Source organism: Neisseria brasiliensis (assembly GCF_009671065.1).
GTDB lineage: Bacteria > Pseudomonadota > Gammaproteobacteria > Burkholderiales > Neisseriaceae > Neisseria > Neisseria brasiliensis.
In genome coordinates this window covers 282,336-340,006 of sequence record NZ_CP046027.1, presented here as the reverse complement: position 1 = coordinate 340,006, position 57,671 = coordinate 282,336, and the positions used below count along the sequence as shown (strand labels likewise).

Sequence of the window (57,671 nt, the reverse complement as noted above, 5' to 3'; positions counted from 1 at the left end):
GATGGAAATTGCCTTGAAAGAGCAGGGCGTGAACTTCTGCCGTGCTAAAGTCGGCGACCGTTATGTGTTGGAACAATTACACCAACGCGGCTGGTTGATCGGCGGCGAAGCCAGCGGCCATATTTTGTGCATGGACAAACACAACACCGGCGACGGCCTGATTTCAGCCTTGCAGGTATTGGCGGCATTGCGCATTTTGGGTCAGGACTTGGCCACTGTGTGCGCCGATTGGCAGCCATTCCCGCAAACCATGATTAACGTGCGCATCCAAAAAGGCCAAAACTGGCAGGAAGCGTCTAAAGACGTATTGGCTGAAGTGGAAAAAGAGCTGGAAGGTAAAGGCCGTGTGGTGTTACGCGCTTCCGGTACCGAGCCTGTGGTGCGTGTGATGGTGGAAGCCAAACAAGCCGACTGGGCGCAAAAAGGTGCCGAGCGCATCGCTGCAGCGATTCAGGGTGCGAAAAAATAATTCCATTGTAATCAATGGCGAAAGGCGGCTGAATCGAGCCGCCTTTTTTGTTGCGTTCGGTTAATTTAATGAATATTTGATGAAATCGGCTTGTTATGCTTTCAGACGGCCTTATCTATTGGTAGAATAGCAATATTCAACCGACGGTTATACCGCATTCAAATATCAGGCCGTCTGAAACGGTCTGCCAGAATAACTACTTCACTGATGAGAACCACCTGCCGATGTTTGCGTTTTTGGAAGCCTTTTTCGTTGAATACGGTTATGCCGCAGTCTTTTTAGTGCTGCTGGCATGCGGTTTTGGTGTGCCTATTCCTGAAGACGTAACCTTAGTTACCGGCGGCGTGATTTCCGGTTTGGGCTATACCAACGTGCACATCATGGTTGTGGTGGGTATGTTGGGCGTATTGGTGGGCGATGGTTGTATGTTTGCCGCCGGCCGCATTTGGGGACACAAAATCCTGCAATTCAAACCCATCGCCCGCGTGATGACACCGAAGCGCTATGCGCAAGTGCAGGAAAAATTCGATAAATACGGCAACTGGGTGTTGTTTGTCGCCCGTTTCTTACCGGGTTTGCGCACGCCGATTTACATCACCGCCGGCATCAGCCGCAAAGTTTCCTACATGCGCTTTTTGATGATGGATGGCTTGGCTGCTTTGATTTCCGTGCCGGTGTGGGTGTATTTGGGCGATTATGGTGCGAACAACATCGACTGGCTGATGGCAAAAGTGCACAGCTTCCAATCCGGTTTGTTTGTGGTGATTGGCATTGGCGCTGCCGTATTGTTATGGTTTTGGTGGCGCAAACGCCAGCGCATTCGTTTCTACCACGAAAAATTGGCAGAATTGCGCCGCAAACGCAAAGCTGCGGCGGCTGCGAAAGCCAATGCCAAGGCCAAAGCCGATATTTAAACCTTTCGGAAACTTTATTCATTAAAAAGCATCTGACGTTCAGATGCTTTTTTTACGGCCATACATCGGCATAATTTGCCACTGAAGGACATGGATTCATCAGCAAAATCGGTTGTGTCCTGATGGTGGATCACGAATAAAGAGAACAATGGGAGTAAGGTAATGAAATGGATATTAACGGCTTTGCTGTTGGGCGCAGCGTTACCCGCACAAGCATGCAAACCTGATTTGGCGGCAAAATTATTTATCGGCGCCAACGACAAAAACGGCGACGGTGTGTTGACGACAAGCGAATGGGCGAATGTCGACACGGCCGGTCTAATCTTGGATTTTGAAGCAGGCGATGCCGGCGCATTCAAACAGCTCGACCGCAACCGCAACGGTAAAATCGAAGTCGGCGAATTGATTCGCGCCATATGCTTGAAAACCAGTTCGTGTGAAGGCTGGCCTTGGCAAAAATAAGCAGATTTGAACTGCAATCATAAATATCGTTACAATAGGCCGTCTGAAAGCAGGATAAATCGCTTTCAGACGGCCTGAAACTTTTGCAAAACTTAATTTGAACTAAGAAAACTATGCCCGTCATTCCCGCGTAGGCGGGAATGACGGTTTAAAGATTCCTAAAAATTGACGAATTTTACAAAGGTTTCAGCCTTTATTTTCGAGTGAAACCCATGACACAAAAAATCTTCGTTCTCTACACCGGCGGCACCATCGGCATGCGCAGCAGCAGCGACGGTTTACGCCCTGATACCGATTTAGTCGGCAAAGCCCTGCAACCGTTTTCAGACGGCCTTCAATTTGATTGGCATGTGTGCGATCCTTTAATTGACTCATCGGCGGTGAATCTAACCCATTGGCGCGACTGGCTGGCATTGCTGGCTGAAAAAATTCCGCAATACGACGGCATACTGATATTGCATGGCACCGACACCATGGCCTACACCGCCAACCTGCTCGCGCTCGCCTTGCAAGGCTTAGACAAGCCGGTAATATTGACCGGCTCGCAATGGCCGTATGACGCACCCGAAAGCGATGCGCCGCTGAACTTGGCCACCGCTGTTGCCGCATTTGAATTGTCTTTACCGCAAGTGCTGATTGCGTTTAACGGCAAAGTGTTTCCTGCTGTCGGCAGCAGCAAAGTCAGCACCGAAACCGCCGCCGGATTCGACAATCCGCATTTTGGCGCGCTTGCACAATGGCAGCAATCGGACTGGCAATGGCTGGCAAGGCCGTCTGAACGCACCCAATCCGTTTCAGACGGCCTCAATATCCTATCGCTCGATACGCAAGCGAAAGTGGTTTGCCAAACCTTGATTCCCGGTTTCAGCGCGCAATATTGTTCAGATGGCCTGTTGCACACCGATGCGCAAGCGGTGGTTTTACAAAGCTTCGGCCACGGCAATGCGCCAAGCGATGCCACGTTTATCCAAGCGGTGCAAAGCTTTACCGAACGCGGCGGCTTGTTACTCAACATCAGCCAAGTCAAACAAGGATGCGCCGCTGCGGTGTACGCCCAAGGCAGCGCGTTGCGGCAAGCTGGTGTGGTGAATGGCGGTAAGTGCAATTTGGAAACCGCCACCGCGCTGTTGACCTTGGCAGTATCCAATCAATGGAACGCCGCAACCCTGCAAAAAACCTTACGCACACTCGGTTTGCCTGAGGCCGTCTGAAACGGCGTCCAATGCAGATATTTTTTCAGACGGCCTAATGATGAATTTTACCGACAGCCATTGCCACCTTGCCGGTCCCGCCTTGCGCGACCGTTTGCCCGACGTTTTGGCGCAAGCGGCCGAGCAGGGCGTAACGCGCTTTATCGTGCCTGCCACGCAGCGCAGCGATTGGGCGGACGTGGTGCAATTATTGGCGATGAACACGCCGTCTGAACAGCGTGTGCATATTGCTTTGGGCATTCATCCGTGGTTTGCCGAGAATGCCGAGCCGCAGGATTTTGCCGAACTTGAACGCTTATTGCAGCGCTATCCGCAAGCATGGGTGGGCGAAACCGGCTTGGATTTTCTGGTGAACAGGCCGTCTGAAACGCAAAAGCAGCAACAAATCGAAGCATTCTGCCGCCAGCTTGAATTGGCGCAAAAATGGCAAAGGCCGGTGATTGTACACAATGTCAAAGCCACCGCTGCGATTGCCGAGGTGGTGAAGCAGACCGGTTTTACCCAAGGCGGCATAGCGCACGCGTTTTCCGGCAGCGTGGAAGAGGCGCAAATTTTGCTGCGTTGTGGCTTTAAAATCGGCATCGGCTCGCTTTTGCTCAATCCCAACGCGAAAAAAGTGCGGCAAGTGGTGGCGAAACTGGCTTGGCAGGATATGGTATTGGAAACCGACAGCCCGTTTATGTTGCACAACCAAACCAACACGCCTGCCAATGTGCGGCGAATTGCGGAAATCGCGGCGCAATTAAGTGGAGTTGATTTAGCAGAAATCGCTTGTAAAACTGAAGAAAATATCTCAAAATTGCTCAAACAAACGGCTAAACCTGCCGACTTAACATAATCATGCTGTTTTACATTGCACCTTTCACGACACGCACGAGGATTTCCCATCATGAACGTTCCGGCCATCATCGCCGGCATTTTGGTGTTGGGCGGTTGCAGCGGATTTGTCAAACCGGATTATCGGATTGATTCGGCTGTGGTCGGCCAGCAGCATGCCATTCAGAATATTCAAGTCACCATCAAAGAGCAAAACAAAGCCCATGTTTACAACCATTGCGTGTGGTTGAGTGCGCAATGTTATGGCGAGCCTTATGAAGAAATGCGGCGCGAGTTGCAGAATGCCTTGGGCGATGCATTGGCGCTCAACAGCAAGTTGGTGAAAAAGCCGATGAATCTGACGGTAGATGTGTTGAAATTACAAGTAGAGCCCGGTTTGCGCAGTAAGGCGACGGCGAAAATGAGCTACCGCCTGACCGATATGCAAAGTGGCCGCGATAAATTCACCACCGAAATCGAAAGTGAAGGCAATGCGTTTCAGGTCGGCTTCAGCCACCACGAGAGCTTGGAGCAGAATCAGGCTTTAAACCAAGCCGTGCAAAACAATCTCAGCACTTTTGTACAGCAATTGCAGACACAGCGTATATTATCTTTTTGAATTTACGTTAAAACACTTTATAATAATGCCCATTCATGCCGTCTGAACCCGTGTTTCAGACGGCCTTTGTCTTGGAAAAAATATGAAACCGTCTATTTTAGAAAAATTACAACAACTTAGCGAACGTTTGGAAGAAGTTACCCATCTGCTCGGCCAGCCCGAAGCCACTGATGATATGGACAACTACCGCAAGCTCACGCGCGAACACGCCGAGCTGACGCCGGTGGTAGAAGTGTTCCAAAAATATCAGCAGGCGCAAAGCGATGTGGTGGAGGCGCAGGAAATGTTGGCCGATCCGGATATGAAAGAATTTGCCGCCGAAGAAATCGAAGCGGCCAATGCGCTGATTGAAGAATTGGATGTCGAGCTGCAAAAGCTGCTACTGCCTAAAGATGCCGATGACGACAAAAACATTTTCATCGAAGTGCGCGCCGGTACCGGTGGCGATGAAGCGGCTTTGTTTGCCGGCGATTTATTGCGCATGTACAGCCGCTACGCCGAGCGCAACCGCTGGCAGGTGGAAATCGTGTCGGCCAACGAAAGCGAGTTAGGCGGCTATAAAGAAGTGATTGCCCGTATTGTCGGCTTGGGCGCATACAGCCGTCTGAAATTTGAATCCGGCGGCCACCGTGTGCAGCGTGTTCCTGCCACCGAAAGCCAAGGCCGCATCCACACATCGGCGTGTACCGTGGCCGTGATGCCTGAAGCCGATGAGTTGGAAGACATCGAATTAAACGCCGCTGATTTGCGCATCGATACGTTCCGCGCATCAGGCGCAGGCGGTCAGCACATCAACAAAACCGATTCCGCCGTGCGCATTACCCACTTGCCGACCGGCATGGTGGTTGAATGCCAAGACGGCCGTAGCCAACACGCCAATAAAGCGCAGGCGATGAAAGTGTTGGCGGCGCGTTTGAACGATGCCCAAAAGCGCGAAGCCCAAGCCAAAGAAGCTGCCGAGCGCAAGAGCTTAATCGGCAGCGGCGACCGTAGCGAACGCATCCGCACCTACAACTACCCGCAAGGCCGCGTCACCGACCACCGCATCAACCTCACCCTTCACAAACTCGATTTCATCATGGATGGCGATTTGGAAGAATTGACCAATGCACTTATTGCCGAGCATCAAGCCGAGTTACTTGCGGCGATGGGCGATTGATGGTGATGAAAGCAACGAAATAAGCATCAAGGCCGTCTGAAAGTGTTACCCTTTCAGACGGCCTTGGTTTATTCATATCATTATAAGCTAAAAATTTTATCTGATTTCAAACAAAGTTAAGTCGATTTAACCTGAAATTCCGTTGTAATCGGTGTAAACCGCTGCGCTGAAGTGCTAAAATAGGCGCGAATTTATCTTTTTTATCCCCACGAAAAGGAACAAACATGTCAAACGTATTGGTTGTACCCGTTTCCGCCCGCATCGACAGCTGGGCGACCACTCAGGCTTTGGCGGCTGCATTGCCGAATGCCCAAGCCCTGCGCGCATTAGATGAAAACGGCTTTGGCGAAAAGCTGTTGGCGCAAGGTAAAAGCGACGACTGGTTGGACGCGCTGGTGGGCAAAATCAGCGAAATGAACGCGGAAAACGTGGTCATTAAAGGCATTCGTCCAAATGCGGATAAAGTATTCTTGGCCACCAAAAACTTTGAATTGGCCTTGTCGTTGGATGCAGCGGTGGTGTTTGCTGTGGGCGCGTGCGACGAAGAAAACGAATTGTGCGAAACCGACGTTGACGACATCGTGCAAAAATTGAATCTGGCTAAGCAATCTTACATCACCGCGCCGGGTGTATTGGCCGGTTTCGTGTTGGACAATGCCGCACCGGGCGTGGGCAAAGCCGCTGCCGAGCAAACCGGTTTGACTTTCTTTGGTTCAACCGAGCAATTGGGCGATGTGAACGAGTTGGCCAACCGCGGCCGCAACCGCTTATCACCATCACAATTCCGCGTGAACATGATGGACACCGCCCATAAAGCCAACAAACGCATCGTGTTGCCGGAAGGTGCCGAGCCGCGTACCGTGCAAGCGGCGGCGATTTGTCATGAAAAAGGCATTGCCCGCTGCGTATTGCTGGCGCCGCGTGCCGAAGTGGAAGCTGTGGCCAAAGAGCGCCACATCAACTTGCCGGATTCTTTGGAAATCATCGATCCTGCCGATTTGATTGAGCAATACGTTGCGCCGATGTGCGAATTGCGTAAGAGCAAAGGTCTGACCGAAGAGCAGGCGCGTGAGCAGCTGCAAGATACCGTAGTGTTGGGTACCATGATGATGGCGCAAAACGATGTGGACGGCTTGGTTTCCGGCGCCGTGCACACCACCGCCAACACCATCCGTCCGGCATTGCAACTGATTAAAACCGCACCGGGCGCGAGCTTGGTATCGAGCATTTTCTTCATGTTGCTGCCAAACCAAGTTTTGGTGTACGGCGACTGCGCGGTCAATCCGAACCCAACGCCTGAACAATTGGCCGACATCGCCATTCAGTCTGCCGATTCAGCCAAAGCCTTCGGTATCGAGCCGAAAGTAGCGATGATTTCTTACTCAACCGGCACTTCCGGCGCCGGCCCTGACGTAGAAGCCGTGGCACAAGCCACCCAAATTGCGCAACAAAAACGCCCTGATTTGGCGATTGACGGCCCATTGCAATACGATGCCGCTACCGTACCAAGCGTGGCCAAATCTAAAGCACCAAACAGCGCGGTTGCCGGTCAGGCGACTGTGTTGGTGTTCCCGGATTTGAACACCGGCAACTGTACTTACAAAGCCGTTCAACGCAATGCCAACGTATTGAGCGTGGGTCCAATGCTGCAAGGTTTGCGCAAGCCGGTAAACGACTTGTCGCGCGGCGCATTGGTTGACGACATCGTGTACACCATCGCGCTGACTGCCATCCAAGCAGCGCAAATGGAAGCCTAATCGCTTGAAATCGCGATAAACTTCATCAAGGCCGTCTGAAAAGTTTCAGACGGCTTTTTGTTTGGCATAATTGGTTTTAGACGACTATATCCACATATATGTGGTGCAATCTATCCCAATTCGCGACCGAATTTTCTGTGTAATCCTTGTGGATAAATCAGATGATGGTTTGAAAACAAAAGAGAAAATTAAGCTGCTTAAATAATAAGCAATAAACTATCCCAAAGCCTGAAGCCATGTTTTCAGACGGCCTATTGGGTTATAATCCGAGCCTAATCCCTACACAGAGCCAAAAAAGAATGAGTGCTTACCAACAGCAGTTAAACGACAAAATCCGCTATTTAACAGAATTATTCCAAGGGTTCGATTTTCCCGAAATCCAAGTATTTGAATCGCCGGAACAACATTACCGTATGCGTGCAGAATTCCGCGTGTGGCACGAAGGCGACGAGATTTTTTACGCCATGTTCGAGCGCGGACAAAAGGCCAGCGGCGCGAGCTTGGTGCGTTGCGACCAATTTGCTGCCGCCGATACCGCCATCAACGCCTTAATGCCGCGCCTGATTGCGGCAGTCAACGAACAGCCGATTTTGAAAAACCGTTGGTACGCAGTCGAATTTTTGGCCACGCTCAGCGGCGAAATGTTGGTCACCATGATTTACCACAAAAAGCTCGATGCCGAATGGGAGGCTGCCGCGCGCGCCTTGCAAGAGCAATTGGGCGTGTGGATTATCGGCCGCAGCCGTGGGCAAAAGCTGGTGTTGACCCAAGATTTCGTCACCGAAACCTTGCGTGTCGGCAATCAAGATTTCCATTACCGCCAAATCGAAGGCAGCTTCACCCAGCCCAATGCGCGCGTGTGTGAAAAAATGCTGGCATGGGCGTGTGAATCCGCAGAAGGTCTGGGCGGCGATATGCTCGAGCTTTATTGCGGCAACGGCAATTTCACCCTGCCTTTAGCCAAGCAGTTCCAACGCGTATTGGCGACCGAAGTCTCGAAAACATCGGTCAACGCCTCGCTGTGGAACATCGAAGCCAACCAAAGTCACAACGTCAAAATCGCCCGATTGTCGGCCGAAGAATTTACCGAAGCCTACACCCAAAACCGCGAATTCCGCCGCCTGCAAGAGCAGGGCGTGGTGCTGGCCGATTATCGGTTTTCCACCATCTTCGTCGATCCGCCCCGCGCCGGTATTGATGACGAAACATTGAAACTCGTAGCGCAATTTGACAACGTGATTTACATTTCCTGCAATCCCGAAACCTTGCGCAGCAATCTCGAGAAGCTCACGCAAACCCACAGCATCGAACGTGCGGCATTGTTCGACCAATTCCCATTTACGCACCATATTGAAAGCGGTGTGTTGTTGAAATGGAAAACACAACGCATGGCTTAAGGTAAGTTGCTAAAACCACAGGATATACATCAAAAGGCCGTCTGAAATCTTTCAGACGGCCTTTAAACTTAAATAAATTAATTACTTAACACATCAACACCCTTAGGCGGGGTGAATTTGAATGCGTTGCGCGACAGATTAGGTTTGGTGTTCAAGCCACTGAAGTTAATCGTGGTTTGGTTGCCGAAGCTGTCTTTCAATTGCATGGCAGCCAAGGTGTCGCCTTTGAAGCCGATGCGGATGTATTGATAGCCGGCGTTGTTTTTCTTGGGTGTGGCCAAAACGTAATCAATGCCATTGGCTGAACCGTCTTCTTTCAGCGTGTAGCTGCTGTCAAGAGCGGTTTTGTTGGACAAAATCGCGGCAGGGCTGTCGCCGATGGCTTGGTTTTGTGATGATTTGGTCACTTGGGCTAAATCGACATCGTAAAGCCAGATGGTTTTGCCATCGCCGACGATGGTTTGTTTGTAAGGCTTGGTGTATTCCCATTTAAACAGACCCGGGCGCAGGATTTGGAATGTGCCGTGGGTGGTTTGGGTTTTCTTTTTGCTTTTGACGGTTTGGCTGAAGTTGCCGCTGATGCCGTCTGAATCGCTGTTGAATTTTTTCAGGGCATCTACTGCACCTGCTTGAGCCAAGCCGATGGCTGCGCTCATGCTGACAGCTGCAATCCATTTCAAAAGGGTTTGTTGTTTCATACTGCGTTTCCTTCGTTTAGGGGAAGATGGCTTAAGTATAGGCGTAATTTCGCGGCTTACAAGGGGCGGTATGCGCATTTAATTTTTGTAAAGGTGTGAATTTGAGTTTAGGGAGTTGAATCTTGGTTGTTTTTATGTGGTTAAGCGGATATTTTTTCACATTTTTTTAATTCCGGAATGGTAGGAAAAGCGGCATTTACGTTGTGCTTTACACAACAATGCATGAAGATTGGTATAAAGACTAGGCCGTCTGAAAAAGGGTGTCACGTTATAATAGGAGCTTCCATCGTTTTGAGAAACATCATGCCTTACAGCCCTTATGCTTTGCTTGAGCGTGCTTTGCTATCCAGTGATCCCGATGAGAAAAGCGCGTTGACCAATCAATTGTTTGCCGAAATCCAACATGCCGAGTTAATTGATGACGGCACGCATCCGCCGTTGGACTTTCGTTTTGCCGGTCGGCCGCAAAAGCCGGATTTGGTGCCTGCTTCGGCGGTAAAGCCGCGCAAGATGACCACGCCGGAAGGGTATGGTGCGCTGTTGCACGCGATTGCGCATATTGAATTTAATGCCATCAATCTGGCTTTAGACGCGGCTTATCGTTTCCGTCTGCTGCCGACGCAGTTTACCCGCGATTGGATACAGGTGGCGAAAGAAGAAGTTTACCATTTCAACCTGATGCGTGATCGTTTGCGCCATTATGGTTTTGATTATGGCGATTTTGAGGCGCACAATCATTTGTGGGACATGGCTTATAAAACCGCTTATGATCCCTTACTGCGCATGGCCTTGGTGCCGCGCGTGTTGGAAGCGCGTGGTTTGGACGTGACACCGGGGATTCGTGCCAAAGTAGAGCAGCGCGGCGATGCGGAAACCTGTGCGGTGTTGGACATCATTTACCGCGATGAAGTCGGCCATGTGCAATTTGGTAATCATTGGTATCAGTATTTATGCCGCGAACGCGGTTTGGAACCGATTGCTTTATTCCGCCAATTGATTGCGCGTTACGATATGTTTATTTTCCGTGGTTATGTGAATATCGAAGCGCGGGAAAAGGCAGGTTTTAGCGCATTTGAACTGGCGATGCTGGAAGATTTTGAGAAAAGCTTGAAAGCAGGAAAGGCCGTCTGAAAAGCAAGTGTGCCATTTGTAAAACGGTTGCCGATATGCGCAGGGCGAACATCATTAAAATCTGTTAAAATATGCCGTCTGAAGTTTACATCTGTTCAGACGGCCTTTTTTTATAAGGAAGATTCATGACCCAAGCCGTATTATTCGACTTAGACGGCACACTTGCCGACACCGCGCTGGATTTGGGCGGTGCATTGAATTTTGTATTACGCGCCAATGGTTTGGCCGAGAAAACGATGGATGAAATCCGCCCGTTCGCCAGTCATGGCGCTAATGGTTTGCTGAAAATGGGCGCGGGTATTACGCCCGAGCATCCCGAGCATCCGCAATGGCGGCAGGCTTTTCTTGACCGCTATGATGAATGCTATGCCGATGAAACCATGTTGTTTGAAGGGGTAAACGATTTACTGCGCGAACTCGATCAACGCGGCTTGGCATGGGGCATCATCACCAATAAGCCGGCGCAGTTTACCGATAAATTGGTGCCTAAGCTTGGTTTTGCCGTGCCGCCTGCGGTGGTGGTAAGCGGCGATACTTGCGGCGTGGCCAAGCCGAATGTGAAACCGATGTTGCACGCGTGCGAGCAAATCGACGTGAAGCCCGAAGATTGCGTGTATTTGGGCGATGCCGAACGCGATATGCAGGCAGCCAAAAATGCCGGTATGAAAGCGGTGTTGGTTAATTGGGGCTATATCGCCGAAACCGACGACACAGAAGCGTGGTTGCAAGACGCGCGTATTGATAGGCCGATGGATTTATTGGCCATTTTGTAAAACAAACCAATGCCGTCTGAAACATTCAGACGGCCTTTAGCATAAATTAAACCATACAAAACAAAGTATCTAAAATGGATGTTATTTTAATCATAGGGTTGATTGTATTACTGATTGTGGCTTTGGCCGTGATATTGAGTTGGGCGGAACGACGTAAAAAAGCCAAGCTTGAGGCCGAAAAGCAGCTCGAGCAGGAAAATGCGTTGTCGCGTCAGGCGGCGAAAGAAAAAATGCAGGTGGCGGTGGTGGCCAATCACGGCGATGAACCATTGGAAACAGACCAAGCCGATATTTCCGACAACGATTTAAATAAAATCAAAGCGGCTTACGCCAAATTTGAAAAAGACGTGTTGGCATGGGAAACCAAGCTGCAAGTGAAATCGGAATTTTCTGGCGATGAAGAAGCATTAATCCGCAAAGAGCAGCTCAAATACCGCATGTATTTTGAAGAAGCATTTTATGAAAAACACGGCAATTCAATCACTTCTCAAGAATGGCGCCAATGGACAGATGCTTTTAGCGAATTGCTCGAACGCCATGCCCGCCTGATTGCAGAAGAAGAATTGCCAAGCGAAGATGATGAAGAGGAAGACGAAACAGTAGAATCTGTTGAAACCGAAACATTTAATAAAACGCCGTCTGAAACACCATCACAACAGATGCCGTCTGAAAATCATCAAGCGGCTGAAGTAGAAGAAGTGGCATCCAATCAAGCAGCATTGGCCGAAGCCGAAACTTTGCCAGCTGCCGACCAAGACGTGGTTGAAGTTGAAACCGTTGCATCAACAACGCCACAAGCAGCCGTTGCCGCAGCAGAGCGTAATACACCGACCGCGCCACTGCGTGCTGCCGTTTTCCCGGCTAGTTTCACTGCTGCCGATGAACCGCGTGCCGAAGTGGATGAAGACGAACTCAAAGGCCGCGAGCGCGAATTGTGGGAATATGCCAACCGCCGCAATTTGTCTAAGCGCGAAGCAGGCGACCGCTATGAACGCTATCTCGGCTATCTTTATGAGCGCGCAGGCTGGCGCGTGGAATATTACGGCTTAACTGAAGGTGTGGCCAATTCTAATCGCGGCATTGATTTGATTTGCGAAAAAGACGGCATCACTCATTTCGTGCAAACCAAATATTGGAGTAATGGCGTGGTGGCCAAAACCAATGTCAATAATGTCATCGACCGCATCGTGAAAAACATGCAGAGCATCATTGATAAACGCGCTATTCGCGGTGATGTACAGGCGGTGTTGGCCGCCAAACCGAAATTATCCGAGCAGGTAGCGGCTTATGCGCAAGAGCAGGGCGTGTTGCTGCTGGATGATTTAACGCTGCAGGCGTATCCGCTGGTGAAATGTCATACCGGCAAACGCGGCAGCAAAAAATATTTCCTGCCTTATTTAGCGGATAAAAATCCGGCCAAATACGAAGAAATTCGCCAAGGCGCATGGGAGCCGTATGATTTGGTGCGAATGGATATGGCCAATGGTGATGTGTATGTCCACACCATCGAAGAAGCCGAAAACTTGGGCTATAAATACAGCAACCGCGCTTAAATTTCAAAAAAGCACACTGATTTGAAGTGTGCTTTTTTTGTGGCAAAAAGATTGCAGCAAAAAGGTTGCAGTTTGTCGGCATAAAGTGAAATCCGGTTTTCAGACGGCCTGAAAAGTCGTAAAATTTTAAAGGTTACTGTTTCACATTATCATTTTTTATGGCGGGTTAAACTTGAATCAAAGTTGGGCAGAAATGCGCCGTCACTTTATCCAAACGATCCGCGATCTTCAAATCAAAGCGAGCAAACACATGTTTTTTGATACCATTCAAGCCGCGCCTGCTGACCCGATTTTGGGCTTGGGCGAAGCGTTTAAAGCCGAAACCCGTCCTGAAAAAGTCAATCTCGGCATCGGCGTCTATAAAAACGCCCAAGGCGAAACCCCGATTGTCAAAGCCGTAAAAGAAGCGGAAAAACGCTTGCTGGACACCGAAACCAGCAAAAACTACCTGACCATCGACGGTGTGGCCGAATACAACGCGCAAACGCAGATTCTGTTGTTTGGCGCCGACCACGAAATCATCGCCAGCCGCCGCGCCAAAACCGCACAAAGCTTGGGCGGCACCGGCGCATTGCGCGTGGCTGCCGAATTGGCCAAACGCCAGTTGGGCGTAAAAAAGGTTTGGATTTCCAATCCGACTTGGCCGAACCACAATGCCATTTTCAAAGCCGTCGGCATTGAAGTGTGCGATTACCGCTATTACAACGCGGCTGAACACAAGCTGGATTGGGACGGCCTGATTGCAGACTTGAGCCAAGCCGAAAAAGGCGATGTGGTGCTGCTGCATGGCTGCTGCCACAACCCGACCGGTATCGACCCAACGCCTGAGCAATGGGATAAACTGGCGCAAATGTCGGCAGAAAAAGGCTGGTTGCCACTGTTCGACTTTGCTTATCAAGGCTTTGGCAACGGTTTGGAAGAAGATGCTTATGGTTTACGCAGCTTCTTGAAATGCAATAAAGAGTTGCTGATTGCCAGCTCGTATTCAAAAAACTTCGGCATGTATAACGAGCGCGTAGGTGCGTTCACCGTGGTGGCGGAAAATGAAGACATCGCCAACCGCGTTCACAGCCAAGTCAAAACCATCATTCGTACGCTGTACTCAAATCCGGCTTCACACGGTGCCAATACGATCGCGCTGGTGTTAAAAGATGCCGATTTGAAAGCACAATGGATTGCCGAGCTCGACGAAATGCGCGGCCGCATCAAAGCCATGCGTGAGAAATTTGTTGAACTATTGAAAGCCAAAGGCGCGACACAAGATTTTGATTTCATTATCGAACAAAACGGCATGTTCTCATTCAGCGGCTTAACCCCTGAACGGGTCGACCGCTTGAAAAATGAATTTGCCATCTATATCGTGCGCTCAGGCCGCATCAATGTGGCCGGTATGACCGATGACAATATCGACTATTTGTGTGAAAGCATTGTGAACGTGCTGTAAGCATTTCCGATATGATCAAGGCCGTCTGAAACGAAAAGTTTCAGACGGCCTTTTGTTTTACGTGTAGATAATCAGCCCTTGTATGCCCCACAAAATCACCGCATAGCGCAATAATTTGCCAATCAATAAAATCACAGCACATTTTAGCCAATTTAATCTTAACCAACCTGCGGCAATTGGCAGCGCATCGCCGATAATTGGCACCCAAGCCAACAACAGCGTCCATGTGCCATAGCGTTCAAACCAGCGCATCACTTTTTCAGACGGCCTTTTTTTATCAGGCAGCAATCGACCCATGCCGTATGAAACCATGCTACCCAAGCCATTAAATAAGCCTGCACAAAGCCATCCACCCCAAGCATGAACAGGAAATTGGTGCGCAAATACGGCAAACGCAGCTTCGGATGTGCCGGGCAAAATGGTGGCGGAAGTGAAAGCGGAAAAAGCCAAGGGAATGTAAGCGTAAAGTAAAGACATGTTGAAATTATTCTGTAGGAATATAACGATGAAAGTGGGCTGTAAGCAGTTCAAACAACAATATTATTTGATTTACCACAATTTTATGGCAATTCTGACAAAATTGCAGAAATAATGGTTTGCAAAATAACAAAATATCAGTATGATTTCATCTTAAATTAACGTAAGTTAACTGTATTAATTTAATTTGATTACAATAAGACGAAAGGCACCTCATGTCTGCGCAAACTCATAAAGGCAATACCCCGGCTTTAACGGTATTGGGTTCTCTCTTCTTCATGCTGGGTTTCATCACCTGCATGAATGATATTTTGATTCCTCATTTGAAAGAAATTTTCAACCTGACTTATGTACAGGCGATGTTGATTCAATTTTGTTTCTTCAGCGCGTATGCGATTATGTCGATTCCGATGGGTCATTTTGTTGAAAAATTCGGCTACAAAACCGGTGTGATTGGCGGTTTTGTCGTAGCAGCGGTAGGTTGTTTGCTGTTCTATCCAGCCGCCGGCAGCCACTCTTATGCGGTATTTTTGGGCGCTTTGTTTATTTTGGCCAGCGGTATTGTATTGCTGCAAGTGGCGGGTAACCCTTATGTAACCTTGCTTGCGCCAAAAGGCAAAGAGTCAACCACTCTGACCTTGATTCAGGCGTTTAACTCATTGGCGACCATGATTGCGCCGCCGCTGGGCGCAATGTTGATTTTTGTGGACGCAACTGCTTCTGAAGCCGAACGCATTTCTTCTGTGCAAATCCCTTACTTGGGCTTGGCCGGCTTTATGTTGTTGCTGGCGGTGGCTGTTGCCATGATTAAGTTGCCGGATGCGCGCAAAATCGCTCAAGAAGAAACCGAAGCCAATCACGACGGTAAAACCAGCGTGTGGCAATACAAACACATGGTATTCGGTGCGGCCGGTATTTTCTGCTACGTGGGTGCGGAAGTAGCCATCGGCTCAATGATGATTAACGCTTTGGAAGCCTTGGCCGGCTTGAACCACAGTACTGGCGCAGCATACTTGTCGATTTACTGGGGCGGCGCGATGGTGGGTCGTTTCGTAGGTTCGGCTTTGATGAACAAAATTGCGCCAAACAAATATCTGGCCTTTAATGCAACTGTAGCCATTTCGTTGATTATTATTGCGATTTTGGCAGGTGGTGGTGCTGTAACCATGTGGGCATTGTTGCTGATCGGTTTCTTCAACTCAATTATGTTCCCGACCATCTTCTCTTTGGCAACCAAAGGTTTGGGCAAATTCACCGGCACTGCTTCCGGCGTGATTTGTACCGCGATTGTGGGTGGTGCGATTGTACCGGTGGTACAAGGTTGGGCGGCCGATACTTATGGCCTGTTGCCTTCTTACATCGTATCGGCAATCTGCTATGTGTACATCGTTTTCTTTGCAGTAAAAGGCTACAAAGCCGACGAAGCATAAAACCGGTTTGTTTTCAAAAGGCCGTCTGAAATTCAGACGGCCTTTTTGTTTGCAGGGTAATCATCTCATGATGATATTTTGATGAAAACATGCGACTAAGGTAAAAATTTGTTTGTAAAATGACGTAAACCCGATAAAATGCCAAATGTCTCAAAGATAGGAAACAGAATATGTTCAGCTTTAAATCACTGCTCGACATGCCGCGCTTAGAAGCGGTGGTAGTGGCGGTTTTACTGGTGGCCATGATGGGCTATACCATTATTTCACTCGGCTGGCTGCCGCACATGTCGATTATCAGCGCGATTATTGCCCTGATTTTGTATGGCTTGTGTCGCGGTTTGAAATACAACGACATGCAAAACGGCATGATTCAGGCCATCAGCCAAGGTATGGGCGCGGTGTATCTGTTTTTCTTTATTGGGTTGATGGTGAGCGCGCTGATGATGAGCGGCGCGATTCCAACGCTGATGTATCACGGCTTCGGCTTGATTTCTCCGACTTATTTTTACTTCTCGGCGTTTGCCTTGTGTTCGGTGGTCGGTGTGGCGGTGGGCAGCAGTTTCACCACCTGCGCCACAGTCGGTGTGGCCTTTATGGGCATTGCCACCGCGTTTGAAGCCAATCTGGCGATGACCGCTGGTGCCATTGTGTCAGGCGCGTTTTTCGGCGATAAAATGTCGCCTTTGTCGGACACCACCGGTATTGCCGCTTCGATTGTCGGCATTGATTTGTTTGAACACATCAAAAACATGATGTACACCACCATTCCGGCCTGGTTGATCAGCGCGGCCTTGATGTTGTGGGTGTTGCCGACGGTAGCGATTGATGATTTGAACAATATTGAAAATTTCCGCAATGCCTTGGAAGCCACAGGCTTGGTGCATTTGGATTCGCTGATTCCGTTTGCTTTGCTGGCGGTATTGGCGATGATGCGCGTGAACGCAGTGGTATCAATGATTTTCTGTACCATTGCCGCTTTGGTGGTCACGTATTTCCACAGCAGCCCTGATTTGCAGCAATTGGGCGCATGGTTCTTCGGCGGCTACAAGCTGGAAGGCGAGCAATTTAAAGACATTACCCGCCTGATTTCACGCGGCGGCTTGGAAAGTATGTTCTTCACGCAGACCATCGTGATTTTGGGCATGAGCTTGGGCGGTTTGCTGTTTGCCTTGGGCGTGATTCCGGCTTTGCTCGACATTATCCGTAATTTCCTGACCAACATCAGCCGCGCCACCTTCAGCGTGGCAGCCACATCTTTGGGCGTGAATATTTTGATTGGCGAGCAATACTTGAGTATTCTGCTTGCCGGTGAAACTTTCAAGCCGGTTTATGACAAACTCGGCCTGCACCAGCGCAATCTGTCGCGCACGCTGGAAGATGCGGGCACGGTCATCAATCCTTTGGTGCCTTGGAGCGTGTGCGGCGTATTTATTAGCCAAACCTTGAATGTGCCGGTGTGGGAATACTTGCCGTTTGCCTTCTTCTGCTATTTGAGCCTGATTTTGACGCTGGTTTTTGGTTGGACAGGTTTGACCCTGACTAAAAAATAAGGGGCTTAGGAAGCAAAAATATTAAATTGGGTTATTTCGAAGCATCTTCATTAATATTTTACCTAAATCTTCATGCCGGTGGTTAAACCTAAACTCCGTTTCTTTGAGATGCAGATAAAACATCTCTTTGGAAATACCATGAAATTTAGCCAAACGCCCCTTAGCATAACTCCAAAAAGATTCAATACCATTGATATGTTGCTTTCCTCGAGCAAACTCATTGGAACCATGATGGACACGGTAATGCTTCTCATAGCCCATATCGACAAGACCGTCATATGCTTTCCAGCCGTCAGTATTGATTTCACTGTCAGCAGATATGTGACCGCGTATGACCTTGATTAGTGAGGCTTTCGAAGCGTCGGGAACGATTTCCGTATAGACCACGCCATTGCGTTTCAGTATGCCAAATACGATGGTTTTACCTGACGCTCCGCGACCGCGCTTACCCCTGATACGTCGCGCACCAAAGTAAGATTCATCTAATTCGACCACACCGGACAGTGGTGAGCTTTGTTCGCACAGAGCAGCAATCCTGTGTCTGATTTTCAGGAAAATAGGATTGATACTGCGTACACTAATGCCGGTCATTTTAGCAGTATCGGAAGCGGTCAAATCAAGAGCAAAACAGCGGATTATTTCTCTAAACTTTTGCTCTGAAATTTTGCTGAACTTTTGATACTTATTTTTTAGTTTCATATTAGGAGCTTATCAGGTTTTTTGATGATTTTGCTTCCTAAGCCCCAAAATAATATTGACAACAAAGGCCGTCTGAAAATAAAACAAGTATTTTCAGACGGCCTTTTGATTGAAAAGAACCCACAATGCAACCCAGTTTAGATGTCATTATTCCTTGTTACAACGCCGCTGCAACCTTAGAGACGGCGGTCAAAAGCGCATTAAGGCAAGCCGAAGTGCAAAATGTATGGCTGGTCGATGATGCGTCTACCGACAATACGCGCGATGTGATGGCGGCTTTGGCTGCGCAATATCCACAAGTGCGCACCGAATATTTGGCGCAAAACGGTGGGGCAGCGAGGCGCGCAACTGGGGTGCGCTGCAAAGCCAAGCCGATTTGATTGCGTTTTTGGATGCTGATGACGAATATGAGCTGCAGGTGCTGACCGCTGCCTACATAGCCTTGGCACAATTTTCCTATCTCGGTATGGTGCGTTTGAAATGCAGCCCGATTGGCTTTCCGGCGCATTATCTGCAACATGCCGATTTTGCCCAAGCATGGCAGCGGCTTGAAATGACCGTAGGCGGCAATATAGTGTGTCGCCGCAGCATTTTTCTGGCAGCCGGTGGTTTTCCGCAAGATGCCTTGTTTCGTCAGTTTGGTGGCGAAGATGTCGCACTTGGCATTGCTTTTACCCGCAGCAGCGTGGTGGGCACTTTGTTCGGCAAGCATGATGCTGCGGTGCGCCATATTTACCGCTCGGGCATTCATGCGGAAAGATTGCTGGATTCGGCGCTTTACGGTAAAAGCATCGATGGTTTAACCGAAGCACACCGCCAACAAGCGGAAGCGGTGACCGACAGTATTTGCCGCCGTCTGGCTGAAGTTAAGGCGCACGGTGCATTCGAACAAAGCGGCATCATGGCGCTCACCACAACGTATCAAAATCAATAATAAAAGGCCGTCTGAAAAATATTTTTTCAAACGGCCTTGTACTATTCTACCCAACCTTGTAAATTCTTTTTCGCCAATTCGGCCAGCGCATTCACCCATGCCGGACTATCGTTTAAGCACGGAATAAACTGATATTGTTTGCCACCGGCTTCGTGAAATTGTTCGCGTCCCATCAGGGCGATTTCTTCCATGGTTTCCAAACAATCGGCCAAGAAGCCCGGGCAGAACACATCTAATTTGGTCACGCCTTGTTTGGGCAATTCATTAAACAAATCCTGCGTGCTCGGCCCCACCCATTTAGCCTTGCCGAATTGGCTTTGGAACGAAACGATGTATTCGTTTTCACTCAAGCCCAAGGCTTCAGCCAGCAGTTTGGCGGTGTGGTGGCATTCTTTCGGGTAAGGGTCGCCATCATCATGATTTTTCTGTGGAATGCCGTGGAAACTCAGCATCAGTTTCTCGCCGCGGCCATGTTCCGCCCAATAAGCTTGGATATGCTGTTTCATTGCTTCGATGTAGCCGGCATCATCATAAAAACGCGATACGGTGCGCACGCTCATTTGGTTGCGCTGTTGCAGCAACTCGGCAAGCACCTTATCCAAGGCCGCGCCGGTGCTCGAAGCAGCATATTGTGGATACAGCGGAATCACCAACACATTGCCCACGCCTTGATTTTTTAATTCCTGCAACACTTCCGGCACACCCGGATTACCGTAAGTCATGGCATGGCGCACGATGACATTGGGCAGCGCCGCCGCCAATGCCTTGGTTTGACGTTCGGTATAAACTGCTAAAGGTGAGCCTTCTTTAAACCAGATTTTTTCATAACCATGCGCGCTTTTTTTCGGGCGCAAAGTCAACACCAAACAGCGCAAAATTGGTTGCCAAATCAGTTTCGGCAATTCCACCACACGCTGGTCAGACAAAAAATCCTTCAAATACGGGCGCACGGCTTGCGCGGTCGGCGCATCGGGTGTGCCTAAATTCATCAAGACCACGGCGGTTTTGTTTTGCTGCTCGTAAAAAAGGGTAGGTTCGGTTAAAAAATGCGGCATGGCTGGCTTTCGCGAAAAAAGGAAGTGAGAAATTATAGCAATAAAAAGGCCGTCTGAAAGTGTAATTGGGTTTTCAGACGGCCTTTTTGGGTTTAACTATGACACGGAGACCTTTGTAAGACTTAATTTAAACCAAGAAAGCTATGCTCGTCATTCCCGCGTCGGCGGGAATCCAGACTTATCGGCTTCAGGAATATTTAGCTATTACAGTAATTTGAAGTTCTAGATTCTCGCCGGCGCGGGAATGACGATTTAAAGATTTCTAAAGATTTACGAGTTTTACAAAAGTCTCACGTTGTTTGTTGATGAGGGTATGATGAATCAGATGGAAAATTATGCGTTAAAGCCGTCTGAAACAGAATTTTTCAGACGGCCTTGCTCTTTTATTTGCTGCTTAAACTCATCAATCCACACCGCGTGCGCGGTTTTCATGGAACTGAGCCTGCCAGTCGCTAAACTTGCCTTGCTCGATGGCTTCACGCATTTCGGCCATGATCACTTGGTAGAAGTGCAGGTTGTGAATGGTGTTCAGTTGCGCGCCTAAGATTTCGCCGACTTTATGCAAATGGTGCAGATACGAGCGGCTGAAGTTTTGGCAGGCATAGCAGGTGCAGGATTCGTCGATGGGGCGGTTGTCGAGGCGGTGTTTGGCGTTTTTGATTTTCAAATCACCAAAGCGGGTAAACAGCCAGCCGTTGCGGGCGTTACGGGTCGGCATCACGCAGTCGAACATGTCTACACCGTGCGCCACGCCGTACACTAGGTCTTCCGGTGTGCCAACGCCCATCAGGTAATGCGGTTTGTGTTCGGGCAGAATCGGACCGACGGCACGCAACATGCGGTACATTTCGGGCTTGGGTTCGCCCACAGATAAACCGCCAATGGCCAAGCCAGGGAAGTCGAATTGTTCCAAGCCGCGTAGGGATTCTTCGCGCAAGTCTTCATACATCGCGCCTTGCACAATGCCGAATAGGGCGTTGGGGTTGTTTAAGTCTTCAAAGGCTTTTTTGCTGCGTTCTGCCCAGCGCAGACTCATTTGCAGCGATTTTCGGGCTTGCTCGTGGCTGGCTTCACCGGGTGTGCATTCGTCCAACTGCATCACAATATCGGAATTCAACACCGTTTGAATTTTCATCGAAATTTCGGGCGATAGGAATAATTTGTCACCGTTAATCGGGCTTTTGAAGGTGCAGCCTTCTTCGGTAAGCTTGCGCATGTCGGACAGGGAAAACACTTGGAAGCCGCCTGAATCGGTGAGAATCGGTTTGTCCCAGCCGATAAATTGGTGCAGGCCGCCGAATTGTTCGATGACTTCCAAGCCGGGGCGCAGCCATAAGTGGTAAGTGTTGCCCAAGATGATTTGGGCGTTGATGTCGTGCAGGTTTTGCGGCGTCATGGCTTTAACCGAGCCGTAGGTGCCGACCGGCATGAATACGGGGGTTTCGATTTTGCCGTGGTTCAGTTCAAGGGTGCCGCGGCGGGCGAGGCCGTCTTTTTTGTGCAGGGTAAATTTCAACATGGGTGAAGCGTGTTCGGATAAATAAATAATTATAACTGATAAGCGTTTATTAGGGTGTGCTTAAGTAAATGTCGGAATGAAAGGTGCGGAAGGTCAGGTTAATGCGCGGTGCGGTGATTTTGGTGCTTTTCATCACGGCGTGACGCCAATGCTGTTGGGTTTGACCGCGCATGACGATTAATTGGCCGTGCTGTAGCATCAATTCGCGTTTTTCGGCAGTGTGTTTGTGTTTGAATGCAAATTTTCGGGTAGCACCGAGGCTGAGTGAGGCGATGATGGATTCATTACCTAATTCTTTTTCGTCGTCGCTGTGCCAGCCCATGCCTTCGAGGCCGTCTGAATATAAGTTGAGCAAACAGGAATTGAATACGGTCGGGCTGATGGCTTGAAGGTGTTGTTCGATGGTGTGTTTGAGGGAAAGTAAAGTCGGGTGCCAAGGCAGGGCAATGCGACGGATACCGGAGTAGGTGTAGCCAAAAGTATGGTCACCATACCAAGTCACTTGGCGTGCGGTGGTGATGTGTTTGCCGTAAATAATGGCTTCATCGTGTTGCCAAGGAATATTGTGCAGCAATTCTTCAAATAAATCATCGGCTTCTTGAGATTTTAAAATCACGCCGAAATCGTTGACTATGCCATCATAGGGCAGCAGATTGTCTGCGGGGGATGAGATTTGGAATAGGTCGAATGGGTTCATAAAGAAATTTGAATGGTTAATGAATGATTGTGCGTGTTTTTCAGACGGCCTTGAGATGATTTGTACCCTTGCTGCAACAGGCGTAGGCGATATGCCCCGCATTTGGTCGGTAGCTTGCTAATTAATTGGCAGGCATTATATAATTTACAAGATTAGCTTTTTGATTGTGTATCGAATAAAAACGCCAACCACAATCATGATATTAAACCAGCTTTCAGGCAGTTTGCGTTGTTGAATAAATATAATGAATCATGCCGTCTGAAAAATTACTTACCACTCGGAGTTTTGAATGTTGAACATTACCTTGCCTGACGGTTCCGTCCGCCAATATGAATCACCTGTAACCGTTGCCCAGATTGCGGCATCGATTGGTGCAGGTTTGGCGAAGGCGACAGTGGCCGGTAAAGTCAACGGCAAATTGGTGGACGCTTGCGACCCGATTACCGAAGATTCAAGCGTGCAAATCATCACCCCTAAAGACAAAGAGGGTGTGGAAATTATCCGTCACTCGTGCGCCCACTTGATTGGCCACGCAGTGAAGCAGCTTTATCCGAATGCCAAAATGGTGATTGGTCCGGTGATTGAAGACGGTTTCTACTATGACATCGCGACTGAAAAACCGTTCACGCCGGAAGATGTGGCCGCCATCGAAAACCGCATGAAAGAATTGATTGCGCAAGATTACGATGTGGTCAAAATCATGACTCCACGCGAAGAAACCGTCAAAATCTTTGCCGATCGTGGTGAAGAATACAAACTGCGCCTGATTGAAGACATGCCTGAAGTAGAAGCGATGGGCATGTATCACCATCAAGAATATGTGGACATGTGTCGCGGCCCACACGTGCCGAATACGCGTTTCCTGAAAAACTTCAAGCTGACCAAATTGGCCGGTGCTTACTGGCGTGGCGACAGCAACAATGAAATGCTGCAACGCATCTACGGCACAGCATGGGCAAGCAAAGACGAATTAAAAGCTTACATCCAGCGCATTGAAGAAGCGGAAAAACGCGACCACCGCAAGCTGGGTAAACAATTAGATTTGTTCCATCTGCAAGATGAAGCGCCGGGCATGGTGTTCTGGCATCCGAAAGGCTGGGCATTGTGGCAAGCGATTGAGCAGCATATGCGCAAAGAGCTGGATGCGGCCGGTTATAAAGAAGTGAAAACCCCGCAGATTATGGACAAAACCTTCTGGGAGCAATCCGGCCACTGGGACAACTACAAAGACAATATGTTCCTGACCAACTCGGAAAAACGCGAATACGCCGTGAAGCCGATGAACTGCCCAGGTCATGTTCAGATTTTCAATAACGGCTTGCGCTCTTACCGCGATTTGCCAATGCGTTTGGCCGAATTTGGTTCGTGTCATCGTAATGAACCAAGCGGTGCCTTGCATGGTCTGATGCGTGTGCGTGGTTTCGTGCAAGATGATGCGCATATTTTCTGTACTGAAGACCAAATCGTAGAAGAAGCGCGCGCGTTTAATGAATTGTTGGTGCGTATTTACAAGCAATTCGGCTTTCATGATGTGGCAGTAAAATTGTCGTTGCGCCCTGAAAAACGTGCCGGTTCCGATGAAGTTTGGGATAAGGCCGAGCAAGGTTTGCGCGATGCATTGACTGCTTGTAACGTAGAATGGGAAGAATTACCGGGCGAAGGTGCATTCTATGGCCCGAAAATCGAATACCATGTGAAAGATGCCTTGGGTCGTTCATGGCAGTGCGGTACTTTGCAGCTTGACTTCGTCTTGCCGGAGCGCTTGGATGCCGAATACGTCACCGAAAACAACGACCGCGCCCGTCCGGTAATGTTGCACCGCGCGATTTTGGGTTCGTTGGAGCGCTTTATCGGTATTTTGATTGAAAACCATGCCGGTTCGTTCCCACTGTGGTTGGCGCCGGTGCAGATGGTGATCATGAACATCACCGAAAAACAAGCCGATTATTGCCGTGAAGTGGCCGCTAAATTGCAAGCAGCCGGTTTGCGTGTTGAGTTGGATTTGCGCAACGAAAAAATCGGCTACAAAATCCGCGACAACAGCCAATACCGTTTCCCATACCAAATTGTGGTTGGCGACAAAGAAATGCAAGACGGCAAAGTGGCCGTACGCCGTAAGGCAGAAGATTTAGGTTCGCTGAATTTGGATGATTTCATTGCGCAATTGCAGCAAGAAATCGCCGAATCAGTGGCATAATTGATTTTTAAACAAGAGCCCGCTTGCAAAGCAGGCGGGCAACAATACTAATTTTTAGAAGGAGTATTATCATCGCTCAAGAACGCGAAGCACGAATCAACGGCGAAATCACCGCCAAAGAAGTGCGATTAATCAGTGATTCAGGCGAACAGCTTGGTGTTGTGTCTGTCCGTGAGGCTTTGGCTATGGCCGAAGAGCAGGATGTGGATTTGGTAGAGATTTCTCCTACCGCTAAGCCGCCTGTGTGCAAACTCATGGATTTTGGTAAATACAAATACCAACAAGCCAAAAAGCGCGACGAAGCCAAGAAAAACCAGAAGCAGGTGCAGATTAAAGAAATCAAATTCCGTCCGGGTACCGATGAAGGCGATTATCAAATCAAAATGCGCAACATCAACCGCTTCTTGGAAGATGGCGACAAGGTAAAAGTAACCTTGCGTTTCCGCGGTCGCGAAATGGCGCACCAACAATTAGGCGCACAACTTCTCGAGCGCGTGAAAGAAGAATTGGCTGAAGTGGCTCAAATCGAATCTTTCCCGAAAATGGAAGGTCGCCAAATGGTCATGATGATTGCGCCAAAGAAAAAATAAAGTTATAATGCTTGGCTTACTTCGGTTGCTGCACGAAGTAAGCTTATATTTGGCAGCAAAAACCGTGGTGTTTGGGATACAAGTGTTTGAAATCCATGATTTCAAAGCCCCTCATGCCTTATCTAAAAACAAATGGAGTTTTCCCCATGCCTAAAATGAAAACCAAGTCTAGCGCGAAAAAACGCTTTAAAGTACTGGGTAACGGTGGTGTAAAACGCGGTCATGCGTTTAAAAGTCACATCCTGACCAAAAAAACCACTAAAACGAAACGTCAATTGCGCGGCACCTCTATGGTGAATGAGCGTGATTTGGCAGCTGTTGCTAAAATGTTACCTTACGCTTAAGGAGTTTAAAGTATGCCACGCGTAAAACGCGGTGTTACCGCTCGTGCTCGTCACCAAAAAATCTTCGCTTTAGCCAAAGGCTATCGCGGTCGTCGTAAAAATGTATACCGTGTTGCCAAGCAAGCGGTAATGAAAGCCGGTCAATACGCTTACCGTGACCGTCGCCAACGCAAACGTCAATTCCGTCAATTGTGGATCGTGCGTATTAATGCCGGTGCCCGTGAAAACGGTTTGTCTTACAGCAAATTCATGAATGGCCTGAAACGCGCGTCTATCGAAATCGACCGCAAAGTATTGGCTGACTTGGCTGTATTTGACAAAGCTGCATTCGCACAATTGGTTGAAAAAGCAAAAGGTGCTTTGGCCGCTTAATGCGACAAGCTTGAAAAAGGAAACTTCGGTTTCCTTTTTTTATGGTTTAAAGAAATCCTATGTAATTGATTTTTCTTCTTTAAAGCCTGTTTTTTTGGTGTAAATTGCGTTAAAATGGTAGCCGTTTCAGCCGGTTTGGGCATAAGCCTTTTGAACCGGCTATATTAAACGGATTGGCCGTTGCAAGATTTATCAGGCCGTCTGAAAAAGGTAGCAGGAATCACGATTCTTCATCCTTTCAGACGGCCTCATCATTTCAAAACTTCAATCATCAACTTCTAGACGATAGACAAAAGATTATTATGGAAAATGTAAACCGCATTGTTGCCGAGGGCATTGCCGCCGTAGAAGCCGCGGCAGATTTTAACGCCTTGGAACAAGTGAAAGCCCGCTACATGGGCAAAACCGGTGAATTGACCGGCTTGTTGAAAACCTTGGGTCAAATGTCGCCGGAAGAGCGCAAAACTATTGGTGCCCACATCAACGAATGCAAAAACCAGTTTCAGACGGCCTATAATGTAAAACGCGATGCCTTGAACGAAGCCAAATTGCAGGCACAATTGGCAGCGGAATCGTTGGACGTGACCTTACCCGGTCGTGGCCAAGCGCTTGGTGGTTTGCACCCTGTGACCCTGACTTTGCAGCGTATTGTTGAATTGTTTGAAGGTATTGGCTTTGAAGTGGCTGATGGCCCTGAAATTGAAGACGATTTCCATAATTTCCAAGCCTTGAATATTCCGCAAAACCATCCAGCGCGCGCCATGCAGGATACGTTTTATGTGGAAAACGGCGATGTGTTGCGTACGCACACGTCACCGATTCAAATCCGCTATATGCTGGATAAGAAAAATCCGCCTATCCGCATTATCGCCCCAGGTCGTGTTTACCGCGTTGACAGCGATGCCACACATTCACCGATGTTCCATCAGGCTGAAGGTTTGTGGGTAGAAGAAGGCGTGACTTTTGCCGATTTGAAAGCCGTGTTTACCGATTTTATCCGCCGCTTCTTCGAGCGCGATGATATGCAGGTGCGTTTCCGCCCATCGTTTTTCCCGTTTACCGAGCCTTCTGCCGAAATCGACATCATGGCGGAAAACGGCAAATGGTTGGAAGTCGGTGGCTGCGGTATGGTGCATCCGAACGTGTTGAAAAACGTCAACATTGATCCGGAAAAATACACCGGTTTCGCTTTCGGTATCGGCTTAGACCGTTTCGCCATGTTGCGTTACAACGTCAACGATTTGCGTTTGTTCTTCGACAACGATTTGAACTTCTTAAAACAGTTTAAATAATATTCAGATGGCCTGAAAAGATAAATAGGCCGTCTGAAAAAACGTTCCCTTCATTGATTGCTGTCTGAAACCTTTATTTTCAGACGGCCTGAAAAAAGCTAGAGAAAACATCATGCAATTTTCTTATTCTTGGCTCAAAACACAAGCCAATCCTAATTTGTCGGCCGATGAGCTGGCGCATTTATTGACCATGGCCGGTTTGGAAGTGGAAGAAACCGAAACGGCTGCACCGGCATTTAGTGGCGTAGTTGTAGCTGAAGTGAAATCGGTGGAAAAACACCCTGATGCCGACCGCTTAAATGTAACCAAAGTCGATGCCGGTACCGGTGAATTGATTCAAATCGTGTGTGGTGCGCCGAATGTGAAGCCGGGCATTAAAGTGCCGTGTTCTTTGCCAGGCGCGGTATTGCCGGGTAATTTCAAAATTAAGCCGACCAAGATGCGTGGTGTAGAGTCTAACGGTATGCTGTGTTCAACCGATGAATTGGGCTTGCCGGATGACGGCATGGACGGTTTGCATATTTTGCCGGCCGATGCCCCTGTTGGCACCGACATCCGCGAATATTTTGATTTGGACGACACGGTTTTCACACTGAAAATCACGCCTAACCGTACCGACTGCTTGAGCATAAAAGGCATCGCGCGTGAAGTCTCTGCGTTGACGCAATGCGTGTTTAATCCGGTGGCGATTCAGACGGCCTCTGTGCAACACGATCACAAACAAGCCGTGCGCATTGAAGCGCCTGAAGATTGTGGTCGCTTTATCAGCCGTGTGATTGAAAACGTGAATGCCAAAGCAGAAACGCCTGCTTGGATGAAACACCGCTTGGAACGCAGCGGCGTACGCTCGGTATCGGCTTTGGTCGATATCGGCAACTATGTCATGTTGGAAATCGGCCAACCTATGCATGTGTTTGATGCCGATAAAATCAACGGCAGCATCATTGTGCGCCGTGCCCAAAACGGTGAAGCGCTGGAATGTTTGAACGAAAAAACCGTGACCTTGTCCGACAATACTTTAGTAATTGCCGATGAAAAAGGCGTATTGAGCATGGCCGGTTTGATGGGTGGTGAGGGCAGCGCGGTTTCGGATGAGACCACCCGCATTGTGCTGGAAGCGGCGTACTTTAATCCGGTAACCATTTCCGGTAAATCACGCCAATACGGCTTTGGCTCGGATTCTTCATTCCGCTTTGAGCGTGGTGTGGATTGGCAGCTGCAAGCTGATGCGATTGAGCGTGCGACTGAATTGGTGCAGCAAATCTGTGGCGGTGAAGCCGGTGAAATGGTGGAAGCGCAAGGCCAATTGCCGCAAGCCAAACAAGTGGAAATCCGTTTGGCGCGCTTGGAAAAAATGCTCGGCGTGAGCGTACCTGCCGAACAGGTTGAAACCATTTTGCAACACTTGGGCTTGAATCCGGTGAAGTCGGCCGAAGGCTTTACGGTTACCGCGCCAAGCTTCCGTTTTGACATTGAAATTGAAGCGGATTTGGTTGAAGAAATCGGCCGCGTGTACGGCTATGAAAACATTCCTGACGAACATACTTCAGGCCGTCTGAAAATGTTGGCATTGCCGGAAACCAAACGTCCACGTTTTGCCGTTTACAACGAAATGGCGGCGCGCGGTTATCAAGAAGCAGTCAGCTATGCGTTTGTCGATGAGCAATGGGAGCAGGATTTTGCCGCCAACACCAATCCGATTCGTCTGCAAAACCCATTGGCGGCGCAATATGCGGTGATGCGATCGACCTTAATCGGCGGTTTGGTGGAAATTCTGCAAAACAATTTAAACCGCAAGCAAAACCGCGTGCGTGTGTTTGAAATTGCCCGTGTGTTCAGCAAAGATTCAGACGGCCAATTCCAGCAAAAAGAACGCATCGGCGGCTTGTGGTATGGCTCGGTTACGCCGGAACAATGGGGTGAAAAAGCGCGTACTGTTGATTTTTACGACATCAAGGCCGATGTGGAAAACCTGCTTAAAGATAAAGCAGTGACCTTTCTTAAAGCCGAACATCCGGCCTTGCATCCGGGACGCACCGCCAATATTGTTTTAGACGGCATGGTGATTGGTTTTGTTGGCGAATTGCATCCGAAATGGTTGCAAAAATACGACTTGCCACAAGCCACTCTGGTGTTTGAAATTGATATGGATGCGGTATTGGGACGTGAAAAAACACGTTATCAAGCCGTTTCTAAGTTCCAAGCTGCGCGCCGCGATTTGGCGTTTGTGGTACCGGAGGGCATGAGTCATGATGAATTGTTGGCCGCTTTGAATGCCAAAGCCAATGCCTTGGTGCAGGAAATCAGCCTGTTTGACGTCTATCGTGGTGCCGGTTTGCCGGAGGGTACGAAGAGCATGGCGGTGAAAGTGATTCTGCAAGATATGGAAACCACCTTAACCGATGAAGTGGTTGAGCCTTTGATGGCGAAGCTGGTGGAATCGGCTACGGCCATCGGTGCACAATTGCGTGGCTAATCTGATTTGCATCATTAAAGTGCCAAATGCTGAAAAATCAAACGGTAAATTCTGTTTGATTTTTCAGTTTGGTACTTGAATTTTAAGAAAAAATTAGTAATAATCTGCTCCTATTAAAAAAGAAGGTAAGAACATGACATTAACTAAAGCCGAGTTGGCCGATATTTTGGTAGACAAAGTCAGCAACGTGACCAAAAACGATGCCAAAGAAATCGTCGAACTCTTTTTTGAAGAAATCCGCAGCACTTTGGCGCGCGGCGAAGAAATCAAAATTTCCGGTTTCGGTAATTTCCAATTACGCGACAAACCGCAACGTCCGGGTCGTAACCCGAAAACCGGTGAAGAAGTGCCGATTACAGCGCGCCGAGTGGTGACGTTCCATGCCAGCCAAAAACTCAAAGGCATGGTGGAGCATTACTATGACAAACAACGCTAATCTGTCGATTCCTGCAAAACGTTATTTTACGTTGGACGAAGTGTGCCAATTGGTACAAATCAGTCCGGAAGAGTTTGCCCAATGGCAATATGAAAATGGTGTGGTTGTCGGCTATGGGGGTGATCGCTATACCCGTTCTGATGTGGTGAAGTTGTTGAAATTAAAAGACACTTTTTTACCTTATGTAGAAGAGCAGCCGCAAGAAGCGCTGGATGCCAATGGTCAGCCTGCTGCTGATACTGATGAAATCCGACAAGGATTGAAAAACGTGTTGGCCGATTTGGAGACCATTTTGGCAAAATAATAAAAAACCGAGAAATGACAATTTCTCGGTTTTTTATTGAAAAGGCCGTCTGAAAATGTTTCAGACGGCTTTCTTATATCAGCAAATCAGAATAATGCTTCAAAGCGAACCAGCGCGCCAACGGTATGGTCGCGATCATCTTTACGATTATTGAAATAGTTAACTTCGGTTTGTACGAACAACCATTTACGCCAAATCGGTTGGCGATAACCGGCAAAAGGCCCATAGCTATTGAGATTAAACTTTTTATCTTCAATATAACCATGCGTATGCAAACCGTAATTAACATAGCGGTTTTCACCTAAGTCGTGTTGGCGGTAAAGGTTATTGCCCCAAGTCCAGTCTTCACGGTCGTCTTCATGTTCGTATTGCAGGTGAAGCTGGTTGGAAATGAAGGTTTTACCGTCTTCTTGGTACCGTGTATCCCAGTTGGTACGCACATGGTGTTCGCTCTTAGAGCCGTAGCGGTAAATCTGTTCCAAACCGGTAACCAATTTATCATTGATTTGCCAGTCTTTTTCTGCTTTCACACGGGCATATAAATCGCTGCCAGAGCGGATACCGATATCGAAATCAGTGTCGATGTCGTTGCTGCCAAGCAATTCGTTCCAGCGCAGGGCGATGGATGAGTTTTGATCACGGTTGCTGCGGTAATCGTATTTCTTACCGTCGCGGTAGGTACGGTTTTGATAGTTGCTGGCTTCGTTGCGGAACTCATCATCTAAGGAATCGTCACCGAACACAACATTCAGTTTTTGCTCTAAGACCGGTAATTTGACGCGACCGCGGATACGTGGCGTTACTGAAAATTCGTCGTATTTGTTCCATTCGGTATCGACCATCACACGCAAATTGGCGCTGGCAGGATTATTGGGATCGGTCTCGCCAAACCAGCCATCCATACCGTGTGACCATTTTTTTAAAGTACCTTGCACGTTGCCGTGTTGGGTATCGACCCAAGTATCGCCGCTGGCCGGTACGGTGTCGTCTGCCATGGCCAATGAAGACACACAAGCCGCTAGAATAAATAAAACACTTTGGTTTCTCTTTTGCATGATGAATTCCCTCAAAATAGGACCACTTATTAATATCCACATTTTTGAGCATACATTATTTTGTGGGGCATCACAAATTTTGCAGAAATTAAGAAAAGTGGGTAACAACATTATAAAAATTGTCATTTTAAATGAATATTTAGCTGAAAATCAGGCATTCTTCTTTTATCATTTTGAAAAATAAAACAAAAAAACATTAATATTGAATTAAAGATCTTATCTAGGGGTAAGTGGCGGGTTTGGGTGCGGTAATTAATCAATAAAGTCATTACTCTTGAAGCAGATGTAATGCCTTATTTCACAAAGGGTTCAGACCGTCTGAAAAGCTATGTTAAAATCGCATTATTTTTCAGACGGCCTCTATTGTTATGCTTAATCCGAAACACAAACTTGCCGAATTGGTGCGCATTTTGGAAGAGCGGGATTATATTTTTCCTGCTGATCCGGCTCAGATTACGGAATCGCTGCGCCATGTCGACGGCCAACCGGAGGGGAAAATATTGCGCCGTGCGGAAATGATTGACCGCAACCATCAGCTACAAGACGCGTTGGAATATACCAAAAGCGCGGCATTCTGGCTGTGGATTGTCGGCGTGTCGTTGATGTTTGCCAGTGGCTTTTCCGGCACTTATATCCTGATGGACAACCAAGGTTTGAATTTTTTCCTGATTTTGGCGAGCGTGTTGGGTATGAATACCATCATGTTGCTGGTTTGGCTGGTGTCGGTAGCGTTTCGCTTTAAATTCGGCAATGTCATCAGCCATCCGATGACGTGGATGCGCGGCAAAGACCCGGTTAATCAGGCCATGTTGCGTTTATATACCGAAGAATGGAAGCAGCCTTCCACGCGTTGGCTGATTGGCCGCACGTCACACAGCTTATGGCTGGCGACTTTGTTGGGCATGTTGATATCTGTATTGATGTTGCTGTTGGTGCGTCAATATACGTTCAACTGGGAAAGTACGCTGCTCACCAATACCGCTTCAGTTAAAGCCATTGAATGGCTGGGTTGGCTGCCGTCGAAAGTCGGTTTTCCCGTGCCCGATGCCGATGCGGTGTTGCAAGGCCGTCTGAACAGCAATATTGATGATGCGCGCGCATGGTCGGGTTTGTTGGTCGGCAGCATTGTGTGCTACGGTATTCTGCCGCGTTTCATCGCATGGTTGGCGTGCCGAATCATGCTCAAAATCAGCCGCATGCCGTTGCCGTTGGATAAACCGTATTATCAAAAGATCATCCAACAATGGCAGACCAAAATCATCGATGCCGATACGCAAAGCGAAACCGTTGCTGCCGTGTCGCCAAAAATCAACATCAGCGAGGCGCCGAAATGGGCGGTGATGTTGGAAACGCAATGGCCGGATGATTCGTGGTTTACCCACACGCTCGGCCAAGATTGGCTCGACAAAGGCGTGGCCGACAGCCGCGATGCAGTGCATGCGCTGGCGAATGAATTGCAGCAGCAATCAGCGCAATTGCTGATTGGCGTGCGGGCGCATACCGTGCCTGACCGCGGCGTGTTGCGCCAGATTACCCAACTGGCCGAAGCGGCGAAGGGCGGGGCGGTAGTGCAACTCTTGGCCGAACAACATCTTTCAGGCGGCCTGCAAGAAAACCTGCAACATTGGCATCAGGCTTTAAATGAACGCAATTTGGCATGGTTAAATCCGCCCAAGCTGAATCAGGAATTGCGTTTGCAGCAAAATCAACAGGCCGTCTGAAACACGAAAAAGACAAAACCATGAAAACAAAACCTTTATCTCTGGCTGTGGTCGGTCACACCAACACCGGCAAAACTTCGCTGCTGCGCACCTTATTGCGTGACAGCACTTTCGGTGAAGTGAAAAACGCGCCGTCCACCACGCGCCATGTCGAGCAGGCTGCCATTTCAGACGGCACCGATACGCTGGTGTATTTATACGACACGCCCGGCTTGGAAGATGCGGGCGGTGTGTTGGATTGGTTGGAAGCCAATACTTCATCGCGTTCAGACGGCATCGAGCGTTTGCAGCAGTTTCTCGATAGCCCTGCCGCTGCGGGTGATTTCAATCAGGAAGCCAAAGTATTGCGCCAATTGCTGCAAAGCGATATGGCCTTGTATGTGGTGGACGCGCGCGAGCCGGTGTTGAACAAATATAAAGACGAGCTGACTGTGTTGTCGTGGTGCGCCAAGCCGGTGATGCCGGTGTTTAACTTTATCGGCGGGCAGGACTTAACTGAATGGACCACCATGCTGGCGCGCCGCACTTTGCATGTGTACAGCGGTTTTGATACGGTTGCTTTTGATTTTGAAGGCGAAATCCGCCTGTGGGACAATTTGGCCACCATGTTGCCTGAGCGCGACATTCTCGACCGCTTAATCGGCATGCGCCGCCGTGAATGGCAAAAATTGGACGAAGATGCCCGCCGTGAGATTGCCGATTTTCTGCTTGATGTTGCGGCTTATAAACAGGAAATCGACGAAGACGATAATCCCGAGCCGACCTTGCAAACCATGCAGGCCGAAGTGCGCCAATTGGAGCGCAAAATGCAGCAGCAATTGTTTCAGCTTTACCGCTTCTACCAAAACGACATCGAAAGTGGCGATTGGGCATTAAAAGCTTTCCGGCAAGACCCGTTTGACAGCGATTTGCTGGTGCAATACGGCATCCGCACCGGTACCGGTGCGGCTACCGGTGCGCTAATCGGCTTTGGTATTGATATCGCCACGCTGGGCGGTTCCCTCGGTTTGGGCACGGCTATCGGCGGTATTTTGGGTGGCGTGTTGCCGAATGTGCAGGATATTTCCGATAAGATTTCCGGTAAACAAACTTTGCATATCGATCCGGAAACCTTAACCCTGCTGGCTGCACGTGCATTGGATTTACTCAATGCCCTGCAAAAACGCGGTCATGCGGCGCAATCACAAGTGGCGTTGCAAAGCGGCCAAACACCTTGGCAGCCGCATAAATTGCCGTCTGAATTAAATAAAGCGCGTTCGCAATGGAAATGGTCATCGTTGAACACGCATTTACCTGACCTCAGCCACCGCGAGCGGGCAGAGGCTGCGCACAATTTGCAACAAAAATTAAAGCGTGAATAGGCCGTCTGAATCCTTAGGCGCGGATAAAAACATTTTTGTTCGTTTATTTTTCTTTTTTGATTCGATTAGAAAATAAAATGAGCGTAAATAGCCGATAATGTCGGTTTTTTGATATAAACCGCAATTTTTTTAGTAATAGGTGTTGACGGGCGAAAAAGAAAAGCGCAAAATATGTCTCGTTGAGTTGCTTGATGCAGCTTGATTTTTCTCCTCTATTTCTCCTTTGTAGACTTGGCGCATATCCGAAAAGATATGCGCGTTTTTTTTCGTTTTTGATCGTCATCAAATTGTCACGACTAGCGTGGATGATGGTGATAGATAGGTATTGTTGAAATCAAACTACATTTAAAGTGTGTAAGCGCAATAATTAAGAAACTTTACAAGAAAATTGCTTGCATACGCTCGCTGAGTTTGGCATAATGGATTCCGTTAGCTGGTTCGAGTAGTCAGTTAATAGTTTCTCCTCTATTTCTCCTTTGTAGACTTGGCACACATTTGATTGAATGTGTGCATTTTTTTGTCTGTCGTTTGCGTGTATTGATATTTTTTGTCACGTTTCGCGCTGAAATTCATTTTTTTGTAATAAAATTGCGCTCAATAAGCGATTTATACCTGAATATGTGATTTTGTTTTGCTCAAGGATTTGAGGCCGTCTGAAAATCTAATGGATTCTTTGAGAATCTGTAGATTGTTCAGATGGCCTTTTTTGCGGTGTCGTTTTTTGAATTCTTGTTGTAATATGTTGAAAAATCTGTTGATTTAATCAATGATAAAACAGTCGTTCAATTTTGAGACAACGGCAAAAACAGGAGAAATAAGCATGGAGCGCTTTGATTTTAATTACCCGCCTTATCATGTGTTGAGCGGCAGTGAACGCTTGACGCTGCAAAATGTGGTGGACATTGCGTTTTACCGCGATGAAGAATTGATTATTGAGCCCAATACGCCGATTGAGTTTTTGTATGTGGTGATGAAGGGCGTGGTGAAGGAAGTTGGTTGCGACGGCGAAGTGGTGGCGGTTTATCGGGCGCATGATACTTTTGAAGCACGCGCTTTGGTGGAGGGCACGAGCCAAAACAGTTTTGTTGTGGCTGAAGAAGCCTTGGTGTACAAGCTGCCGAAAGCTTGCGTGTTGCATTTGATGGAGAGCAACAGCCGTTTTGGTTCGTATTTTTATGCTTCGGTTGCGGAAAAACTGGCCAACCGTTCCGAATCGCCTGATGAAGATGAATTTGAAAGCCTGTTTACCGCCAAAGTGCGCGATGCTTACCGCGATAATGCGGTGTGGCTGGATGGCAATGCAACGGTTTTGGAAGCGGCGCATCTGATGAAGGAGCGTAAAACCAAAACGCTTTTATTGCATCATGATGGGCAGACCGGTTTGTTCACCGAATCGGCTTTTCGCGATATTGTGATTGAAGGCGCATCTTTTGACGAGCCGGTATATAAGTGGTCGCCGCCGCAATTGATTACTGCTGATATTAATGATTTTGTGTTCAATGCCTTGCTGCGCATGATGGAATCGCGCATTCAGCGTGTGATTGTGACCGAAAATGGCAAAGCCATCGGCGCTTTAGAGCAGCTGGATATTCTGGCTTATTTTTCCAACCACACGCATGTGGTGGTGCAACGCATTGAAAAAGCGGAAACCATCGACGATTTGGCCGAATTGGCCACACACATGAATGAATCGATTCAAGCCTTGCATAAGAATGGCGTGCGGGCGAAGCAGTTGTCGCAATTGATGCAGGTATCGAACAGCGCGTTGTTTGAAAAAACATGGCGGCTGCTGGCTTCGGAGCATTTGTATGAACATTCTTGCCTGTTGGTGATGGGCTCGGAAGGGCGTGGCGAGCAGATTTTAAAAACCGACCAAGACAATGCGCTGATTTTAGGTGAGGGCGTGGATTTGGCAGAAGCACAGGCGACGGCGGAAAAATTCTCCGCTGCGTTAGAGCGTTTCGGCTATCCGCCGTGCAAAGGCGGGATTATGGTGTGCAACCCGATGTGGCGCAAACCGATTGGCGAATTTAAAAAAATGATTGGCGGTTGGCTGAGTTCAGCCACACCGACCAATATGATGAATTTGGCGATTTTCATCGATGCCAAAGCGGTGGCCGGTGATGTGTCGCTATTAGATGAGTTGAATCATTACCTTTACCGCCGTATGGATAAAGATGTTGCTATTTTGATGAATTTTGCCCGTGCAGTGGATTTGTTTGAAGACCATAGCCGCCGCTTTATGCCGCGCCTTCTGCAACGCAACAATAAGAAAATGGATGTGAAAAAAATCGGTATTTTCCCGATTGTGCACGGCGTGCGTGCGCTGGCTTTGGAAGCGCATTTGGAGGCAAATAATTCGTTTGAGCGCATCAATATCTTGGTGGCGCACAATATTTTGGAGCCGCAAGCCGGGCGTGATCTTGCCGAAGCTTTGGGCTATCTGATGGATTTGCGTTTGAAAGGCGGTTTGATGGCTTTGAACGATCCTATGCAGAAGCTGAATAATCAGGTCGATACCGATAAGCTTTCCACGCTTGAACGCGATTTGCTGAAAGATTCGCTCAATGTGGTGAAACGCTTTAAGCAAACGGTGCGTCATCATTTCCATTTGGGAGGGTAGGCTATGTTTGACAAACTGAAACGCAGCTATTACCGACGCCATCTGAAAGATCCGAAATACATGTTTCTTTATGATGAACACCCCGATGAAATGGTGAGCATCGATTGCGAAACCACCAGCCTGAACGTGAAAGAGGCAGAAATCATTTCCATCGGCGCGGTCAAAATCCGCGGCAATACCATTTTGACCAGCGAGCCGTTTTATGTGCTGGTGAAGCCGGAAGGCATGATGGAAGCGACCAATGTGACGGTGCACGGTTTGCGTCCGAAAGACCTTTCAGACGGCATTTCGGTTGAAGAGGCTTTGTATCAGCTACTGGATTTTATCGGCGGCAGGCCGCTGGTGGGCTATTATCTGGAATACGATGTGGCGATGATTGATAAGTTTCTGAAGCCTTTAATCGGCATTCCGTTGCCAAACCGGCAGATTGAAGTGTCGGCTGTGTATTTTAAACAAGAAGTGAAGAAAAACTTTTATTACAACGATTACGTTGATTTACGAATGGCCAGCATGATTAAAACTTTACGTATTCCGGATTTACCCCGCCACAATGCGCTTAACGATGCCATTAATGTGGCGATGATGTGGCAGGCGATTCTGGCCAGAAAATAAAATAGGGGTGTGACAATCTTTTTTGATTAGAAAAACAGATGTCTATCATCAGTTAAACTGATAACAAAAGGCCGTCTGAAAGCATTTCAGGCGGCCTTTTTGCGGTTTTTTTGAGCAGTGTTTTGAGGTGTTTTTATAGAAAAATCCGCAAAAATTTGAATTTTGCAAATGAAAATGCAAGAATTTTATGTAAAAAAATGTTAATTATAAGGCGGTTTTAATTTATATAACATCTAAACATTAATATTTTCACTGCATGAAATTGACTTGAGTTAAATCGGATTAAAAAAATTTAACTACTTGTTGCATAAAAAATTTTATTCAAAAACTTATCAATTTTGTTGATAAATTATTAATTCGGATTCATACGACGCATTTTCATTTATCGCTGCCCAAGCCTACTGCTAAGGGTGATATTGAAAGCATAATGAATTGTGCTATTCTGACTTCAAGACAGCTTTGCCTGTTGCAGTAACAACAATCAAGAAACAAAAAAATTCCGGCGTAGGGCGTAGCGGTTTGCTCTGATGACCGGGGTATTCTCTACAATAATAAGGAGATTATCATGTCCGACAACAAACAAAACATGACGGCCTATTGGAAAGCCAATGTACGTCTGATTTTGGGCTGCATGATTGTGTGGGCACTCTGTTCGCATGTAATTGCTATCTTTTTGCGCCCGGCTTTAATGGGCATTGAGATTTTTAATATCGATATCGGTTTTTGGTTCGGCCAACAAGGTTCGATGTTGACCTTTATTGCCATCATTTTCTTCTATTCATGGAGAATGAACAAAATCGATGAAGCATTCGGCGTACACGAGGAGTAAATCATGAGTCAATTTTGGATTAACGTCTTATTCGTGAGTGCGTCGTTTGCACTCTATTTCGGTATCGCCATTTGGGCACGTGCCGGTTCGACTAAAGAATTCTATGTAGCAGGCGGCGGCGTACATCCTGTGTTGAATGGTATGGCTACAGGTGCCGACTGGATGAGTGCCGCATCGTTTATTTCCATGGCTGGTATGTTAGCGATGGGTGGTTATGCAGCTTCGGCTTATTTGATGGGCTGGACCGGCGGCTATGTATTGCTGGCGCTGCTGTTGGCACCATACTTGCGCAAATTCGGTAAGTTTACCGTACCGGATTTTATCGGTGACCGTTTCTACAGCCGCAATGCCCGTTTGATTGCTGTGGCCTGTTTGATTTTGGCTTCAACCACTTATGTAATTGGCCAAATGACCGGTGCCGGTGTCGCGTTCTCCCGCTTCTTGGAAGTGAGCAATACTACTGGTTTGATTATCGCGGCGATTGTGGTGCTGTTTTATGCGGTATTGGGTGGCATGAAAGGCATTACTTATACCCAAGTCGCGCAATATGTGGTGCTGATTATTGCCTACACCATTCCGGCTGTGTTCATCTCGCTGGAAATGACCGGTAATCCGATTCCGCCATTGGGCTTGTTTGGCAACGATACCGCCACCGGTGTGCCTCTGCTGCAAAAATTGGATGGTTTGGTGACCGATTTGGGCTTTGCGTCGTACACCGCAGATGTGTCTGACAAGATGAATATGTTCTTGCTGACAATGTCGCTGATGATCGGTACTGCAGGTTTGCCGCACGTGATTATCCGTTTCTTCACCGTGCCTAAAGTATCGGATGCCCGTTCTTCAGCCGGTTGGGCGCTGGTGTTCATTGCCTTGCTCTATACCACTGCACCTGCTGTCGGCTCGATGGCACGCATCAACCTGATTGAAACCGTGTATCCGCAAGGTACGCAGTCTGCTCCATTGGCATACGAAGCACGTCCGGACTGGATGAAAACTTGGGAAAACACCGGTTTGCTGAAGTTTGAAGACAAAAACGGCGACGGCCGCATCCAATACTACAACGACAAAGCCAAAGATTTCCCAGTAGCGCAAAAGCGTGGTTGGGAAGGCAATGAGTTGACCGTCAACAACGACATCATGGTATTGGCGAATCCTGAAATTGCGAATCTGCCTAGCTGGGTAATCGGTCTGATTGCTGCCGGTGGTTTGGCTGCTGCACTCTCAACCGCTGCTGGTTTGCTGCTCGCTATCTCTTCTGCCATCTCGCATGACTTGATTAAGAAAACGCTCAAACCTGATATTAGCGACAAAGGCGAATTGATGGCCGCGCGTGTATCGATGACGATTGCGATTGTGATTGCCACATGGTTGGGTATTAACCCGCCGGGTTTTGCGGCACAAGTAGTGGCACTGGCCTTCGGTATTGCAGCCGCTTCGATTTTCCCGACTTTGATGATGGGCATTTTCTCGAAACGAGTGAATGACAAAGGCGCGATTGCCGGTATGTTGGTAGGTCTGATTTCGACTTGTGTGTACATTTTCCTGTACATGGGCTGGTTCTTCATTCCGGGTACCAACACCTTTGAAAATACCCCTGAAAACTGGATTTTCGGTATTTCCCCACTGGGCTTTGGTCCGATTGGCGCGGTGTTGAACTTTGCGGTTGCCTTCATTGTGTCGGCAATGGGTAAAGAGCCACCACAAGATGTACAAGACTTGGTAGAAAGCGTGCGTTACCCACGCGGCGCAGGCGAAGCCATCGACCACTAATCATGTAGTAAGTAGAACGCGGGTTGAAACAAACCCGCGTTTTTTATAGTCGTTTAAAATAAAAATAATACAGCGTTGCCAGCTCCCTTATGTACTGGGTGTACACGGCGGTCGCTGTCGCCTTGTCTTATTTTTATTTTAAACGACTACATATCAAGCTGATTCATTGCTTAAAACCCAAAATACTTTTCAGACGGCCTATAAACACCTATCATGCCGTCTGAAAACAACAACACATCAAAGGAACGCTTATGCTGTGGGAACTCATTGCCACCATTACTGCCGGTTTCGGCGCCGCCGGTATCGCGCTGATTTTGCGCACGATGTTTAAAAAATTACCGAAATGGCTGATTCCTGCCGCCGCCGGTTTGGGCATGATTGGGTTTCAGGTGTTCAGCGAATATACTTGGTTTGAGCATACCCGTTCGCGATTGCCGTCTGAAACCAAAGTGGTTGCCGAAATTCCTGAAACCGCTTTTTACAAGCCGTGGTCGTATGTTAAGCCGCAGGTGTTGAAATTTGTTGCCGTCGATACCGCCAACGTGGAAACCGTCGATCAAGCGCGCAACATCCGCCGCGCCAATTTGTATTTCTTTGAGCGTCGCATGAGCGCGCAAACCTTGCCGGTGTGGATAGATTGCGAGAACCAATTGCAATCGGATATTGCCGACCCTGCCAAACAGGTATGGGGCAAAACGGGTTATACCGAGAATATTGTGGCTGCAGTTTGTCGTTGATGAATCATATAAAAGGCCGTCTGAAATGGATTTTTTTCAGACGGCCTTACATTCGCATTTCAAGTGCAACGCTCAAATGCCATTGGCAAGGGCTGCTGAAAACAGATCACCCGGTGTCTCATAGTCCAATGTCTTTCTCGGTCGGCGGTTAAGGGCCTCCTCAACCGCTTTAATCTTTTTAGCACCCAGTTTCCTAAAATCCGTCCCCTTTGGGAAGTATTGTCTGATCAGCCCGTTGGTATTCTCCACCAAGCCTTTTTCCCAAGAATGGTATGGACGGCAGAAGTAAGTTTCCGCACCCAGGGCTTTGGCAAAGGTTTTATGTCGGTAAAACTCTTTACCGTTATCCAAAGTAATCGTTTGAATGATATCTTTAAACGGCTTCAATGCCCGAATCACTACCCGGGCTACATCTTCTGCTTTGAAATTGCTGATTTTGCGGATAACGACAAATTTGGTTTTTCTTTCAACAGCAACCACCAGTCCGCTTTTTTGATCTTTACCGACAATGGTGTCCATCTCGAAATCGCCGACCCGCTCTTTTTGATCGACAATGGCAGGTCTGTGTTCAATGTCGGTTCTGTCCGGTACGCTGCCTTTTGTCCATGCACCGCTGCCGTATTTTCTGCGGTAGGGTTTGGAAACGATACGCAGATGGGTGTACAGGTCGCCGCCGTTTTGACGGTCTTTGGCGAGATAGCGGTAAAGGGTGCTGTGGTGCAGTTTGATGTGTTGATGTTTCAGCAGGTAGCCGCAGACTTGTTCGGGGCTGTATTTTTGGGTAATCAGTTTGTTAACAGTCTGTTTGACGGCAGTAGTCAGTTTGGTTGGCTTTTTGTTTTTCTTTTTAACTTCGCTTTGCTGTTGTGCTTTTCGGTAACAGTAGGTTCCGTTGACGGAATGCCGTCTGATTTCCCGACTGACGGTGGCGGGATGACAACCGATGTTCTGTGCGATTTGGTTTAGGGGTAGGTTGCGGTAATGTCTGGAAATGTAGTATCTTTGGTGTGAGGTCAGTTGTGTGTAGGTCATATTGCAATCTTTCTTGTCAGGAAAGGCAGTATACTACCGCATACTGGCCTTTTCTGTTATTGGAAATTGCACTTGTTAGGCGAATGTAAGGGCCTTTCATTTATTTAATCCAAATTCAACATCGGCATTTCTTTCACTTCTTCCATCACCACATAGCTGCGGCTCTCGGCAGCGGCGGGCAGTTGCAGCAGGATATTGCCCAGCATATCGCGATAAGCCGACATATCCGGCAGGCGCACTTTAATCAGATAATCGTATTCGCCCGATACCAAATGGCATTCCAAAATCTGCGGAATATGCGCCACTTCTCGGCGGAAGTCTTCAAAAATATTGCCCGATTTCGAGCGCAATTTGATTTCCACAAATACCAACAAACTCTGCCCCAGCGCATGTGGATTCAGATGGGCATGATAGCCGGTAATAAAATGATCGCGTTCCAAACGACGCACGCGCTCTGTTACCGGCGTGGTGGATAAGCCGACTTTTTCGGCCAATTCGGTCATCGGAATGCGCGCGTTCTGCTGCAATAATTTTAAGATTTTCAAATCGGTTTTATCCAATTTCTTCATGGTTGAAATCACTTTTTAAAAATTAATTTTCAGGATAATAATTTATAAAATTGAAAAAATAAAGTGAAATATCCTGATAAAAATCGACTACACTACACTACATTCATTTAGTATAAAAATAATGGAGAAATATGAACGTAGTGGTTTTGGGTGCTGGCGTGACCGGCATCGCAACGGCTTGGTATTTATTGGAAAAAGGCCATCAGGTAACGGTAATCGACCGGGCAGAAGCAGCGGCGATGGAAACCAGTTTTGCCAATGCCGGCCAGCTTTCCTACGGCTACACCACGCCTTGGGCAGCGCCCGGCATTCCTGCCAAAGCGGCAAAATGGCTGTTTCGGCCACATTCGCCTTTGATTTTGAAACCCGACGGCAGCCGCTTTCAATGGCAATGGCTGATGAGCATGCTGCAAAACTGCACCACCGAGCGTTACCAAACCAATAAAGAACGCATGGTGCGCATTTCCGAATACAGCCGCGAGATGTTCCGCCGTTTTGAAGCCGAAACCGGTTTGGATTTTGAAGGCCGCCACAAAGGCACATTACAGATTTTCCGCACGCAAAAAGAAGTCGCCGCTGCGGCAAAAGACATTGAAGTATTGGCAGAATATGGTGTGCCGTATCAGCGTTTGCAGCCGGAAGAATGCCTGCAATTCGAACCTGCTTTGCGCCACGCCTTAGACAAAATCGCCGGTGCTTTGCATCTACCCAACGACAGCACGGGCGATTGCCATCTCTTTACCCAGCGTTTGCAAGCCTTATGCGAAGCTAAGGGTGCGGTGTTCAAATTTGAACACAACATCGAGCGCATCGAGTATCAAGGCCGCAACATTACCGCCGTCATTGCCAACGGCCAACACTTTGAAGCCGACCGTTTCGTGTGCTGCTTGGGCAGCTTCAGCCGCACGGTGATGGCGCAATTGGGCTTGGATTTGCCGATTTATCCGGTAAAAGGCTACTCACTCACCGTGCCGATTACCAACGGTGATGAAGCGCCGGTATCGACGATTTTGGACGAAACCTACAAAGTCGCCATCACCCGCTTCAATGACCGCATCCGCGTTGGCGGCATGGCCGAATTATCGGGCTATGAAATCAAGTTGCCGCAAGAGCGTCGCGAAACCTTGGCTTTGGTAGTGCAGGATTTGTATCCGCAAGGTGGCGATGTGGCCAAAGCCACATTCTGGAGCGGTTTGCGCCCGATGACGCCCGACAGCACACCCATCATCGGCGCAACCCGATACGAAAATTTATTCTTAAACACAGGCCACGGCACTTTGGGCTGGACGATGTCGCTCGGCTCCGGCCGCATCACTGCCGATTTGGTGAGCGATATTGTGCCTGAAATCCGCACCGACGATTTAGGCATGGCACGCTACGCCTGAATTGAGGCCGTCTGAAACGATAGGCTGTCTGAAATATTCAATTAATGTTCAGACGGCCTTCAGTGCTTTTCCCATATTTGAAAAACAATATAATCAGCCTATAATAAATAATGTTTAGGCCGTCTGAAAAGGCCGCAGGCTGGGGAATACAGATTTATTTCTACCGGCCGAACCGACTAAAACAAAGGATAAAATATGCGCCCCTTACAAGCCGAAATCCGTTTGGATCATCTGCGCCACAATTACCAAACCTTAAAAAATATCCACGGCAACAAGCTCTTAGCGGTGATTAAAGCCAATGCCTACGGCCACGGCGCGGTGCGTTGCGCCCACGCTTTATCCGATTTGGCCGACGGTTTCGCTGTAGCGACCTTGGAAGAAGCTATCGAATTGCGTGAAAGCGGCATCGACAACCCGATTGTGTTGCTGGAAGGCGTGTTTGACGTGGCCGAATATGCTCGCATCGACGAATACAAACTCTGGCCGGCGGTGGGCAACCAATGGCAATCGGAAGGCTTGGTGCATCACGAGTGGCAAAATCCGGTAACCGTGTGGCTGAAAATGGATTCAGGCATGCACCGCACCGGCTTTTTCCCGCACAATTACGCCACCGCCTACACCGCATTGAAACAATGCACACATGTTGCCGATATTGTGAAATTTAGCCATTTTGCCTGCGCCGACGAGCCGGAAAACGGCATGACCGAAATGCAGATTGAAGCCTTTGACTTGGGCTGCGAAGGCTTGGCGGGTGAAGAAAGCTTGGCCAATTCGCCGGCGATTTTGAATGTACCTGAAGCGCGCCGCGATTGGGGCAGGGCGGGGCTGGCTTTGTATGGTGTGTCGCCGTTTGGCGGGGTTGATGAGCGTTTGAAACCGGTGATGCGCCTGACTTCGCGCGTATTTGGCGAACGCGTATTACAGCCGCATTCGCCGATTGGCTATGGTGCCACGTTTTACACGTCCAAATCCACCCGTGTTGGTCTGATTGCCTGCGGTTATGCCGACGGTTATCCGCGCCGAGCATCAACCGGTTCGCCAATTGCTGTCGAAGGTCAACGCAGCCGCATCATCGGGCGTGTGTCGATGGATATGATTACCGTCGAACTGGATGCGGCCAAAGAAGGCTTGGGTTGCGAAGTCGAATTGTGGGGCGATGTGGTCAACATCAACGAAGTAGCCGAAGCCGCCGGCACGATTCCGTATGAATTGCTGTGCAACATCAAGCGCGCGAAATTTACTTATTCCGAGTGAAGGATTGAGCAAGGCCGTCTGAAACATCAGGCGGCTTTTTGTTGGTCGGAAGAAATATGGTGCTTCAACCATATCATTATTAACAACTGAATCTCAGGCCGTCTGAAGAATGCTATAATGCGCACATTCGCAAAGATTCAGACGGCCTGATGTCTACCCGCTTAAGCCACTGAATTAACGTTGACATTTTCTACCATCATCAAAGGAATCCCCATGAGCAATTCTGTTGTGACCGTCATCGGCAAAGACCGCGTCGGTATCGTTTACGATGTTTCTAAAATTCTGGCTGAAAACCAACTCAATATTCTCAACATCAGCCAGCAGCTGATGGACGATTTCTTTACCATGATTATTCTGGTCGATACCGCCAAATGCCCGAAATCGCGCCAAGAAATGTTGGATTTGTTTGCCGAAGAAAGCAAAAAGCTCGCGCTCGACATCCGCATGCAAAACGAGGAAATCTTCCAAGCCATGCACCGCATTTAATCAGGAGGCGTTAACGTGAGCATTCAGTCTAACGAGATTTTAGAAACCGTTAAAATGGTCGCCGACCAGAATTTTGACGTGCGCACCATTACCATTGGTATCGATTTGCACGATTGCATCAGCAGCGATATCAATGAATTAAACCAAAATATCTACAACAAAATCACCACCATTGGCAAAGACTTAGTGGCTACCGCCAAGCATTTGTCGGCCAAATACGGCGTGCCGATTGTGAACCAGCGTATTTCGGTGACCCCAATCGCCCAAATCGCCGCCGCCACCAAAGCCGATTCGTATGTCAGCGTGGCGCAAACCTTGGATAAAGCCGCCAAAGCCATCGGCGTGTCGTTTATCGGCGGTTTCTCTGCCTTGGTGCAAAAAGGCATGTCGCCTTCTGATGAAGTGTTGATTCGTTCGATTCCGGAAGCGATGAAGACGACCGACATCGTATGTGCCTCGATTAATATCGGTTCTACTCGCGCCGGCATCAATATGGATGCGGTGAAATTGGCGGGCGAAACCATCAAACACACTGCCGAGATTACGCCGGAAGGTTTCGGCTGCGCCAAAATCGTGGTGTTCTGTAATGCGGTAGAAGACAATCCGTTTATGGCGGGCGCGTTCCACGGCTCGGGCGAAGCGGATGCGATTATCAACGTCGGCGTGTCCGGTCCGGGCGTGGTGAAAGCCGCTTTGGAAAATTCCAACGCGACGACTTTGACCGAAGTGGCTGAAGTAGTGAAAAAAACCGCCTTTAAAATCACCCGTGTGGGCGAATTGATTGGCCACGAAGCGTCTAAAATGCTGAATATTCCGTTCGGTATTTTGGATTTGTCTTTGGCGCCGACTCCGGCTGTCGGCGATTCCGTTGCCCGCATTCTCGAAGAAATGGGCTTGAGCGTGTGTGGCACGCACGGCACCACCGCCGCTTTGGCTTTATTAAATGACGCTGTGAAAAAAGGCGGCATGATGGCATCGAGTGCCGTCGGCGGTTTGAGCGGCGCATTTATTCCGGTTTCCGAAGACGAAGGCATGATTGCCGCCGCCGAGGCGGGCGTGTTGACCTTGGATAAACTCGAAGCCATGACCGCTGTGTGCTCGGTTGGTCTGGACATGATTGCCGTACCGGGCGACACCCCTGCGCACACCATTTGCGGCATCATCGCTGACGAAGCCGCCATCGGCATGATCAACAGCAAAACCACCGCTGTGCGCATCATTCTGGTCACCGGTAAAGGCGTGGGCGAGAGTGTTGAGTTTGGCGGATTATTGGGCTATGCACCGATTATGCCGGTGAAAGACGGCTCGTGCGAAGTATTTGTCAACCGTGGCGGACGCATTCCTGCGCCGGTGCAATCGATGAAAAACTAATCGTTATAGAAATGCATGAATAAAAGGCCGTCTGAAACTCAATGTTTCAGACGGCCTTTTTAATGTAGCAGCGGTTTAACTCAACCAAAATTTAAACACGAAATACAACACGGCAATCACCACAATCGCCCACACGATGCTCATGAAAATCACCACGGCGCGGCCGGCTTTGTACACGGGGTTGTTGCGTTCGTCTTCAATGGAAGGTTTGTGTGCGCTTGAGGAAGGGGTTTTATCGGTCATTATGCAAACTCATGCTTGAAATATCATAGGCTGAAGCGTACGCTGTTTGGTAAAAAGATTCAAGCGAAATGAATCAATAAAATTCATCATCTTCTGCCCAATCGCTTTTCAAGGCTGCTTGAATCGTGCCCATGTCGAAACCGCGGTAAGCGAGAAAGCGTACCTGCTTTTGTTTCTCTTTTAAATCACGGCTGGGCTGCTTGAATTTTTTACGTAAAACCTGAATCGCGGTTTGCAGTTCGCTTTCTTTATCCGGCATAAATTCGCGGCTGATATCGGCATCAATGCCTTGCTGTGCCAAAGCCTGCTGCAAGCGCAATTTGCCGTGTTGGCGACTTTTGCTGTGAATGTAGGCTTCGGCGTAGCGTTCGTCGGATTGCCAATTGCGTTCGGCAGATTCGTCCAACACTTTTTCCAACTCTTCTTCGCTTTCGGCATGCGGCGCGAGCTTGCGCTTGAGGCCGACACGGCTGATTTCTTGGCGCGATAAAATATCCATTGCCCGGGCGTGCAAGGATTTTTGCGGTTTGCTCGGGCGTTTGGGTTGGTCATCATCCGTGTCGCCGAAGTGGATAAAGTCGTCGCTTTCGGATTCGTACATTTCAGACGGCCTTATGCTTCATCGTCGTCTTTGGTTTTTTGCGGTTGCAGGTTTTCATAGATTTCCGGCAGCGAACCAATCAGCCAATCGGGTTTGGTGGCTTTGTCTTGTGACAACAAAGTCATGTCGCCGTAGCCGAAGGTAACGCCCACGCTGAAGCAGCCGGCGGCTTTGGCAGCGAGAATGTCGTTATGTGAGTCGCCGACCATCATCATGTTGGCAATATCGATGCCCAATACTTCGGCACAATGTTGCAAAGGCAGCGGGCTGGGTTTCTTTTCCGGCAGGCTGTCGCCGCCGAGAATCAGGCTGAAATCATCGGTGATGCCCAATTGTTTCAATAATTCAACCGCCAAAATTTCGGTTTTGTTGGTGATGACGGCCAAGGGAATGCCCAAGGTTTTTAAGAGGCCTAAACCGGCTTCGGTTTCGGGATAAAGACGCGTGAAATCGCTTAAATGGTCGCGGTAATATTGCATGTAAAACACGAAACCTTTTTCCCAAATTTCAGGTTCGGCATCGGTTTCACGTTCGCGCGTGATGACACGGTGCACCAAACGGCCGATGCCGTCGCCGATGTAGCTTTCAATTTCCGCGTCAGGCAGCACGTCCATGCCCAAATAAGTGCGCATGGCGTTGCCGGCGGCAATCAAATCGGGCGCAGAGTGGCATAGTGTGCCATCTAAATCAAAGGCTACAGCTTGAACGTGTTCGATGGTGGGTGTGGTCATCAGCTTCTCCAAGGTTTATGTTCGGTAAAGTGATTTTACCTGAAATAGGCCGTCTGAAAAGGGGCAGGGGCATTTTTAAGGGGATTTATCGCTGGGCTGGCAGGCTTTTATTTCGGTATAAATTAAAAAAATTTTTACGGTAAGACGGTGTTTTGAATATTCAGACGGCCTGTGTTTTGGTAAGGAATGTTTAAAATTCAATTAAATACAATCCTAAAAAATATTTATTGAAAATTTATTTTGGTTTTATTACTTCAATAATGTTAACAAAGTAGATTTACTACATTGATTTTAAAATATTTTATTTAAACAACGTGCCAAAATTTGGTATAGTGGTATGCATGACACTCGTCTTAACGAACCCTTGTGAAAGGACTTACTGATGTCGAATGCTGCAAAAGAAACACTGAATCCTTTTGAAATTGCTCAAAAACAAGTTAAAGCTGCGTGCGACCGTTTGAACACGGAACCGGCGGTGTATGAGATTTTGAAAAACCCGTTGCGCGTATTGGAAGTGACCTTTCCGGTGAAACTGGATAACGGCACGGTGAAAACCTTTACCGGCTACCGCTCGCAACACAACAACGCTGTGGGCCCTTACAAAGGCGGTATCCGCTTCCATCCGCACGTTAACATGGATGAAGTAAAAGCCTTATCTACTTGGATGACATTTAAATGCTGCGTGGCCGGTTTACCTTATGGTGGCGGCAAAGGCGGCATTACGCTCGATCCGAAAGATTATTCTGAAGCTGAATTGGAGCGCATTGCACGCGGTTACGCCAACGCCATTGCGCCGCTGATTGGTGAGAAAATCGATATTCCGGCACCGGATGTGAACACCAACGGCAAAGTGATGTCGTGGATGGTCGATGAATACGAAAGCATTGTGAAACATTCCGCGCCGGGCGTGTTTACCGGCAAACCGGTTGATTTTGGTGGCTCGTTGGCGCGTAATGAAGCCACCGGCTACGGCGTGAATTTTGCTGCTGTTCAAGCCTTGGAAAAAATCGGCAAAGACGTAAAAGGCGCGACTTACGCGATTCAAGGTTTTGGCAATGTCGGCTACCATACCGGTTTGTACGCGCATGAAGCCGGTGCCAAAGTGGTGGCGATTTCCACTGTGGACGTGGCCATCTACAATGAAAACGGCATCGACATGGATGCGGTATTGAAAGAATACCAAACCAACGGTTTCATCACCAATGAAGCAGGCTACGGCAAGGAAATCACCAATGCCGAATTGCTGGCTTTGGATGTGGACGTGTTGGCACCGTGTGCGCTGGAAAACCAAATCACCTCTGAAAATGCCGGTGATGTGAAAGCCAAAATCGTGGTGGAAGGCGCCAACGGCCCGACCACACCGGAAGCGGACGAAATTTTGCAGGCCAACGGCGTATTGGTGGTGCCAGATATTCTGGCCAACTGCGGCGGCGTGGTGGTGTCGTATTTCGAGTGGGTGCAAAACCTGCAAGGCTATTACTGGGAATTTAACGAAGTGCAGCAAAAGCAAACCGTGGTGTTGCGTCGTGCGTTCCAAGACATTTGGAACTTGGCGCAGGAATACAGCGTTGATTTGCGCACCGCTTCGTATATGATGAGTATTCGTCGCATTGAAAAAGCCATGAAGGCGCGCGGTTGGTATTAATGAAGTAGGGTAGTCAATAGGCCGTCTGAAAGGTGAATGCTTTCAGACGGCCTGCGACTTTTGAAAAACTCCAGCCCCAACAATAAAAATCAAAAACGACGTCATTCCCGCGCAGGCGGGAATCCATTTATGAGCAAGTTAAACTATTGAATAAAACAGGTTGCTTAAATTTTTCGATGGATTCCCGCCTGCGCGGGAATGACGGCGTTTTGTGTGTGCATAAGGTTTTGCAAAGGTATCAGCCTTTCTTGATTTAGCTGATTCGGAATCCATTTTTCAAATATAAAAGGCCGTCTGAAAACCAAGTTTTCAGACGGCCTATCTTATTTCATCAGAAAAAAATTATTTTTCCAATTCAAAAGCTTTGTGCAGAACGCGGGTAGCCAGTTCCATGTATTTTTCGTCAATCAATACGGAAACTTTGATTTCAGAAGTCGAAATCATTTGGATGTTGATGCCTTCTTCAGCCAAAGTGCGGAAGATTTTCGCTGCCACGCCGACGTGTGAACGCATGCCCATGCCCACTACGGAAACTTTGCATACGGTGTCGTCGCCATCGATATCCGCTGCGCCGATGCTGTCCTTCAAGTTGTTCAACAGGCTCAGTGTGGCTTTGTAATCGCCGCGCGGAACGGTAAACGAGAAGTCGGTGGTGCCCTCCGAGCCGACATTTTGGATAATCATGTCAACTTCAATATTGGCATCGGCTACCGCGCCCAAGATTTGGTAGGCCACGCCCGGTTTGTCAGGTACGCCGCGCACGTTGATGCGGGCTTGGTTTTTATCGGTGGCGATACCGGTTACGGCAGCTCTTTCCATGTTGTCGTCCTCTTCAAAGGTAATTAAGGTGCCGTTGCCGCCATCTTGCAGGCTGCTCAATACGCGCAGGCGTACTTTGTATTTTCCGGCGAATTCTACGGAGCGGATTTGCAAAACTTTCGAACCCAAGCTGGCCAGTTCCAACATTTCTTCAAAAGTAATGGTATCCAAGCGGCGCGCTTCAGGCACCACGCGTGGGTCGGTGGTGTACACGCCGTCTACATCGGTATAGATTTGGCATTCGTCCGCTTTCAGGGCGGCAGCCAGCGCAACGGCAGAAGTATCCGAGCCGCCGCGGCCTAAAGTGGCGATGTCGCCTTCGCTGCTGATGCCTTGGAAACCGGCCACAATTACCACGCGGCCGGCATCTAAGTCGGCACGCATTTTGGCGTCGTCAATGCTCTCGATGCGGGCTTTGGTGTGGGCAGTGTCGGTTTTCAAAGCGACTTGCCAGCCGGTGTAGCTCTTGGCATCTACGCCGATGTTTTTCAAGGCCATGGCAAGTAAACCGATGGTCACTTGTTCGCCGGTGGACAATACGACGTCTAACTCGCGTGGGTCGGGCGTGTCTTGCATTTCGTGTGCCAAGGCAACCAAGCGGTTGGTTTCACCGCTCATGGCCGATACCACGACAACAACGTCATGACCTTCGGCGCGGGCTTTGGCAACACGGTTGGCTACGTTTTTAATGCGTTCGGCGGAACCGACTGAGGTGCCGCCGTATTTTTGTACGATTAACGCCATTTTTTTCGTGCTTTCTTTGGGAGTTGGGGCAGCGGTTTGTTGCTGCGTTGGTGAGAAAAGTTTGGTTATTATTACTATTTTTTACATAAAATTCAAGGTTGCAGCCCGATTAATTCGGTTTTATGGCCTAACTCTTTGGGAAATGGGGCAGTTTCGTGACATTGTTGACAATATTGCCACTTGTTTTCGTGTGAATGATGGGCGTTATAAATGAAAAGGCCGTCTGAAACATAATGTTCAGACGGCGTTTGATGGATTATTTGAATTAAGCCTGTAAAGCAGCTTGCTGGTGTTGCACCAATTCGGCAATGCCTTTTTGGCCTAAGGCAATCAGTTTGCCCAATTCATCAAGCGTAAACGGTGCGCCTTCCGCTGTGCCTTGGATTTCGATGATTTTGCCTGAAGCGGTCATCACGATATTCACGTCACTGTCGCAGCCGGAGTCTTCGGGGTAATCCAAATCCAACAACGGTACACCGGCCACCACGCCCACAGATACGGCGGCAACGGCTTCGATAATTGGCGTTTCGGCAATCAGGCCGTCTGAAAGCAACTTGTTTGCCGCCATTTGCAAGGCCACAAATGCGCCGGTAATCGAAGCGGTGCGCGTGCCACCGTCGGCCTGGATCACGTCGCAATCGATTAAGATTTGACGCTCGCCCAGTTTTTTCATATCCACTACGGCACGCAGCGAGCGGCCGATTAAACGTTGAATTTCTTGCGTGCGGCCGGATTGTTTGCCGGCAGCGGCTTCACGGCGCATACGAGAAGCAGTCGAAGCGGGCAACATGCCGTATTCCGCAGTCACCCAGCCTTGTTCTTTACCGCGCAGAAACGGCGGTACGTTTTCATCAATCGATGCGGTGCAGATCACTTTGGTGTTACCACATTCGATAAGCACCGAGCCGTCGGCGTGCGGCAGAAAATTCGGTGTGATGCGGATGTCGCGCAGGTTGTCGGCAGCGCGGCTGGTGCGGATAGGGTGGGTCATAAAAATATTCCTTAATAAAAATATAGGGCGATTATAGCAGCTTCTTTCAGACGGCCTATCATCTGCTTGGGCGCTATGGTATATTGAAACCACTTTCACTCGTAATGTAGAAACGGAGTAAAACCATGACCATTCGCAGTATGACTGGCTTTGCCAATGCCGCCGGTGAATGTGGCAGCAAACGCATTAATTTGGAAATCCGCGCGGTGAACCACCGCTATTTAGACGTGCAATTCCGCATGCCTGATGATTTGCGCCATTTGGAAGGTGCGTTGCGCGAGCAGATTGCCGCTGAAGCCGTGCGCGGTAAATTGGAATGCCGCATTCAAATTCAAGACATTGCTCAAGGTGCGCAAGGCTTGGAAGTGAATCAGGACTTGGTGGCACAATTGGCCGGTTTAAATGAAAAATGGCGCGATGAGTTTGACGGCTTAGGCAAGTTGACCGTGGCGGATATTTTGAAATTTCCGGGTGTGTTGGCCAGCCAAAGCGAAGATCCGGAGGCATTTGCACAAGCCGTACAGGATTTGTTGAAACAGGCTTTGAAAGACTTCGCTGCCGCCCGCAAGCGCGAAGGTAAAAAACTGGCTGACCATCTGCTTGACCGCTTGGAAAAAATGGAAGGTATTGTTGATGCATTGAGCGAATTGTTCCCAAGCCTGTTGGAAGCACATATGGAAAAAGTGCGCACACGCTTGGCCGAAGCCGTGGCAAACATCGATAACGACCGCCTGCAGCAAGAGTTTGCTCTGTTTATTCAAAAATCCGATGTTGATGAAGAATTCAGCCGCTTGCGTACCCACATCGGCGAAGTACGCCGCATTGTGACCGAAAGCAAAGGCAGTGTCGGCAAACGCTTGGATTTTTTGATGCAAGAACTCAACCGCGAAGCCAATACTTTGGGCAGCAAAGCCATCGCTGCTGAAAGCACACAAGCGTCGGTGGAGCTGAAGGTATTAATCGAGCAAATGCGCGAGCAGGTACAAAACATCGAATAGGGTTTCAAGCAGGTTCTGTTAAGATTAAAAGCCGTCTGAAGTATTCAGGCGGCTTTTTAGTATAGTGTCTGAGTGATTTAACTGCCAAACCATGTAGATGGGGGGGTGTGTAGAAAGAAAAACGGATATTGATGAGAAGATATTGAAGCGTTTCTGCTTACAGTGTCAGTATCCTTATGAAAGCCAAAGCCAAGCATTTTTCAAATTTTATCGGATAATTTGCTGTCGGAGTACGGCTTTGGGTTTACAGTGTCGGCGAGTAGGCCGTCAGAGTTTAAAAGATGCCATTCAAGCAGCAGGAATGGTACAGCCGCTGTATTGTACTTATCCGGCGTCGTAAAAGTCCGGGATATTTTTTGAGGTAATTGACGTATAATGGCGCATGTAAAAGTTTAGCCATTTTTGTTTTTATGATGTTAACCTGATTTTGATGGTTAACTTTTTGTTTGATATCTGAGGAACAGCATAATGAGTAATGATAAAACCTGGTCGGGCCGTTTTAACGAGCCGGTATCCGAATTAGTGAAAAAATACACCGGTTCGATCGACTTCGATAAGCGTCTGGCCAAGTGGGATATTCAAGGCTCTTTGGCACACGCGCAAATGCTGCAGCAAAGCGGGGTATTGAGTGCCGATGATTTATCCGCCATCCAACAAGGTATGGCCGAGATTATAGCAGAAATCGAAGCCGGAAAAGTGGAATGGTCGCTGGATTTGGAAGATGTGCACATGAACATCGAGCGCCGTCTGACCGACAAAATCGGCGATGCCGGCAAACGCTTGCACACCGGCCGCAGCCGCAACGACCAAGTCGCCACCGATATCCGCTTGTGGTTGCGCGACCAAATCACCGACATCCAAACCCTGATTCAAGACCTTCAGGCGGCCTTGGTGGAGTTGGCCGAAGCCAATGCCGAAGTGGTGATGCCCGGTTTTACCCATTTGCAGGTTGCCCAGCCAGTGAGCTTTGGTCATCATATGCTGGCTTATGTTGAAATGCTCGGCCGCGACTTCGAGCGCATGGCCGACTGTCGCAAACGCGTCAACCGCATGCCTTTGGGTGCGGCAGCCTTGGCTGGTACCACTTATCCGATTCAGCGCGAAATCACTGCCGAATTGTTGGGTTTTGAACAAATCTGCCAAAACTCGCTCGATGCCGTGTCCGACCGCGATTTTGCCATCGAATTTACCGCCGCTGCTTCTTTGGTGATGATTCACTTGAGCCGCTTGAGCGAAGAATTAATTTTGTGGATGAGCCCGCGTTTTGGTTTTATCGACATTGCCGACCGCTTCTGCACCGGCTCAAGCATTATGCCGCAGAAGAAAAACCCTGATGTGCCGGAGCTGGTGCGCGGTAAGTCTGGTCGCGTGATTGGCCATCTGATGGGCTTGATTATGCTGATGAAATCGCAACCGTTGGCGTACAACAAAGACAATCAGGAAGATAAAGAGCCGTTGTTTGACACGGTTGATACCTTAATTGACACCTTGCGTATTTACGCCGACATGATGCGCGGCGTGACCGTGAAACCGGAAAACATGCGCGCTGCCGTGATGCAGGGTTTTGCCACCGCCACCGATTTGGCCGACTATTTGGTGAAAAAAGGCATGCCGTTCCGCGATTCGCATGAAGTGGTGGCGCAAGCCGTGCGCCATGCTGATGAAAAAGGCGTGGATTTGAGCGACTTGCCGCTGGACGTGTTGCAAGGCTTTTCCGATTTGGTGGCCGAAGATGTATATGAAGTGCTCACACCGGAAGGCAGCCTGAATGCCCGCAACCACTTGGCCGGCACAGCACCGGAGCAAGTGCGTTTCCAAGCTGCGCGTTGGAAAAAATTGTTGGCTGAATAAGCTGATTAATTAAAATAGGCCGTCTGAAAATATGTTGTTTTCAGACGGCCTATTTCATATTCAAAAAATGATTTTTAAAATTACGCCGTAAACCCGCCTGCAATTTCCGCAATAATTTCCGCCGCGCTGCCGCTGCGGGCAAGCCGTGCGTTTTGTCCTGCCCACAAAGGCGAAAAGTTATCGCTGCCTTGTTTTTCAGCGGCGCTGCGTAATGGTGCCGATGCGCTTTGGGCGAGTGGGAATGGTGGTGCGTCGGGGTGAATGCAGCCGTTTTCACGCATAAAGCGGTTGACGATGCCGCGCGCCAAGCCGCCGGAGAACAGATTGGTTAAAGCGGTGGTTTCTGCACGTGGGCTTTGCAAGGCGGCGCGGTGCAGGGTGCTGGTGCCGGCTTCGTCGGCCAACAATAAAGCCGTGCCGATTTGAATGCCGTCTGCGCCTAGTGTCTGCGCCACACGGGCGGTAGCTGCATTGCTGATACCGCCGGCCGCAATCACCGGTACATCGACTGCCGCACGGATTTGCGGCAGCAGCGCAAAAGTGCCGACTTGTTCATGCACTTGGCTGCGGAACATCGAGCGGTGGCCGCCCGCTTCCAAGCCTTGGGCAATCACCGCATCAGCACCGTTTTGCACCAGCCAGCGCGCTTCGTCAACCGTGGTGGCAGAAGCCAAAATTTTTGTCCCACTTTGCTTCACTTGTTGAAGCAAATCTTTTTCTGGTAAACCGAAATGAAAGCTGACGACCGGCGGCTTGAATTCGGTAATGATGTCTGCCTGTGCCGCACCGAAAGGCTGCCGTCCGCCGCCTTGTGTAATCTTATCGGTATTGATACCCAGTTCGTGATAATAAGGCGCCAGCGTGTTAAGCCATTGCTGCATCTTGTCGGCATCGGCTTCAGGTTGACGGTGGGCAAAAAAGTTGATGTTAAATGGCGCGTCGGTGGCAGCGCGGATGGTTAAGATTTCGGCACGCAGTTGCTCGGGTGAGAGCATGGCGGCGGGCAGTGAACCGAGCGCACCGGCACGGCAGGCAGCGATGGTGAGACGGCTGTTTTGCACGCCGGCCATCGGCGCTTGAATCACAGGCAAACGGCAGCCGAGCAGTTGGGTTAAGCGGTTGGACATGGGTTTTCCTTTGCAGAATGGCGTAGCTTGTTGAACTGAAAGAATAGTTTACCCATAATCAGGCCGTCTGAATATCAAAGAAATGATGTTCAGACGGTCTTGGTGAGACAGCCTGGCAAAAATGATTCAGCACAAATGCCGTCTGAAAAAAATTACCGCTTTTTCAGACGGCATTGATTATGTTATAAATCCCTTTCCAATATTGACTAAAAAGAGTACGCCATGCCGATTCGCCCTTACACACACCACGCCCCCGACATTCACGAAACATGCTTTATCGACGACACCGCCGTGGTCATCGGCCAAGTCAGCATGGCCGAGCAGGTCAACGTTTGGCCGCT

Annotated in this window: 56 protein-coding genes (2 of these 56 cut by a window edge); 41 read left to right on the top strand and 15 right to left on the bottom strand. The window is 48.7% G+C overall.

What is annotated here, in order from left to right; all coding sequences use genetic code 11:
• The 9 genes from glmM to trmA form a co-directional block, all read left to right on the top strand.
• Positions 1–469, top strand: the 3' end of a protein-coding gene (glmM, locus tag GJV52_RS01835; RefSeq protein ID WP_100564175.1) for a phosphoglucosamine mutase. 872 nt of this gene lie to the left of the window's left edge; only the last 469 of its 1,341 coding nucleotides appear in the window; its start codon lies beyond the left edge, outside the window; it ends in the stop codon at positions 467–469.
• A gap of 224 nt (positions 470–693) precedes the next feature.
• Entirely contained in the window at positions 694–1,383 is a 690-nt protein-coding gene (locus GJV52_RS01830; protein WP_095503533.1) for a DedA family protein, read from the top strand.
• A gap of 162 nt (positions 1,384–1,545) precedes the next feature.
• Positions 1,546–1,845: an EF-hand domain-containing protein gene (locus GJV52_RS01825; RefSeq protein ID WP_100564173.1), complete on the top strand. Its 300-nt coding sequence runs from the start codon at positions 1,546–1,548 to the stop codon at positions 1,843–1,845.
• A 212-nt stretch (positions 1,846–2,057) separates the two neighbouring features.
• Positions 2,058–3,056, top strand: coding sequence for an asparaginase (locus GJV52_RS01820; protein WP_100564171.1), 999 nt, complete (start codon positions 2,058–2,060; stop codon positions 3,054–3,056).
• 40 nt (positions 3,057–3,096) lie between these two features.
• Entirely contained in the window at positions 3,097–3,894 is a 798-nt protein-coding gene (locus GJV52_RS01815) for a TatD family hydrolase (RefSeq protein WP_100564169.1), read from the top strand.
• A gap of 51 nt (positions 3,895–3,945) precedes the next feature.
• Positions 3,946–4,491 carry a hypothetical protein gene (locus tag GJV52_RS01810; protein WP_095503537.1) on the top strand — a complete coding sequence of 182 codons (546 nt, stop codon included), beginning with the start codon at positions 3,946–3,948 and terminating at the stop codon, positions 4,489–4,491.
• A gap of 82 nt (positions 4,492–4,573) precedes the next feature.
• On the top strand, positions 4,574–5,650 hold the full coding sequence (prfA, locus tag GJV52_RS01805; RefSeq protein WP_095503538.1) for a peptide chain release factor 1: 1,077 nt from the start codon (positions 4,574–4,576) through the stop codon (positions 5,648–5,650).
• 224 nt (positions 5,651–5,874) lie between these two features.
• Positions 5,875–7,407, top strand: coding sequence for a phosphate acetyltransferase (gene pta, locus GJV52_RS01800; protein ID WP_095503539.1), 1,533 nt, complete (start codon positions 5,875–5,877; stop codon positions 7,405–7,407).
• Between the two features lie 299 nt (positions 7,408–7,706).
• Complete coding sequence (gene trmA / locus GJV52_RS01795) at positions 7,707–8,804, top strand: tRNA (uridine(54)-C5)-methyltransferase TrmA (RefSeq protein ID WP_095503540.1); 1,098 nt, start codon at positions 7,707–7,709, stop codon at positions 8,802–8,804.
• A 77-nt stretch (positions 8,805–8,881) separates the two neighbouring features.
• On the opposite strand, the gene lolA is transcribed toward trmA, so the two are convergent.
• Positions 8,882–9,502, bottom strand: coding sequence for an outer membrane lipoprotein chaperone LolA (lolA, locus tag GJV52_RS01790; protein ID WP_095503541.1), 621 nt, complete (start codon positions 9,500–9,502; stop codon positions 8,882–8,884).
• A gap of 303 nt (positions 9,503–9,805) precedes the next feature.
• On the opposite strand from lolA, the gene GJV52_RS01785 reads away from it, so the two are divergent.
• The 4 genes from GJV52_RS01785 to GJV52_RS01770 all read left to right on the top strand — a co-directional run bounded on the left by GJV52_RS01785 (position 9,806) and on the right by GJV52_RS01770 (position 14,403).
• A complete protein-coding gene (locus tag GJV52_RS01785; RefSeq protein WP_100564167.1) occupies positions 9,806–10,633 on the top strand; it encodes a ferritin-like domain-containing protein in 828 nt (275 codons plus the stop codon).
• A gap of 125 nt (positions 10,634–10,758) precedes the next feature.
• Positions 10,759–11,406 carry an HAD family hydrolase gene (locus tag GJV52_RS01780; protein ID WP_095503543.1) on the top strand — a complete coding sequence of 216 codons (648 nt, stop codon included), beginning with the start codon at positions 10,759–10,761 and terminating at the stop codon, positions 11,404–11,406.
• Positions 11,407–11,480: 74 nt separating this feature from the next.
• Complete coding sequence (locus GJV52_RS01775) at positions 11,481–12,959, top strand: hypothetical protein (RefSeq protein ID WP_154212841.1); 1,479 nt, start codon at positions 11,481–11,483, stop codon at positions 12,957–12,959.
• A gap of 250 nt (positions 12,960–13,209) precedes the next feature.
• Positions 13,210–14,403 carry an amino acid aminotransferase gene (locus GJV52_RS01770; protein WP_100564179.1) on the top strand — a complete coding sequence of 398 codons (1,194 nt, stop codon included), beginning with the start codon at positions 13,210–13,212 and terminating at the stop codon, positions 14,401–14,403.
• A gap of 57 nt (positions 14,404–14,460) precedes the next feature.
• On the opposite strand, the gene GJV52_RS01765 is transcribed toward GJV52_RS01770, so the two are convergent.
• The gene (locus tag GJV52_RS01765; RefSeq protein ID WP_095503545.1) at positions 14,461–14,880 is read right to left on the bottom strand and encodes a YqaA family protein; all 420 of its coding nucleotides are present in this window, start codon (positions 14,878–14,880) and stop codon (positions 14,461–14,463) included.
• Positions 14,881–15,095: 215 nt separating this feature from the next.
• On the opposite strand from GJV52_RS01765, the gene GJV52_RS01760 reads away from it, so the two are divergent.
• Together GJV52_RS01760 and nhaC are read left to right on the top strand one after the other, a co-directional pair.
• The gene (locus GJV52_RS01760; protein WP_100564161.1) at positions 15,096–16,310 is read left to right on the top strand and encodes a sugar MFS transporter; all 1,215 of its coding nucleotides are present in this window, start codon (positions 15,096–15,098) and stop codon (positions 16,308–16,310) included.
• A 170-nt stretch (positions 16,311–16,480) separates the two neighbouring features.
• The gene (nhaC, locus tag GJV52_RS01755; protein WP_100564159.1) at positions 16,481–17,860 is read left to right on the top strand and encodes a Na+/H+ antiporter NhaC; all 1,380 of its coding nucleotides are present in this window, start codon (positions 16,481–16,483) and stop codon (positions 17,858–17,860) included.
• A gap of 21 nt (positions 17,861–17,881) precedes the next feature.
• On the opposite strand, the gene GJV52_RS01750 is transcribed toward nhaC, so the two are convergent.
• Positions 17,882–18,559: an IS1595-like element ISNme3 family transposase gene (locus GJV52_RS01750; RefSeq protein ID WP_095503842.1), complete on the bottom strand. Its 678-nt coding sequence runs from the start codon at positions 18,557–18,559 to the stop codon at positions 17,882–17,884.
• Positions 18,560–18,684: 125 nt separating this feature from the next.
• On the opposite strand from GJV52_RS01750, the gene GJV52_RS13165 reads away from it, so the two are divergent.
• On the top strand, positions 18,685–18,939 hold the full coding sequence (locus tag GJV52_RS13165) for a glycosyltransferase family 2 protein (RefSeq protein ID WP_229439469.1): 255 nt from the start codon (positions 18,685–18,687) through the stop codon (positions 18,937–18,939).
• On the top strand, positions 18,936–19,493 hold the full coding sequence (locus GJV52_RS01745; RefSeq protein ID WP_229439467.1) for a glycosyltransferase family protein: 558 nt from the start codon (positions 18,936–18,938) through the stop codon (positions 19,491–19,493). The genes GJV52_RS13165 and GJV52_RS01745 overlap by 4 nt, the downstream gene beginning before the upstream one ends.
• 41 nt (positions 19,494–19,534) lie before the next feature.
• Here GJV52_RS01745 and hemH read toward each other — a convergent pair whose 3' ends face one another.
• The 3 genes from hemH to GJV52_RS01730 all read right to left on the bottom strand — a co-directional run bounded on the left by hemH (position 19,535) and on the right by GJV52_RS01730 (position 22,764).
• Positions 19,535–20,548, bottom strand: a complete 1,014-nt coding sequence (gene hemH, locus GJV52_RS01740) for a ferrochelatase (protein ID WP_100564158.1) — start codon at positions 20,546–20,548, stop codon at positions 19,535–19,537.
• A 403-nt stretch (positions 20,549–20,951) separates the two neighbouring features.
• Positions 20,952–22,067, bottom strand: coding sequence for a tRNA guanosine(34) transglycosylase Tgt (gene tgt / locus GJV52_RS01735; protein ID WP_100564156.1), 1,116 nt, complete (start codon positions 22,065–22,067; stop codon positions 20,952–20,954).
• A gap of 49 nt (positions 22,068–22,116) precedes the next feature.
• Entirely contained in the window at positions 22,117–22,764 is a 648-nt protein-coding gene (locus tag GJV52_RS01730) for an alpha-ketoglutarate-dependent dioxygenase AlkB family protein (RefSeq protein WP_095502649.1), read from the bottom strand.
• Positions 22,765–23,053: 289 nt separating this feature from the next.
• On the opposite strand from GJV52_RS01730, the gene thrS reads away from it, so the two are divergent.
• From thrS to GJV52_RS01690, 8 genes are all read left to right on the top strand, one after another.
• Positions 23,054–24,961, top strand: a complete 1,908-nt coding sequence (thrS, locus tag GJV52_RS01725; protein WP_095502650.1) for a threonine--tRNA ligase — start codon at positions 23,054–23,056, stop codon at positions 24,959–24,961.
• Positions 24,962–25,029: 68 nt separating this feature from the next.
• Positions 25,030–25,551 (top strand): translation initiation factor IF-3, encoded by a 522-nt coding sequence (gene infC, locus GJV52_RS01720; protein WP_095502681.1) that lies wholly within the window; start codon positions 25,030–25,032, stop codon positions 25,549–25,551.
• Between the two features lie 146 nt (positions 25,552–25,697).
• Complete coding sequence (gene rpmI / locus GJV52_RS01715) at positions 25,698–25,895, top strand: 50S ribosomal protein L35 (RefSeq protein ID WP_095502651.1); 198 nt, start codon at positions 25,698–25,700, stop codon at positions 25,893–25,895.
• A gap of 12 nt (positions 25,896–25,907) precedes the next feature.
• Positions 25,908–26,267 (top strand): 50S ribosomal protein L20, encoded by a 360-nt coding sequence (rplT, locus tag GJV52_RS01710; RefSeq protein ID WP_100564154.1) that lies wholly within the window; start codon positions 25,908–25,910, stop codon positions 26,265–26,267.
• Positions 26,268–26,569: 302 nt separating this feature from the next.
• Positions 26,570–27,559 carry a phenylalanine--tRNA ligase subunit alpha gene (gene pheS / locus GJV52_RS01705; RefSeq protein ID WP_100564151.1) on the top strand — a complete coding sequence of 330 codons (990 nt, stop codon included), beginning with the start codon at positions 26,570–26,572 and terminating at the stop codon, positions 27,557–27,559.
• Between the two features lie 112 nt (positions 27,560–27,671).
• Positions 27,672–30,035, top strand: a complete 2,364-nt coding sequence (gene pheT / locus GJV52_RS01700; RefSeq protein WP_095502654.1) for a phenylalanine--tRNA ligase subunit beta — start codon at positions 27,672–27,674, stop codon at positions 30,033–30,035.
• 133 nt (positions 30,036–30,168) lie between these two features.
• On the top strand, positions 30,169–30,471 hold the full coding sequence (locus GJV52_RS01695) for an integration host factor subunit alpha (RefSeq protein ID WP_003675494.1): 303 nt from the start codon (positions 30,169–30,171) through the stop codon (positions 30,469–30,471).
• Positions 30,455–30,775 (top strand): hypothetical protein, encoded by a 321-nt coding sequence (locus GJV52_RS01690; RefSeq protein WP_095502655.1) that lies wholly within the window; start codon positions 30,455–30,457, stop codon positions 30,773–30,775. The genes GJV52_RS01695 and GJV52_RS01690 overlap by 17 nt, the downstream gene beginning before the upstream one ends.
• Before the next feature lie 86 nt (positions 30,776–30,861).
• Here the strand turns inward: GJV52_RS01690 and GJV52_RS01685 are convergent, their stop codons facing one another.
• Complete coding sequence (locus tag GJV52_RS01685) at positions 30,862–31,770, bottom strand: hypothetical protein (RefSeq protein ID WP_229436947.1); 909 nt, start codon at positions 31,768–31,770, stop codon at positions 30,862–30,864.
• Between GJV52_RS01685 and GJV52_RS13060 the strand changes: the two genes are divergently transcribed.
• The 8 genes from GJV52_RS13060 (at position 31,769) to GJV52_RS01650 (ending at position 41,483) form a co-directional block, all read left to right on the top strand.
• Positions 31,769–32,014, top strand: coding sequence for a hypothetical protein (locus GJV52_RS13060; protein WP_195690095.1), 246 nt, complete (start codon positions 31,769–31,771; stop codon positions 32,012–32,014). The two genes, GJV52_RS01685 and GJV52_RS13060, sit on opposite strands and share 2 nt — an antisense overlap.
• A 184-nt stretch (positions 32,015–32,198) precedes the next feature.
• Positions 32,199–33,551, top strand: coding sequence for a DUF2868 domain-containing protein (locus tag GJV52_RS01680; protein WP_095502658.1), 1,353 nt, complete (start codon positions 32,199–32,201; stop codon positions 33,549–33,551).
• A 20-nt stretch (positions 33,552–33,571) separates the two neighbouring features.
• Positions 33,572–34,912, top strand: a complete 1,341-nt coding sequence (locus GJV52_RS01675; protein WP_095502682.1) for a DUF3482 domain-containing protein — start codon at positions 33,572–33,574, stop codon at positions 34,910–34,912.
• An 820-nt stretch (positions 34,913–35,732) separates the two neighbouring features.
• The gene (locus GJV52_RS01670; RefSeq protein ID WP_100564147.1) at positions 35,733–37,535 is read left to right on the top strand and encodes a DUF294 nucleotidyltransferase-like domain-containing protein; all 1,803 of its coding nucleotides are present in this window, start codon (positions 35,733–35,735) and stop codon (positions 37,533–37,535) included.
• A gap of 3 nt (positions 37,536–37,538) precedes the next feature.
• Complete coding sequence (locus GJV52_RS01665; protein ID WP_100564145.1) at positions 37,539–38,147, top strand: 3'-5' exonuclease; 609 nt, start codon at positions 37,539–37,541, stop codon at positions 38,145–38,147.
• Positions 38,148–38,712: 565 nt separating this feature from the next.
• Entirely contained in the window at positions 38,713–38,976 is a 264-nt protein-coding gene (locus tag GJV52_RS01660) for a DUF4212 domain-containing protein (RefSeq protein WP_095502661.1), read from the top strand.
• Between the two features lie 3 nt (positions 38,977–38,979).
• Complete coding sequence (locus GJV52_RS01655; protein WP_100564143.1) at positions 38,980–40,746, top strand: sodium:solute symporter family protein; 1,767 nt, start codon at positions 38,980–38,982, stop codon at positions 40,744–40,746.
• 251 nt (positions 40,747–40,997) lie between these two features.
• Complete coding sequence (locus tag GJV52_RS01650) at positions 40,998–41,483, top strand: hypothetical protein (RefSeq protein ID WP_095502663.1); 486 nt, start codon at positions 40,998–41,000, stop codon at positions 41,481–41,483.
• 72 nt (positions 41,484–41,555) lie between these two features.
• Here GJV52_RS01650 and GJV52_RS01645 read toward each other — a convergent pair whose 3' ends face one another.
• On the bottom strand, positions 41,556–42,515 hold the full coding sequence (locus GJV52_RS01645) for an IS30 family transposase (RefSeq protein WP_154143176.1): 960 nt from the start codon (positions 42,513–42,515) through the stop codon (positions 41,556–41,558).
• A gap of 104 nt (positions 42,516–42,619) precedes the next feature.
• Positions 42,620–43,084, bottom strand: coding sequence for an Lrp/AsnC ligand binding domain-containing protein (locus GJV52_RS01640; RefSeq protein WP_095502664.1), 465 nt, complete (start codon positions 43,082–43,084; stop codon positions 42,620–42,622).
• Between the two features lie 131 nt (positions 43,085–43,215).
• Here GJV52_RS01640 and GJV52_RS01635 point away from each other — a divergent pair, with 131 nt between their 5' ends.
• The 4 genes from GJV52_RS01635 to GJV52_RS01620 all read left to right on the top strand — a co-directional run bounded on the left by GJV52_RS01635 (position 43,216) and on the right by GJV52_RS01620 (position 47,580).
• On the top strand, positions 43,216–44,469 hold the full coding sequence (locus GJV52_RS01635) for a D-amino acid dehydrogenase (RefSeq protein WP_100563231.1): 1,254 nt from the start codon (positions 43,216–43,218) through the stop codon (positions 44,467–44,469).
• Positions 44,470–44,664: 195 nt separating this feature from the next.
• The gene (alr, locus tag GJV52_RS01630) at positions 44,665–45,723 is read left to right on the top strand and encodes an alanine racemase (RefSeq protein WP_100563233.1); all 1,059 of its coding nucleotides are present in this window, start codon (positions 44,665–44,667) and stop codon (positions 45,721–45,723) included.
• 213 nt (positions 45,724–45,936) lie between these two features.
• Positions 45,937–46,209 (top strand): ACT domain-containing protein, encoded by a 273-nt coding sequence (locus GJV52_RS01625; protein WP_095502667.1) that lies wholly within the window; start codon positions 45,937–45,939, stop codon positions 46,207–46,209.
• 15 nt (positions 46,210–46,224) lie between these two features.
• The gene (locus tag GJV52_RS01620; protein ID WP_100563236.1) at positions 46,225–47,580 is read left to right on the top strand and encodes a PFL family protein; all 1,356 of its coding nucleotides are present in this window, start codon (positions 46,225–46,227) and stop codon (positions 47,578–47,580) included.
• Between the two features lie 75 nt (positions 47,581–47,655).
• Here the strand turns inward: GJV52_RS01620 and GJV52_RS13055 are convergent, their stop codons facing one another.
• The 3 genes from GJV52_RS13055 to GJV52_RS01610 all read right to left on the bottom strand — a co-directional run bounded on the left by GJV52_RS13055 (position 47,656) and on the right by GJV52_RS01610 (position 49,155).
• Positions 47,656–47,823: a hypothetical protein gene (locus GJV52_RS13055; protein WP_095502669.1), complete on the bottom strand. Its 168-nt coding sequence runs from the start codon at positions 47,821–47,823 to the stop codon at positions 47,656–47,658.
• Between the two features lie 73 nt (positions 47,824–47,896).
• The gene (recX, locus tag GJV52_RS01615) at positions 47,897–48,322 is read right to left on the bottom strand and encodes a recombination regulator RecX (RefSeq protein ID WP_229439496.1); all 426 of its coding nucleotides are present in this window, start codon (positions 48,320–48,322) and stop codon (positions 47,897–47,899) included.
• Positions 48,323–48,435: 113 nt separating this feature from the next.
• Positions 48,436–49,155: a phosphoglycolate phosphatase gene (locus tag GJV52_RS01610; RefSeq protein WP_100563241.1), complete on the bottom strand. Its 720-nt coding sequence runs from the start codon at positions 49,153–49,155 to the stop codon at positions 48,436–48,438.
• A 382-nt stretch (positions 49,156–49,537) separates the two neighbouring features.
• Here GJV52_RS01610 and GJV52_RS01605 point away from each other — a divergent pair, with 382 nt between their 5' ends.
• A complete protein-coding gene (locus GJV52_RS01605) occupies positions 49,538–50,800 on the top strand; it encodes a Glu/Leu/Phe/Val family dehydrogenase (protein ID WP_100563243.1) in 1,263 nt (420 codons plus the stop codon).
• Between the two features lie 342 nt (positions 50,801–51,142).
• Here the strand turns inward: GJV52_RS01605 and GJV52_RS01600 are convergent, their stop codons facing one another.
• Both GJV52_RS01600 and rph read right to left on the bottom strand, forming a co-directional pair.
• Positions 51,143–52,363: an aspartate kinase gene (locus tag GJV52_RS01600; RefSeq protein ID WP_095502673.1), complete on the bottom strand. Its 1,221-nt coding sequence runs from the start codon at positions 52,361–52,363 to the stop codon at positions 51,143–51,145.
• A gap of 265 nt (positions 52,364–52,628) precedes the next feature.
• Complete coding sequence (rph, locus tag GJV52_RS01595) at positions 52,629–53,354, bottom strand: ribonuclease PH (RefSeq protein WP_095502676.1); 726 nt, start codon at positions 53,352–53,354, stop codon at positions 52,629–52,631.
• 125 nt (positions 53,355–53,479) lie between these two features.
• Here rph and GJV52_RS01590 point away from each other — a divergent pair, with 125 nt between their 5' ends.
• Both GJV52_RS01590 and argH read left to right on the top strand, forming a co-directional pair.
• On the top strand, positions 53,480–54,352 hold the full coding sequence (locus tag GJV52_RS01590) for a YicC/YloC family endoribonuclease (RefSeq protein ID WP_229439466.1): 873 nt from the start codon (positions 53,480–53,482) through the stop codon (positions 54,350–54,352).
• A gap of 468 nt (positions 54,353–54,820) precedes the next feature.
• The gene (argH, locus tag GJV52_RS01585; RefSeq protein WP_100563246.1) at positions 54,821–56,203 is read left to right on the top strand and encodes an argininosuccinate lyase; all 1,383 of its coding nucleotides are present in this window, start codon (positions 54,821–54,823) and stop codon (positions 56,201–56,203) included.
• A gap of 80 nt (positions 56,204–56,283) precedes the next feature.
• Here the strand turns inward: argH and GJV52_RS01580 are convergent, their stop codons facing one another.
• Positions 56,284–57,330 (bottom strand): NAD(P)H-dependent flavin oxidoreductase, encoded by a 1,047-nt coding sequence (locus GJV52_RS01580; protein WP_100563248.1) that lies wholly within the window; start codon positions 57,328–57,330, stop codon positions 56,284–56,286.
• Positions 57,331–57,552: 222 nt separating this feature from the next.
• On the opposite strand from GJV52_RS01580, the gene GJV52_RS01575 reads away from it, so the two are divergent.
• Positions 57,553–57,671, top strand: the 5' portion of a protein-coding gene (locus tag GJV52_RS01575; protein ID WP_100563251.1) for a gamma carbonic anhydrase family protein. It continues 406 nt past the right edge of the window; 119 of the gene's 525 nt are visible here — the first part of the coding sequence; it begins with the start codon at positions 57,553–57,555; its stop codon lies off the right edge, out of view.

Coding starts and splice junctions, on each gene's coding strand:
- GJV52_RS01830 (WP_095503533.1), top strand. CDS start 694: ATGTTTGCGTTTTTGGAAGCCTTTTTCGTTGAATACGGTTATGCCGCA.
- GJV52_RS01825 (WP_100564173.1), top strand. CDS start 1,546: ATGAAATGGATATTAACGGCTTTGCTGTTGGGCGCAGCGTTACCCGCA.
- GJV52_RS01820 (WP_100564171.1), top strand. CDS start 2,058: ATGACACAAAAAATCTTCGTTCTCTACACCGGCGGCACCATCGGCATG.
- GJV52_RS01815 (WP_100564169.1), top strand. CDS start 3,097: ATGAATTTTACCGACAGCCATTGCCACCTTGCCGGTCCCGCCTTGCGC.
- GJV52_RS01810 (WP_095503537.1), top strand. CDS start 3,946: ATGAACGTTCCGGCCATCATCGCCGGCATTTTGGTGTTGGGCGGTTGC.
- prfA (WP_095503538.1), top strand. CDS start 4,574: ATGAAACCGTCTATTTTAGAAAAATTACAACAACTTAGCGAACGTTTG.
- pta (WP_095503539.1), top strand. CDS start 5,875: ATGTCAAACGTATTGGTTGTACCCGTTTCCGCCCGCATCGACAGCTGG.
- trmA (WP_095503540.1), top strand. CDS start 7,707: ATGAGTGCTTACCAACAGCAGTTAAACGACAAAATCCGCTATTTAACA.
- lolA (WP_095503541.1), bottom strand. CDS start 9,502: ATGAAACAACAAACCCTTTTGAAATGGATTGCAGCTGTCAGCATGAGC.
- GJV52_RS01785 (WP_100564167.1), top strand. CDS start 9,806: ATGCCTTACAGCCCTTATGCTTTGCTTGAGCGTGCTTTGCTATCCAGT.
- GJV52_RS01780 (WP_095503543.1), top strand. CDS start 10,759: ATGACCCAAGCCGTATTATTCGACTTAGACGGCACACTTGCCGACACC.
- GJV52_RS01775 (WP_154212841.1), top strand. CDS start 11,481: ATGGATGTTATTTTAATCATAGGGTTGATTGTATTACTGATTGTGGCT.
- GJV52_RS01770 (WP_100564179.1), top strand. CDS start 13,210: ATGTTTTTTGATACCATTCAAGCCGCGCCTGCTGACCCGATTTTGGGC.
- GJV52_RS01765 (WP_095503545.1), bottom strand. CDS start 14,880: ATGTCTTTACTTTACGCTTACATTCCCTTGGCTTTTTCCGCTTTCACT.
- GJV52_RS01760 (WP_100564161.1), top strand. CDS start 15,096: ATGTCTGCGCAAACTCATAAAGGCAATACCCCGGCTTTAACGGTATTG.
- nhaC (WP_100564159.1), top strand. CDS start 16,481: ATGTTCAGCTTTAAATCACTGCTCGACATGCCGCGCTTAGAAGCGGTG.
- GJV52_RS01750 (WP_095503842.1), bottom strand. CDS start 18,559: ATGAAACTAAAAAATAAGTATCAAAAGTTCAGCAAAATTTCAGAGCAA.
- GJV52_RS13165 (WP_229439469.1), top strand. CDS start 18,685: ATGCAACCCAGTTTAGATGTCATTATTCCTTGTTACAACGCCGCTGCA.
- hemH (WP_100564158.1), bottom strand. CDS start 20,548: ATGCCGCATTTTTTAACCGAACCTACCCTTTTTTACGAGCAGCAAAAC.
- tgt (WP_100564156.1), bottom strand. CDS start 22,067: ATGTTGAAATTTACCCTGCACAAAAAAGACGGCCTCGCCCGCCGCGGC.
- GJV52_RS01730 (WP_095502649.1), bottom strand. CDS start 22,764: ATGAACCCATTCGACCTATTCCAAATCTCATCCCCCGCAGACAATCTG.
- thrS (WP_095502650.1), top strand. CDS start 23,054: ATGTTGAACATTACCTTGCCTGACGGTTCCGTCCGCCAATATGAATCA.
- rpmI (WP_095502651.1), top strand. CDS start 25,698: ATGCCTAAAATGAAAACCAAGTCTAGCGCGAAAAAACGCTTTAAAGTA.
- rplT (WP_100564154.1), top strand. CDS start 25,908: ATGCCACGCGTAAAACGCGGTGTTACCGCTCGTGCTCGTCACCAAAAA.
- pheS (WP_100564151.1), top strand. CDS start 26,570: ATGGAAAATGTAAACCGCATTGTTGCCGAGGGCATTGCCGCCGTAGAA.
- pheT (WP_095502654.1), top strand. CDS start 27,672: ATGCAATTTTCTTATTCTTGGCTCAAAACACAAGCCAATCCTAATTTG.
- GJV52_RS01695 (WP_003675494.1), top strand. CDS start 30,169: ATGACATTAACTAAAGCCGAGTTGGCCGATATTTTGGTAGACAAAGTC.
- GJV52_RS01690 (WP_095502655.1), top strand. CDS start 30,455: ATGACAAACAACGCTAATCTGTCGATTCCTGCAAAACGTTATTTTACG.
- GJV52_RS13060 (WP_195690095.1), top strand. CDS start 31,769: ATGGCCAATGAAGACACACAAGCCGCTAGAATAAATAAAACACTTTGG.
- GJV52_RS01685 (WP_229436947.1), bottom strand. CDS start 31,770: ATGGCAGACGACACCGTACCGGCCAGCGGCGATACTTGGGTCGATACC.
- GJV52_RS01680 (WP_095502658.1), top strand. CDS start 32,199: ATGCTTAATCCGAAACACAAACTTGCCGAATTGGTGCGCATTTTGGAA.
- GJV52_RS01675 (WP_095502682.1), top strand. CDS start 33,572: ATGAAAACAAAACCTTTATCTCTGGCTGTGGTCGGTCACACCAACACC.
- GJV52_RS01670 (WP_100564147.1), top strand. CDS start 35,733: ATGGAGCGCTTTGATTTTAATTACCCGCCTTATCATGTGTTGAGCGGC.
- GJV52_RS01665 (WP_100564145.1), top strand. CDS start 37,539: ATGTTTGACAAACTGAAACGCAGCTATTACCGACGCCATCTGAAAGAT.
- GJV52_RS01660 (WP_095502661.1), top strand. CDS start 38,713: ATGTCCGACAACAAACAAAACATGACGGCCTATTGGAAAGCCAATGTA.
- GJV52_RS01655 (WP_100564143.1), top strand. CDS start 38,980: ATGAGTCAATTTTGGATTAACGTCTTATTCGTGAGTGCGTCGTTTGCA.
- GJV52_RS01650 (WP_095502663.1), top strand. CDS start 40,998: ATGCTGTGGGAACTCATTGCCACCATTACTGCCGGTTTCGGCGCCGCC.
- GJV52_RS01645 (WP_154143176.1), bottom strand. CDS start 42,515: ATGACCTACACACAACTGACCTCACACCAAAGATACTACATTTCCAGA.
- GJV52_RS01640 (WP_095502664.1), bottom strand. CDS start 43,084: ATGAAGAAATTGGATAAAACCGATTTGAAAATCTTAAAATTATTGCAG.
- GJV52_RS01635 (WP_100563231.1), top strand. CDS start 43,216: ATGAACGTAGTGGTTTTGGGTGCTGGCGTGACCGGCATCGCAACGGCT.
- alr (WP_100563233.1), top strand. CDS start 44,665: ATGCGCCCCTTACAAGCCGAAATCCGTTTGGATCATCTGCGCCACAAT.
- GJV52_RS01625 (WP_095502667.1), top strand. CDS start 45,937: ATGAGCAATTCTGTTGTGACCGTCATCGGCAAAGACCGCGTCGGTATC.
- GJV52_RS13055 (WP_095502669.1), bottom strand. CDS start 47,823: ATGACCGATAAAACCCCTTCCTCAAGCGCACACAAACCTTCCATTGAA.
- recX (WP_229439496.1), bottom strand. CDS start 48,322: ATGGATATTTTATCGCGCCAAGAAATCAGCCGTGTCGGCCTCAAGCGC.
- GJV52_RS01610 (WP_100563241.1), bottom strand. CDS start 49,155: ATGACCACACCCACCATCGAACACGTTCAAGCTGTAGCCTTTGATTTA.
- GJV52_RS01605 (WP_100563243.1), top strand. CDS start 49,538: ATGTCGAATGCTGCAAAAGAAACACTGAATCCTTTTGAAATTGCTCAA.
- GJV52_RS01600 (WP_095502673.1), bottom strand. CDS start 52,363: ATGGCGTTAATCGTACAAAAATACGGCGGCACCTCAGTCGGTTCCGCC.
- rph (WP_095502676.1), bottom strand. CDS start 53,354: ATGACCCACCCTATCCGCACCAGCCGCGCTGCCGACAACCTGCGCGAC.
- GJV52_RS01590 (WP_229439466.1), top strand. CDS start 53,480: ATGACCATTCGCAGTATGACTGGCTTTGCCAATGCCGCCGGTGAATGT.
- argH (WP_100563246.1), top strand. CDS start 54,821: ATGAGTAATGATAAAACCTGGTCGGGCCGTTTTAACGAGCCGGTATCC.
- GJV52_RS01580 (WP_100563248.1), bottom strand. CDS start 57,330: ATGTCCAACCGCTTAACCCAACTGCTCGGCTGCCGTTTGCCTGTGATT.